The organism is Gammaproteobacteria bacterium, assembly GCA_009845905.1.
Taxonomy (GTDB): domain Bacteria; phylum Pseudomonadota; class Gammaproteobacteria; order Steroidobacterales; family Foliamicaceae; genus Foliamicus.
Genome location: VXYS01000003.1, coordinates 275,459 through 318,111 on the forward strand (window position 1 = coordinate 275,459; position 42,653 = coordinate 318,111).

Below are 42,653 nucleotides of genomic sequence, written 5' to 3' on the forward strand. Positions count from 1 at the left end.
GCTGGCCGCCGGCGCGCACTGCGCGATGATCGGCAGCCTTTTCGCCGGAACGGAGGAGGCCCCGGGCGAGGTGGAACTCTACCAGGGCCGCTCCTACAAGTCCTATCGCGGCATGGGCTCGCTGGGCGCGATGTCCCAGCAGCACGGTTCGTCCGACCGCTACCAGCAGGACTCGACCGAGCAGCTCGAAAAGCTGGTGCCGGAAGGAATCGAGGGCAGGGTGCCGTACAAGGGCAGCCTCGTGACCATCGTGCAGCAGTTGAGCGGTGGACTGCGCGCGGCCATGGGCTACACCGGCTGCGCTTCGATCGACGAACTGCGGTCCCGTGCGCAATTCGTCCGCATCACCGGGGCCGGCATGAAGGAAAGCCACGTGCACGACGTCGCCATCACCAAGGAGGCCCCCAATTACCGGGGTCGCGTGTGACACAGGGACGTATCCTGATCCTTGATTTCGGGTCGCAAACCACGCAACTGATCGCCCGCCGTATCCGCGAGGCGGGCGTGTATTCCGAAATCCTGCCGTGGGACATCAGCGACGGCGCCGTGCGCGAATTCGCGCCGGCGGGCGTAGTGCTGTCGGGTGGGCCTCTTTCGGTTACGGGCGGGCGCACGCCGCGCGCGCCGCAAAGCGTCTTCGACCTGGGCAAGCCGGTGCTCGGGATCTGCTACGGAATGCAGACCATCGCCCATCAGCTCGGCGGCAGCGTGGAACTGGCCGACCGGTCCGAGTTCGGTCCGGCCGAGGTGCGCGTGACGTCCGAGAACGCCCTGCTTTCGGGGCTTTCCGACGAGCCGCTGGAAGTCTGGATGAGTCACGGCGATCACGTAAACGCCTTGCCGCAGGGCTTCGAGAGCATCGGCGCAAGCGACAATGCGCCGCTGGCCGCGATCGCCGACCGGGAACGTGGCCTGTTCGGCGTGCAGTTCCATCCGGAAGTGACCCACACCCGGCACGGGCAGCAGATGATCCAGCGTTTCGTGCACGATATCTGCGGCCTGGGCAGCGACTGGGCGCCGGCCGCCATCACCCACAGCGCGATCGATGAGATTCGCCGGACCGCAACCGAAGGCAAGGTCCTGCTCGGCCTGTCGGGAGGGGTTGATTCCTCCGTGCTGTCGGTGCTGTTGCAGAAGGCGGTAGGTGATCGCCTGCGTTGCGTACTGGTGGATCACGGGTTGCTGCGACTGAACGAGGCCGGGCAGGTCGTGGACACGCTGGGCCGGCTGGGCGTGCCGGTGAACGTCGTGGACGCGAGACAGCGGATGTTTGCGGCGCTTGAAGGCCTGAGCGACCCGGAGGACAAACGCAAGGCCATCGGGCGTTGCTTTATCGAGGTGTTCGAGGAGGAGGCGGCCGGTATCCCGGGCGTGGAATGGCTGGCGCAGGGCACGATCTACCCGGACGTCATCGAGTCCGCCGCCGCCCATACCGGCAAGGCCCACCTGATCAAGTCGCATCACAACGTGGGCGGCCTTCCGGAGAGGATGAAGCTCAAGCTGCTCGAACCGCTGCGCCTGCTGTTCAAGGATGAAGTCCGAAAAGTGGGTCTGGAGCTGGGCCTGCCGGCGGATTTGATCGGCCGGCATCCCTTTCCGGGTCCCGGACTGGCCGTGCGTGTGCTGGGGGAGGTACAGGAGGAGGCGGTTGAGCTGTTGCGTCGCGCCGACGATATCTTCATTTCGGAGTTGCGCAGTTCCGGCTGGTACGACAGCGTGGCGCAGGCCTTCGCCGTGTTCGTCCCTTCGCGCAGCGTTGCGGTGAAGGGCGACGGGCGCCGCTACGAACCGGTCATTGCCCTGCGTTGCGTCAACACGACCGATTTCATGACGGCAAGTCCGAGCCGGCTCCCGATGGAATTGCTTGAACGGGTCGCGGGGCGCATCGTCAACGAGGTGTCCGGCATTTCCCGCGTGACCTACGACATATCCTCCAAGCCACCGGCGACCATCGAGTGGGAGTGAAAGCGGGGCCGCGGCCTGCGGGCGACGACGAGCGTTACATGCGGCGGGCGCTTGAGCTTGCCGCGCAGGCGGGCGAAGAGGGCGAGGTGCCGGTCGGCGCCGTCCTGGTCCACGACGGGCGCATCCTGGGCCAGGGCAGGAACCGAATGATCGCGAGCGGAGACCCCACTGCGCACGCGGAGATGGAAGCTATTCGTACTGCCTGCCGGACGTTCGGCAACTACCGCCTCCCGGGCGCCGAACTGTTCGTGACGCTGGAACCCTGCGCGATGTGCGCGGGCGCTATCGTTCTGGCGCGCATTTCCCACGTGGTTTTCTCGGCGCGCGATCCCAGGTCGGGCGCCGGCGGCAGCGTTTTCGACGTCCTGGACAACGCGGCCCTCAACCATCGATGCGAAGTGCAGGCAGGACTGCTGGAGCAGCAATCGGCCGAATTGCTGCGCGCCTTTTTCCAGTCCCGCCGCTAGGAGAGCTTTCGTTATCATTGGTTTCGAAAACCATCGGTAACAAGAGTGAATCCTGAAATACCCCACACTGCGCTGCAAAAGGCAGCGTTCGCCGGGGTGATCGCGTGCGCTCTGCTCGCCGCGGGCTGCACAGGCGACTCTTCGCCGCTGCCGCTGGTGGGCACGCTGGAGCGCGAACGCATGGAGCTGGTGGCGGAGTTCCACGAGTCCATCGTGGAACTGAACGTCATCGAAGGGGAGCGGGTGCAGGCCGGGCAGTTGTTGATGCGGCAAGACGGCGCCCGGGTCGCTCAGGACCTCAAGGCGGCGGAAGCGGCCGTTACCCGGACACGCCAGCGCCTGGCGGAACTCGTTCGCGGCCCTCGCGAGGAGGCGATTCGCGCCGCCCGCGCGCGCCTTGACGGCGCAAGGGAGATTCTTGAGGTCAGCACCCGCGAACACTTGCGCGTCAGGGACCTGGCGGAACAGAACATCGCCAGCCGGACCGACGTGGATCGCGCGTTGCGGGCCGTGGAAATCGCCCGGACCGACGTGGAGGCGCTGGGCGCCGTTCTGGAAGACCTGCTGGACGGGGCCACGGTGGAAGAGCTGGGACAGGCCGAGGCCGCCGTGGACGAAGCGCAGGCCCGGCTGGAGCGCCTGCGGATCAGCGCCGAGCGCCTAGAAATCGTGGCGCCCCGAAACGGCCGGGTCGAGGCGCTGCCGTACGAGTTGGGAGAACGGCCTCCACCTGGGTCGACGCTGGCCGTGATGCTGGCCGGCGACACCCTGCATGCGCGGATCTACGTGCCGGAACCGTTGCGGGCGCGCGTTCAGCCAGGACTGGCCGCCCGGATAAGAGTGGATGGCCTTGCAAACGAAATCGAGGGCACGGTGACCTTCGTTTCCTTGGAAGCGGCGTTTACGCCTTACTTCTCGCTGACACAGCGCGACCGCAGCCGGCTCGCCTACCTGGCGAAGGTTTCGATCAGGGAAGACGCCTACGGTGATTTACCGGTCGGGCAGCCGGTGGAAGTCGACTTTCCGTCGCTCAGGTGAACGATAACGACTTTGCGATTTCCTGCCGCGGCCTGACGCGCCGCTTCGGTCCCGTAACCGCGGTCAGCAATCTCGATCTCGATGTCCCGCGCGGCCGTATCTTCGGCTTCCTGGGCCCTAACGGTTCCGGCAAGTCCACGACGATGCGGCTTTTGTGCGGACTGCTGGTGCCGTCCGCGGGGCAGGCCACCGTTCTCGGCTGCCGCGTGCCCGAGGAAGCCGAGAAACTGCGCCTGCAGATGGGCTACATGACCCAGAAATTCTCGCTGTACGAGGACCTGACCGTCCTCGAGAACCTGCGTTTCGTCGCCCGCGTATTCGACCTGGGATTGCGGCGCATGCGGGAACGCATCGAGGTCAACAGCGCCCTGTATGAACTGAACGACCTGCATTCACGCCTCGCCGGGACCTTGAGCGGCGGCCAGAAGCAGCGGCTGGCCCTGGCCGCCGTCACGCTGCACGAACCCCGGCTGCTGTTGCTCGATGAACCCACCAGCGCTGTGGATCCGCAGAGCCGGCGGGATTTCTGGGACCGCCTGTTCGAGCTGGCCGACCAGGGCACGACGATCCTCGTCTCCACTCACTTCATGGACGAGGCGGAACGATGTCACCGCCTCACTTTTCTCGATCGGGGCGCGATGGTGCGGGAAGGCCCTCCGCAGGAACTGATGGACCGGCTTGAGGCGATCACGGTCGAAGTCGCGACCCGGATGCCCAGGCGCACCCGTGCATTGCTCGACCCGAACGATTGGGTCCTGGCCGTGACCCAGCTCGGCAACCGGCTGCGGGTCATGCTCGATCCGGACACGGCGTCCCCGGTTGAACGGATCGACGCCTTACTCAAGCAGGCGTCTTTACAGGCTGCGGTGCGGCGAACGGGCGCCACGCTGGAAGACGTATTCGTGGCCGCCACGAACTTTCAAAGGCCGTCCCGGTGAACCTCTGGCGGGCGTTCACGTTCATCGTGGTGGGCCTGTGGCGGGCCTTCGTGTTCAGCCTTTCCTGGGTACCTCCGTTGCTGCGCCTGGTGCGGTTCTGGTTCCGCCGGACTTCGGCGATCGTCGACAAGGAAATGCGCCAGTTGGCTCGGGAGCGGCTGACGCTGGGAATGATCGTGGGACTGCCGCTCATCCAGATCATCCTGTTCGGCTACGCCATCAACACCGACGTGCGCCACATGGCGGCCGGGCTGGTGGACCACGCGGACACCTCGATGTCGCGGCAACTCGCGGGCGCCCTGGAAGCGAGCCAGGTGCTGGATTTCGTGAGCCGGTCGGGCGACGTGGCCGAATTGCTGGGCCAGATGCGCCGCGGCGACCTGCGTACCGTGCTCTACATCCCCGCGGATTTCGAGCGCCGCCTGAGCGACGGCGACCGTCCGCTGGCGCAATTGATGGTCGACGCCGGCGATCCGACCATCATCAGCGCGATAGAGCGGCTGGTGCAGTTTCTTCCGTCGCCGCGCGCCCAAACCGGACAGCCGGACATGCCCCTGGCGCTTCGCTTCTACTTCAACCCCGAACGGCGCTCGGCCGTGCAGATCGTGCCCGCCCTCGTCGGCCTGATTCTCAACTTCACGATGATCGTGTTCACGGCGGTCGCAGTGGTGCGCGAGCGCGAGCGCGGCAACCTGGAGTTCCTGATCACCACGCCGGTGCGCAACTACGAGCTGATGCTGGGCAAGATCGCGCCCTACATCCTGATCGGCTTGATCCAGGTGTCGATCGTCTATTTCGCGGGAACCTGGCTGTTCCGCGTGCCAACCGTGGGGTCCTTGCTCGATCTATATCTGGCCAGCCTTGTTTTCGTTGCCGCCACACTGGGCATCGGACTGTCCATATCCACGTTCGCCAAATCGCAGTTCCAGGCGATCCAGGGGGCGATCTTCTTCATGTTGCCGATGCTGCTGCTGTCCGGCTTCATGTTCCCCTTCGACGGAATGCCCAGGGTGGCCCAGTGGGTGGGGCTGCTGTTCCCGATCACGCACTTCGTGGAGTTGGTACGGGGCATCATCCTTCGCGGTGCGACCCTGGCGGATATGGCGCCACAGATGTACGCCATCTCGGGCCTGTTCCTGGTGTCGATCGCGATTCCGGTGCTGCGATTCACCAAGCGCCTGGATTAGCGTGGCGCGACAGCGGATCAGGGAGCGGCGCAATATAATCCGCCCCCGGAGGGATGCCGGAGAGGCCTAACGGCGCTGATTCGAAATCAGATGGGGGCGATCCGCCCCACGTGGGTTCGAATCCCACTCCCTCCGCCGCCATTTATCGGATCAGAGGTTTCCGACCAGGTTCCAGGAGTTTCCGTCCGGCGCAACGAACGAAATGCTTGGGGCGCCATATTCGTTTCCGCAGACGTCGGTCACGTCGGTGGCGCCGCCATCAATAACGCGGGCACGGTAATCATCGATGTCCCGAACCTGATAAGTGAAGAGCGACATGCCGAGCGAACCCGGACGGCTCTTGTCATAAACGTCAGGCATTTCCGCGCTTTCGGCCATGCGTACGATCTTCAGGCGCCCGGACAAATGGCCGGAAATGTCGAGTGACGAGCGCGGGTCATCAAAGTCGTGAATGTGATAAACCTCTTCGTCGCTCAGGGCAAAAGTCGCCTTGTTGCCGGGAGCACAGGTCGGCTTGCCTCCAAGGCTGTGCTCTTTCTGCTTCAGCAGGCCGAGGCACTGATCATAGAACGCAAGATTTGAAGGGTCGTCCGAGCGGATCATGATGCCGTGATGGGTAAACTGACTCGTCTTCAGGAAGCTGTTGTCATCAATCAGGCCATAGGTCGGCTTTTCGTAGTTGTAGCGCTCAAACAGCGCCAATCGATGAAAAGGATGCGTGACAATGCCTTCACGAATACCAATGGGTTTGGAGAAAAAGGGTTGACCCTTGTCCATCGCATACACTTGTAACCAATGCGGAATTATGTAGCTCCAGGGTTGCCCCAGGGCGATCGCATCCTCCACATGATTGAGAACGTTCAGAATACTTCGTGTCAGGACAACCCCCCACCGTCCGCCATCCTGACGCAAGTGCCTTGTGATCCCGATACCGGCATTGACCGGTTTGTCCCACTGCATGAGACGCAGGAAGCTGTGGTCCGTGTCCAGATGCTGCATCTGGACCGATTTCAGCGCTGAATCGACACCGTAAAGGCCTTTTGCTTCCCGGGCGGGCAGTGAACCTTGCCGGGTAACCTTGTATCCAAACTGTCCCCAGAACTTCATGCCCTCCGTAAGGTCGGGCACGCCTATGCAACTTTCGTACAAACCACGAATCTGCGGTGTTTCGGTCACGGTTTTTTCTCCATGTCTGCTGCCCACCCCCGGCGTCGAAGATGAGTTTGATCGACGGTAACACTTGCGGTCAAGCCGGCCCCGATCGACGGTGGCCCGCGCCACGCTATAGCTGGTACATGGTCGTACTGCTGACCATTGTCTATATTTTCTCGTTCATCGACAGATTCATTCTTGGCTTGCTTATTCAGCCCATACAGGCTGATCTCGATCTCACGGATACGCAAATAGGCTTGTTGCTGGGGCCGGCGTTTGCCATTTTTTATGTCCTGATGGGTTTGCCCTTCGGCTGGCTGGCGGACCGCAAACGCAGAACGTTCATCGTGGCTGCCGGTTTGGCAATATGGTCTGCGGCAACCGCTGTGTCCGGTCTGGTGCGGTCCTTCCTGGGACTGTTTATCGCGCGAATGTCGGTCGGAGTGGGTGAAGCCTCCCTCAGCCCATGCGCCATGTCCCTGATGGCCGATTGCTTCCCGAAAGAAAAGCGCGGTAAACCCATCGCCTTTTATTCGATGGCAATTTCTCTGGGAGCGGGCATTGCCGCCCTGACAGGAGCGGCGGTCATCGCCTGGGCAACGCAATCGGATTACGTCACCATTCCCGGATTGGGCGATCTGGCGCCCTGGAGAGTGAGCCTGCTGGTTGTGGGCTTGCCGGGTCTTTTGCTGGTGCCGTTTGTCTTGTTCCTGAGAGAGCCGGAACGCACGGTGGACACCGTCACGTCCAATGCGCAGGGCATCGGATACCGGGCCGTCTTCAGCTATATCCGCGGTCGTCCGGCCGGCTTTTTTGGAGTGGTCTGGGTCTTTGGATACGTGATTCTGATCGGCTTCAGCTCCAGTTGGGGGGCCGCGGCATTTGCCAGAACATGGGGTTGGTCGCCGGTCCAGTACGGGCAGGCCATCGGCATATTGTTCATTGTGCTGGGGCCGCTCGCCGTAAACCTTGGCGGCTGGATGTCCGACAGGTTGTTGCAAAAAGGCCACACTGCGGCGCCTTTGCTTGTGGGCTTATATGGAGTGCCTGTAATGACGGTTGCAGGGATCGTTTGGCCCCTGATGCCGTCTGCAGGCCTGGGGCTCGTTTTCCTTGGCGCGATGCTTGCCGCTGTCGCCCTGTCCACCGCAACGGGCGTAACCGCGCTCCTGAATATCATTCCGTCCAATGTACGCGGTCAGTCCGTCGCAATCTATTACATGGCCACCGCCTTGCTTGGGCAGGGCCTTGGTCCGCTATGTATCGGGCTTATGAACGATTACGTGTTCGGATACGACAATCTGCGTTACTCGATGGCGTCCTTGCCCGTGATTTTTGGCATTCCCCTGTTTCTTGCCGTGCCGTGGATTTTGAAAAATTATCGCCAATCTTTTGAGAAACTGAATAGCCCTCAATCGTAAGAATCTGTTTTTGAAAGGTATTACATGATTTCAGTGATTGCGTCGGAACAGCTTATCGAGCTTTTGAAATCGGGCATACAACCCATTCTGATTGATGTGCGGGAACCGGTGGAATTCAGGCAGGGTCACATCGCCGGCGCCAGGAATGTGCCTCTCACGGCACTGTCCGACGTTATCGCAGACTATGATCCGAATGACGAAGTTGTTTTCGTATGCCAGTCCGGACTGCGTAGCCTTCAAGCCGCCAATTTCTGGAACAGTATTGGATACGGGAAAGCGATGAGTCTGGAGGGCGGCATGGATGCCTGGAACGCCGCCCGCTAAGGCCGCGCACAGATCCATGCGTATCGAGTTTGAGAATCTCATGCCAGGTCCGTGTACCGGGTAACGGCCGCACTTATAATCAATTGACTGCGGGGGGCTTGTCATGAGCACATTTCGCCCTGCGCGCGCTCGACAAGAGGGTAATAGCACTTCATGGCACTTCAGCGAACCCCACCGGCCCGCAGGACGCCGCAAGACGCAGGGCTTACCGCCGGTATCAGCGGCATGGCAATGGACCTGCCCCCGTACCGGGTCAGCCTTGAGGACTGGTGCCGGTGGACCGGCGCCTCCTGGGACAAGATCTCCGCCGTGGTCGGCCATGCCTTCCGGGTGCCCGGACCCGCGCAGAGCGTCTATACGATGGCCGCAAATGCGGCGCTGAAGCTGCTGCGCCAGAATGATGTGGATCCGGCCCGGATCGGGCTGCTGGCGCTGGGGACCGAATCGAGCAACGACAACTCCGCAGGGTCCATCATCATCAAGGGCATGCTCGATCAGGCGCTGGTCGACCATGGATTGCCGCGCCTTTCGCAGCATTGCGAAGTTCCGGAAATCAAGCACGCCTGCCTGGGCGGCGTCTACGCGCTGAAGAATGCCGTGCGCCACTGTTTGCTCGAGGATTCCGCGGCGATTGTGATCTGTTCCGACCTGGCCCTCTACGCGCGGGGCAGCTCCGGCGAGCCCACCCAGGGGGCCGGCGCCGTGGCGCTGCTGGTGGAGCGCAACCCGGCCCTTGCCAGCCTGGACCTGGGGCACGCGGGACGCGCCTCGGACTACCGGATCTCCGATTTCCGCAAGCCGCTGATGGACGCGGACCGGCGGCCGCGCTCCAACCTTCATTACCCGGTGTTCAATGGTCGGTTCTCTACCTACTGCTACCTGGACCAGGTCCGCAACGCGCTGTCGCACCTGTACCAGCGCCGGGGCGTGTCGCCGGCGGAGTGGCTGCAGGGACTGCGGGCCGTTTTCTTTCACCGTCCGTACCGGCGCATGCCGCAAAGCGCCTTTGCGCTGGTGCGATTGTGCGCAGAGGCGCTGAGTCATGGCGACGGCTCCCGCCTGCTTCAACGGCTTTGCCCCGAATCCCGAATCGCGCTCGACGAAGCCCTCGGTGAAATGCGCGAGCGGCATGAATTGCCGGATCACGATGCGGCCGGGCAGAGCGCCTGGAACCCGTTTCCCAGGACTAACGAGCTGATGAAAGGACTGCGCGCGATGCCCGAGTTCGAGGAGCTGGTCTTGCATCCCCTCCGCTGGGGCGATGACAGCATGATGCAACTGGGGAATATCTATTCGGGCGCATTGTTCGCCTGGCTGGCGGCAGGGCTTGAGGAAGCCGCGCAGGCCGGAGAGAACTGGGCGGGAGACGAGATCCTGCTGATCGGTTACGGCAGCGGAGACGCCGCCGAAGCGTTGCCCATGCGCGTATGCGAAGGCTGGAAGGAAGCGGCGGGGCGCATTCACTTCAACAGCGCCCTGGAGCCGGCCTACGACCTTGGCCGCAGTCAATATGAGGCATTGCACGCCGGGCTTGCGGTGGATGATCTGCCGCACCCGCCGGGTTTTCGCGTCGAGAGCATCGGAACGAAGACCGGCCAGGACTTTCAGGACGAGGGGATCGAGTACTACGCGTACTCGGCCTGATCCGGTGCGCCCGGTTCAGCGCTTTGTATAGAATTGCGCGAACAGGTGCGTCCCGGGAGAAGAGATTAATGTTGCGCCCTCGACCTGTCACGCTGGCGATGCTCGTGGCCATAGCGGTGGGCTTTCGGCTGCTGCCGTATCTGCTGCACACGCTCGGTGTTCCCATCGATCCGGAAAACACCGTTTATCCCTGGAATTTCTCGCCGATACTGCCGCTGTGCATTTTCGGCGCCGCCTGTTTCGCCAGGCGCAGCGTCGCCTACCTGGCGCCATTGGCGATCTACCTGGCAGGCGACCTGGGCATATGGGCGATTTCCGGGCGCGCCGACTGGGCTTTCTACGCCGATCAGCCGATAACCTACCTTTCCGTGCTCCTGGTCGTCAGCTGCGGTTTCATTGCCCGCTCACAGCGCTCCTGGGGGAGAATCGCCGTGGCCGGACTGGGTTCGGCCGTCCTTTTCTTCGTCGTATCTAATTTCGGCACCTGGGCGCTGGGCACGACTTACCCGAAGACCTGGGCCGGGCTGGTGGAATGTTACGTGATGGCAATTCCGTTCTTCCGCAATACCCTGATCAGCATGGCAGTTTTCCTGCCGCTGCTTTTCAGCCGTCTGGCCTTGCGCAGCCCCGCTCCGGTAGCGGCCGTCCGCATCGCATAAGCACGGAACCCGATGGGCGAACAGCGGATCGTTTCGCTTATCGCCAGCGCCACCGAGATCGTAGCCGCGCTGGGTTTCGAAAAGCAGCTGGTCGGCCGCTCTCATGAGTGCGATTTTCCGCCGGCCATTGCCCGCATTCCGGTCTGTTCCGCATCGAAGATAGACACACAGGCGTCAAGCCGGCGTATCGACGCTCAGGTAAAGGCGCTGGTTGACCAGGCGCTGTCGGTCTACCGGGTGGATGCCGAACTCCTGGACCGCCTGGCGCCCGACCTGATCATCACGCAGTCGCAGTGCGAAGTCTGCGCCGTCAGCCTGGCCGACGTGCAGCAGGCGGTGGGCGAACTGGTGTCCTCCAGGCCGGAGGTCGTTTCGCTGGAACCGATGGACCTGGATGATGTGTGGAAGGACATCCGCCGGGTGGCCGGAGCGCTGGAGGCCGCAGGGAGCGGAGAGGAGTTGGTGGCCGGCCTGACCAGGAGACTGGGTGACCTCGCCAGGCGGACAAAGCGGCTTGCGGAGCAGCCGAGCATTGCCTGCATCGAGTGGATCGACCCGCTAATGTTCGCAGCCAACTGGGTGCCTTCCCTGGTGGAAATCGCGGGCGGCCGGATCATGATGGGAGAAGCCGGCCGGCATTCCGGATACTTCGATTTCGATGAACTGGCTTCCCGCGACCCCGATGTCGTAGCCGTAATGCCCTGCGGTTTCGATATCGCGCAGTCGATGAAGGAGATGCCGGCGCTCACCGGCCGTCCCCAATGGTCCCGGCTTTCAGCGGTGCGAAACGGGCGGGTGTTCGTCACCGACGGGAACCAGTATTTCAATCGTCCGGGGCCGCGGCTGGTCGAGTCGGCGGAAATCCTGGCTGAACTCCTGCACCCCGAAACCTTTGATTTCGGTCACGAAGGGACCGGCTGGGTACGCTGGTCCGATTAGACAGTCCGGCGGCAGCACCGCCGCTCGCGCGAAGTTCTAACCCGCGGAACGAACGCCCAGGAGTTCGATTTCGAAGATCAGGGTGGCGCCGGGACCGATCAGGCCTCCGGCTCCGCGGTCGCCGTAGGCAAGTTCCGGCGGGATGTAAAGCATCCACTTGTCGCCGACCCGCATGAGCTGCAGGGCTTCCACCCAGCCCGCGATCAAACGGTTGGCCGGGAACTCCGCCGGCTGTCCGCGCTGCACGGAACTGTCGAATACGGTCCCGTCAATCAGCGTGCCGGTGTAATGCACCGTTACCAGGTCGGCAGGAGCGGGACTCGCCCCATCACCGGAAACCAGCACTTCGTACTGGAGGCCGGAGTCGGTCGTGATTACTTCCTCGCGGGCGCCGTTGCGCTCCAGAAAGGCTTGGCCCGTGTCGGTCATGACAACATTCTCCTCGCTCCGCGGAGCAGTTTGGGGCGTTTGCACCTCTTCCGGCGCCTCCCGCGGCGCCTCGCAGCCCCAGAAAAGGAGCAGGCCGGACAGGCACATGCTGTGCGCCAATGGCGCCGATATTCGATTCATATGAGGTCTTACGTGCTGGCTTGGGAGAAAAGGTACGGCATTTCACGGCTTATCTGCCGGCGGCGCTCATCATACGTGCATTAGACTTTGAACGAAACTCGGCACTTTCCGGCACCGTCTGGAACCGTGGGGGAACATGAATTGGTGGAAGCGAACAGCGGGACTTGCCGCGACAGCCGTATTGCATTCGCTGGCCGCACAACTGCCGGCCGTCGCTCAGGAAACCGAGGAAGCATCCGGGGCAATCGAGGAAATCGTCGTGGTCGGCACGGCGATCCGCGGCACACCCATCGACGCGCCGCACGCGGTGAGCGTGGTTGACCGCGAAGCCCTGGAGCAGCAGGGCGCCCCGCTGATGGTCGACCTGTTCAAGCACCTGGGCGCAAGCAACGGCGTCGTGGGCGAGCGTTCGGGCTGGTACAACACCAGCCTGCCGGCAGCGGTCCTTGAGAGCGTTTCCAACGTCAACCTGCGCGGCCTTGGCGCATCGCGGTCACTGGTGCTGTTCAACGGGAGCCGACAGACCTATCTGCCCGCGCGGCTGATCGGCGGGCGCTTCGTGGACCTGGGCGTTCTCCCGGCCATCGCCATCCGACGCATCGAAGTACTGAAGGAAGGCGCCAGCGCCATCTACGGCTCGGACGCCGTGGGCGGCATCGCCAACTTCGTTACGCGGGGCGAATTCGAGGGACTGGAAGTCATCGCTTCCTACGACGGCTACGACAGCGCCAGCGACCAGATGGCGGGAGTAATCTGGGGCGCCTCCGTGGGCGAGTCCAATTTCGTCATTTCCGTCGAGCATGAGCGACGGGGCGAACTGGAAGCGGAGGACCGCGACTGGGCGCTGCGTCCGCTGGTGGACCCCTGGAGGGCCGGCTGGTCCAGCGTCGGCAATCCCGGTTATTTCTGGTTCCCCGAGGGAATCGATACCGCGACCACCCCCAGGGAACAGGTCATCGATACGCTCAAGGCGGTTCAATGGAGCGGCAAGACCGATCCCATGTGCAACGAACTGAATGGTTACCCGGAAAATCCGGCCGTCGATCCGTATTACTGCATTTTCAATTACCAGCCGTTCGACAACCTGATCGAGGAACTGACGTTCACGAGGGTTTTTGCCGAATTGAACGGTCCCCTGGGAACGAATGCCGACTACCACGTCGAAGCACTGTGGTCGGACGCGGCCATGCCGCAGTGGCAGACCCAGCCTTCGCATCCCCCGTTCCCCCTGCTGCATCGCGGCGTAATGGAAATCGCTCCCGGCCATCCCAACCGGGTAGCCTTCTGCGCCAACGAGGAATTCAGCCGGGAGTTTCGCGCCGAGTGCATGGGCAATGAAAACTGGTACTGGCGGGGTCGGCCTTTCGGTAACGGCGATCCGGCGCGAACAGACCGGCGCGATACGAGCACCTGGCGCCTGGCGGGAAACATCGAGGGCTCGTTCGCCGGTCCTGGCGGCCGGGAGACCTTCTACGACCTGGGACTTTCCTGGTCCGGCAGCCGGGGGAATGTCTCCATACCCGCGATTCTCACCGAGCGCCTGTTTCTGGCGTTTCGCGGCTACGGCGGCCCGGACTGCGGCGTCGGAGTCGTGCCGGACACAACGCTTGGCCCCGGCATGCGGGTGGAGGACACGGAAAGAGCGCCCGGCGCCGGCGGCTGCCAGTACTACAACCCGTTCAGCAGCGCGAGCCAGTTTTCCGCCTTGCCCGGGGCGCCGTTCTACGACACGCCCAACCCGCACTACGATCCCGCCCAGGCAAACTCCCCCGAACTGTTTGCATGGATGAACAGCGTTTCCGATCTGCACAGCGAGACCACGATGCTGGTTGCCGACGCGACCGTCAGCGGAAACTGGATGAGCGACGTGCTGGGATACGCCGCGGGCTACCAGTTCCGGCGGTTCAATGCGCAGGGCAACCCCAATCCGCACGGAAACCTGAGCATCAATCCCTGCGCAGTGCTGGGTGACAGGAGTTGCCTGACCGGCAATTTCGGCCCGTTCACCTTCATCAACGCCTACAACCCGTACGACGAAGACCAGACCGTGCATCGCGTATTCGCCGAACTCGCGATCAACATCAGCGACCGCCTGGACGCCCAGGTCGCGGCGAACTACGAGCGGTACGACGAGGCCGACAGCATCGATCCGAAACTCGCGGTGCGCTGGCGACTGAGCGACACCGTGACCTTGCGGGGGTCGGTCCAGACCACGTTCCGGACGCCCTCGGTGGACGACCTTCTCCAGGAGGTGCCGCTTACCGTCACGAATTACATCAGCCAGGTCGGCGCCTGGATACCGGTGGACATCTACGGCGACCCCTCACTTGAGCCCGAAAGCGCATTTACCTGGAACCTGGGGTTCATTTTCTTGCTCGACTCCGGGATCGAGATGACCCTGGATTACTGGAACTACGACTTCAAGGACGTCATCGGCAGCCTTCCGCATGACACGATCGACGAACTGTACGCGGACCCGGCTACTGCCCACCAGGTGCTGCACTACATTTACTGCGCCGACGGCAGGGCGGACACCCTGTCGCAACCCTGCGGCTCCAGATCCATTACGCGCGTGGAAGTGCCACTCGTCAACTGGCCCGGCGTCGAGACGTCGGGCATCGACTGGGAAGTCCGCAGCTCCTTCGATGTCGGACCCGGGGTGCTGGATACCGGATTTAACGGAACCTATACGCTGGATTACGACATTCGCGCGCTGTACCTGAACGAGTTCCTGATCCAGGACTTCGTCGCCGCGGCGGGCAAGCTGAACTTCGGCAATCCGCTGACGGTTCCCATTCCCGACTGGAAGGGCCAGGCGTACGCCGCCTACCACTGGAACGACTACAGCGTTTCCGCATACCTGAACCACGTGTCTTCCTACAAGGACGATGGCGCGCACGACGGCTTTGGCGGCGTGCCGGTCGAGAGTTTCACGGTGGACGGCTTCACGACCCTGGACCTGAGCTTCCAGTGGCGCCTGCCGCGCTACGGGTTGAACCTGACGCTGTCAGCCTTGAATCTCGCCGACGAAGATCCGCCCTTCGCCAACGTGGAGCACGCCTACGACGGCATGACCCATAACCCGAAGGGCCGGCGCCTGAAGCTGATTCTTCGCTACACTCCCGGCGCCTGACCGGGAGGGAAGGCGTCCCGCCTTCCCGGAGAGCGGGACGCCGTGGGGGACATGCCCCCACTCCCAGGCTAGCGCCGTCGGCCGATCTCGTCCGGCGAAACGCTGGCTTCCCCGGCTGCCTTCCTGCGCCGTCGGGCGCGTATCCTCCGAAAAATGAAGGCGCCTGCGATCAGCGCCACGATCAACAGCGCCAACGCTTCCTGAAGGCCCACGTTCACGCCGCCAACTGGTAGGTGAGCATGCCGGCCAACCAGGCAAATCCGGACATGTAAATCCAGGCTCCCGCGGCCCATCGCCAACTGTTCGTTTCCCGGCCTATGACCGCGACGGTCGACACGCATTGCAGGGCAAAGGCATAGAAGACCAGGAGTCCCAGGGCCATGGCCAGGGTAAACACGGGCCGCCCGTCCGGCCATCGTGAGGCCCGCAATCGCTCCCTCAGACCAACGCCGTCTTCAGCCTCGGAGCCGAGCGCATAGACCGTTCCCATCACGCCGATCACGACCTCGCGCGCCGGGAAACCCGCGACCACGGAGGCTGATACCCGCCAGTCCCATCCCAGCGGCCTGAAGACCGGTTCGATGGTCTTGCCTATGCGTCCCAACAGGCTGTATTCCAGTTGGGCCGCGCGCTCTTCCGCTTCGAGACGGCGAAGCCTGGATTGCAGGTCAGCGGGCTCTTGCGTCAGCGCGGCAACTTCCGCGCGCCGGTCTTCGAAATCGTTCGCAATCAGGTCAGAACGCGGGAAGTATCCTAGCGCCCAGATCATTACGCAGGCTGCGGCAATAACGGTTCCCGCGCGGGTCAGAAACACCCGTACCTTTGCCGTCAGCTTGAGCGCGAGAACTCGTGAGTTCGGCCACCGAAACGGCGGCATTTCCATGAAAAACGAAGCACCCGCGCCACGCAAGGCTATGCGCCGAGTAAGAAGCGCGCTCACGGCCCCGCCGGCGATTCCCAGCAGGTACAGCCCCAGCAGGATCAGACCGTGGAGATTGATCCATCCGTTCAGGTAGTAGGCGGGCGGCACGAAGCCGGATATGAGCAGCGCGTAGACGGGCAGGCGTGCCGAACAGGTCATCAGGGGAATCGCCACGATGGTGGCGAGCCGCGCACGGCGATCTCCTACCACCCTTGTGGCCATGATGGCAGGCACCGCGCAGGCAAACCCCGATAGCAGGGGAATAAACGATTGTCCCGACAGCCCGCAGATTCTCAGCAGCCGGTCCATCAGAAACGAAGCCCGCGCCATGTAGCCGCAGTCTTCGAGGAACAGGACCAGAGCAAAAAGGAACACGATTTGCGGAACGAAGACGACGACCGCGCCCACGCCGGACCACAAGCCGTCGATCAGCAGGCTGGAGAGTGCTCCGGCCGGCAGCGTCGCGAGGGCCAGGGCGCCTGCCTGTTCGAAGAAAGCGCTGATTGCGTCCATCAGTGGCGTGGCCCATGCGAACACGGCCTGAAACACCGCGCTCATCACGGCAAGAAACACGATGGGACCGGATACGGGATGGCTTACCAGGCGCTCCAGCCGGCCAATCCGAGCCAAACCCGCCGGGGAGCCGGTCGCTCCGGCCCGTGCCAGCCACCGGTCCACTTCGCGGTAGCGGCGGCGCGCTTCGCGGCTTTGCAGGCTTGCGTCGCCGATTTGCGTGCGCAGGCGCCGCCGGGTGGTTTCAAGAAGGCGCCTGGCCTTTTGGCCGCCGGCCACGATCAGACGCCGTTCGAACTCGCCCCCGGTGTCGATGATGGCGCGTTCCAGGCACGGAGCTTCAGGCGCCGGCGCATCCAGGTCTGCCCGCATTCGCGCGGCTGCCTCCCGCACCTCGGGCATGACAGGAACCGTCGTGGCGTGCGTTCCGGCAAGCAGGCGTTCAAGGACTGAACGAAGTCCCTGAATTCCCTTTCCACGGTTGGCCGTGATCGGGGCGACCGGGGCGGAAAGCTGCCGCGCGAGGGCCATGGGGTCCAGCACTTCCCCCTGGCGCTCGGCCACGTCCTGCATGTTCAGCGCGACCGCTACCGGCAGCTCAAGCTCCCGGGCCTGGGAAAAGAGATACAGGCTTCTCCGCAGGTTGGTGGCGTCGGCCACGAGCAGCAGGGCATCCGGCCTCGGGATTCCCTCGGCCATTCCAAGAACGACGTCCAGCGTGATTCCGGATTCCGGTCCGTCGGCGGCCAGGGAGTAGGTGCCCGGAAGGTCCACCAGTTCCACGTCGCTCTTTTCCAGGTGCGCGGTGCCGGTGATCTTCTCTACCGTTACTCCGGGGTAGTTTCCGGTCCGTTGCCTGAGACCGGTAAGGCGGTTGAAGACGGTGCTCTTGCCGGTGTTGGGGCAACCCAGGACCGCGATCAACGGGCGGCGGGGCATGACGGGACTCAGGATTCGTCAGAGGCTGCCACGACGCGAATCATGCGGGACTGGTCCCGCCGCAGGCAGAGGGGATGGCCGCCCGCGACGATTTCCAGGGGATCGCCGCCTATGCCTCGGCGCAGCACGCGGACACGAACTCCCGGCACCAGCCCCAGTGTCAGGAGCTCGCGGGAGACACGCCCTTCGCCCTTGACGGCGCGGATTTCACTGCCGCAGCCGTTGGGCAATTCGTCAAGACCGATTTCTCTCGCCAAAGTGATTTTGTTGCGGCATCGAGCGTGTTGCGAGTCTAACATAAATGAGAATCATTATTATTCGTCTCGAATTACCATCTTCAATAGCAAGGGTGCGTGCCGGTATAATTGGCCCCGATCATGGCGGCCAAGCCCCTTTATCGCATCAGCTTCCTGAACCAGGGCAAGGTCTACGAAATGTACGCCCGCGGGGTTTCGCAGGGCGGCATGTTCGGGTTCGTCGAAGTGGACGGACTGGAGTTCGGGAAGCGCACGTCGCTGGTTGTGGATCCGGGCGAGGAGAAGATCAAGTCCGAATTCTCCGGAGTGCGCCGCACCTATATTCCCATGCATTGCGTTTTGCGCATCGACGAAGTGGAGAAACGCGGCGTGAGCAAGATTTCGTCCGCCGAGGAGAGCAACGTGACGCAGTTTCCCGCGCCCGTGTACGCCCCCGGCGGAACCGGTTCCGAGTAGGCCATAGGGGATGCTGGCGCTTCCAGGTTCCGGCGCACTATCCCCGTTCCGACGCAAGCAACTCCTGAGCCGTTTGCAGGCCCGGGAACCGGGCGTCCGGGAAGTAGCCGCCAGTTTCCTTCACCTTGTCAGCATCGATCCGCAACCGCAGGGCGCCGAACTCGACCGGCTCCGTGATCTGCTGAACTACGGGCCGGACTGGCCGCAACCGGAATTCGACGGCCGGGAAGAGGTTCTTCTCGCATTGCCCCGGCGCGGCAGCATATCGCCGTGGTCCACAAAGGCCAGCGAGATTGCGCGCCTGTGCGGATTTCCGAATACGCATCGAATCGAACGCGCCTTGCGCTATCGGATAGCCTCTTCGGAGCCCCTGGACCGGGAAGCCCGCTCCGAGCTGTTCGACCGCATGACCCAGGACCTTTTGCCCGAGGGCGTTCCGCTGGAAGATCTGTTCGCCCCGGAAGCCCCGCGGCAGCCGAAAGCGGTTCCCCTGCTTTCGGAGGGCCGCGAGGCGCTTGAACGGGCCAACCGGGAAATGGCGCTGGCCCTGTCGCCGGAGGAGATTGCCTACCTGGAAGCGGGTTTCGGGACGCTGGGACGCGACCCCACCGACACCGAACTGATGATGTTCGCGCAGGTCAATTCGGAGCACTGCCGGCACAAGATTTTCAACGCCGACTGGTGGGATGGAGAGGAGCGGCTCGAGCATTCGCTCTTCGATCTCATCCGCCTGACTTCGGCACACAGCCCGGAGGGATTGCTGTCGGCATATGTAGACAACGCCGCGGTGATCTCGGGCGGCCCGGCCCAGCGCCTGTTCGTGAGCGGCCCCAGGCAGGAATACACCGTCGTCGAGGAGCCGGCGCATACCTGCATCAAGGTCGAAACGCACAACCATCCCACGGCGATCTCGCCCTTTCCTGGCGCCGCGACGGGGGCGGGGGGCGAGATTCGTGACGGGGCGGCAACGGGACGCGGCGCGCGGCCCAAGGCCGGAATGACCGGGTTTACGGTTTCCGATCTCAGGATCCCCGGCGCGGCCCGGCCCTGGGAGAATGATCTTCAGCGGCCCGGCCGGCTCGCCTCTCCCCTGCAGATCATGCTCGAGGCGCCGATCGGGGCGGCGTCTTTCAACAACGAGTTCGGGCGCCCTGCCGTGTCGGGGTATTTCCGTTGCTTCGAACAGGACGGCGCTCGCCACTGGGGCTACCACAAGCCGATCATGATCGCCGGCGGCGTGAGCGCCGTTCGGGATTCCGACGTGCACAAGCTCAAATCTCCGCCGGGGGCGCTGGTGGTGGTCCTGGGGGGACCGGCCATGCGGATCGGCGTAGGCGGCGGCTCCGCTTCATCGAGAGGCAGCGGCGCCGACCACGAGGAACTCGACTATGCATCGGTGCAGCGCGGCAACGCCGAGATGCAGCGGCGAGCGCAGGAGGTCATCGATCGCTGCTGCGAACTGGGCCTTGCGGAGGAGAGCGGGAACCCCATTCTGGGCATCCATGACGTCGGGGCCGGAGGGTTGTCCAACGCAATTCCGGAGTTGCTGCACGACAGCGGAAGGGGCGCGAACCTTGCCTATGACGCCATTCCGAGCGCCGATCCGGGCATGTCTCCGCTCGAAACCTGGTGCAATGAGGCGCAGGAACGCTACATGCTGGCCGTGGACGGCGCGCGGCTGCAGGAATTCGAGGACCTGTGCCGGCGGGAGCGCTGTCCCTGGTCGCTGCTCGGCCGGATGGACGACAAAGGCCGGATAAGGCTGCTGCGAAAGTCCGGACAGCCACCGGTGGACATGCCGCTTGACCTGCTGTTCGGCGGTGCGTCCGGCATGACCATGCGCCTGTCGGAAGATCTGCCACCCACGGACTCCCTTGACTTGGACGGCGTCGATCCCGAAGAGGCCGTCAAGCGCGTGCTGTCGATGCCCGCGGTGGCCGACAAGTCCTTCCTGATCCACATCGGGGACCGGACCGTCGGGGGACTGGTCGCGCGAGATCAATTGATCGGGCCCTGGCAGGTTCCCGTCAGCGACGTGGCCGTGACGGCGCGCGATTTTTACGGCCAAGCCGGGGAAGCGATGGCGGTCGGCGAACGCACGCCCGTGGCGGTCATCGATCCGGCCGCGGCCAGCCGCCTTGCCCTGGCCGAGGCTTTGACGAATATCGCCGCCGCCGACATCGGAAAGGCGGCCCGTGTTCGCATTTCGGCCAACTGGATGGCGGCGCCGGCGGCGCCGGGTCAGGCATCGGCCCTGCGCACGGCCGTCGAAGCCCTTTCAGCCTGTTGCCGGGAGCTGAAGGTTGCTGCGCCGGTCGGCAAGGATTCGCTATCCATGCGGACGTCCTGGAGCAACGCCGACGGCCGCGAGCACGTGGTTACGGCGCCGGTCTCGCTGGTAGTGACCGCATTTGCCCCGGCAGGCGATGTGCGGCGCACGCTGACACCGGAACTGGCGAACGTTCCCGGCACCCGCCTGGTTCTTTTCGACCTGTCGCCGGGCCGCAACCGCCTGGGCGGAAGCTGCCTGGCCCAGGCATTCGGCCGATCCGGGGGGCAACCCGCCGACCTGGACGACCCACGCCTGCTGGCCGCGTTGATCGGGACCTTGCGAGAGCTGGCCGCGGAAGAAATCGCGCTGGCCTGGCACGACCGGTCCGACGGTGGGCTCTTCGTTACCTTGTGCGAAATGGCCTTTGCGGGCCGTCTGGGCCTGCAACTGGAAATGCCCGGCGCGGGAGGCCGGGCCCTTCTCGCGCGGTTGTTCGCCGAGGAACCGGGCGGCGTGCTGCAGGTTCATGAGGACCACCTCGACAGAGTCCGGTCCCTGTCCCGTGAAAACGGCCTGGAAGAATGCCTGGTGGACCTGGGAAGGGTCATGAATTCGCGGGGCGGCTTGCCGCGTCCGCGCGACATCCGGATTCGGCACCGGGACGGCAAGCTGGAATTCGACCGCGTGGAATTGCACCGGCGCTGGTCGGAGCTGAGTTACCGAATGCAATCGCTGCGGGACAACCCCGAGACAGCCGAAGAGCAGTACCGAAGCCTTCTGGACGAAAACGACCCCGGATTGACGGCCGTGGCCGGGCATCCTCCGCGCGAGGCCGGCAAGCACCGCAGGGCGCCTGCCGGCGGCGCCCGGCCCCGGGTAGCCATATTGCGCGAGCAAGGCGTCAACGGGCACGCGGAGATGGCCGCCGCCTTCACCCAAGCCGGTTTTCTGGCCGTGGACGTGCACATGTCGGACATCCTCGGCGGCGGAGAGGATTTGAGCGGATTCCAGGGCCTGGCGGCCTGCGGCGGGTTTTCCTACGGCGACGTGCTCGGCGCCGGGGGCGGCTGGGCGCGTTCCATCCTGATGAACGAACGGGCGCGCGAAGTATTTGCGCGGTATTTCGAGACGCCGAACCGGTTCACGCTGGGAGTTTGCAACGGTTGCCAGATGCTCAGCCTGATTTCGGAACTGATTCCCGGATGCGAACACTGGCCCCGCTTTACCCGCAATCGTTCCGAACAGTTCGAGGCGCGGCTAAGCATCGTGCGGGTCGAGCCCAGCCCTTCCGTGCTGCTGGCGGGCATGGAGGGCTCCCTGCTGATGATCGCGACGTCGCACGGAGAAGGACGAGCCGAATTTACGACGCGCCGGCAGCGCAGGGCTTGTGAAGAGTCAAGCCTGGCCGCCTGCCGGTTCGTGGACGGGCACGGAACGCCCACCGAGCTCTACCCGGCCAATCCAAACGGGTCACCCGGGGGGTTGGCGGGACTGACATCCGGGGACGGGCGTGTGACCGCCCTGATGCCGCACCCGGAACGGCTGTTCCGGTCCACCCAACACTCCTGGCATCCGCCGGGCTGGGGGGAGCATGGTCCGTGGATGCAGATGTTCCTGAACGCGCGTTCGGCCATCGACTGAGGCGTATCGCATGCTTCCCACGCTGGTCATGGGCGGCGAAAAATTGTCGGGTTACGGCTGGTCCGGCGATCATCCCTTCGGGCTGGACCGCCACGGAGCCTTCGAGCAGGCGATGGCGAAGCTCGATTTCGGAGATGCAATCCGATTCGAGTCGGCTGCGCCGGCCGGGCCGGAGGAACTGGAGCGGTTTCACGGCCGGGACTACCTCGAGTTCGCCAGACGGCGCTGCGAGGAGAACCGGGGGTTCCTGGACGGGGGCGACACGCCGGCCCGAAGCGGGCTGTTCGAAGCCGCCTGCTGCGTCGTGGGCGCCGCGCTCCACGCCACCGAGGCGATCATGCAGGGCAGGGTCGGTAATGCCTTCCTGCCCATAGGGGGCCTCCATCACGCCGGGAAGGAGCACGCCGCGGGTTTTTGCGTGCTCAACGACATTGGCGTGGTCGTCGAGACACTGCGGTCGGTGCATGGGGTGCAGCGCATCGCCTATGTCGATATTGACGTGCACCACGGCGACGGCGTCTACTATGCCTACGAAGAGGATCCTCTCCTGTTCTTCGCGGACATTCATGAGGACGGCCGCTGGCAATACCCCGGTACGGGCAGCGAGAACGAGCGGGGCAGGGGACCGGCCCACGGCACCAAGATCAACCTGTGCATGCAGCCGGGAGACGGCGATTCGCAATTTCTCGCCGCATTCGAAAGAATCGAGGCTCACGTTCGCGAATGCGCGCCCGAATTCATACTCCTGCAGTGCGGCGCCGACGGATTGAAGGGAGATCCCCTGGGCAGGCTGAATTACAGCGCCGGGGCGCACGCCCATGCGGCGCAGCGCCTTTGCGCCATCGCGCGGTCCGCCTGCGGGGGCCGGATCCTGGCCATGGGCGGCGGCGGCTACTCGCGCGAAAACCTGGCTTCGGCCTGGAGTGCGGTGGTAAGGAACCTGGTGGAAGGCCGTTCCTGACGACCGGAAGGAGAGCGTCCCGCCCTCCCGGGAAGGCGGGACGCCTTCTCGCCCAGGGACACGCCCCCATGCAGGTCTTTGCCGGTACACTTGCCGGAAACGGAACCACCCGCTTTTCATAACGATTGATTGTCCCGAGAACCGACGTACGTGACGGAGACCCATGGCCACTGAATACCCCGAAATCGCCCGGTTCGATCCGCGGCTTGCCGAAGCACTGCAGTCCGAAGTAAAGCGGCAGGAAGACTTTGTCGAGCTTATCGCTTCGGAAAACTATGCCAGCCGCCGCGTGATGGAGGCGCAGGGCTCGGTGCTCACCAACAAGTACGCGGAAGGCTACCCGGGCCGCCGCTACTACGGCGGTTGCGAGCATGTGGACGTGGCCGAGTCGCTGGCCATAGAGCGGGCGTTGCGCCTGTTCGGGGCGGACTACGCGAACGTGCAGCCGCACTCGGGAACGCAGGCCAATACGGCCGCGTACCTCGCATTGTTGAAGCCCGGCGATGGGATTCTCGGCATGGACCTGAGTCACGGCGGCCATCTCACACACGGATCGCCGGTGAACATCTCAGGCAAGCTGTTCAAGGTGTCGAGTTACGGGCTCGACCCGAAGACGGAACTGATCGACTACGACCAGCTGCGCGATCAGGCGCGCAAGAACCGACCGCGCATGATCGTCGGCGGATTCTCGGCTTATTCCCGGGTTGCCGACTGGAAGATTTTCCGCGAAGTCGCCGATGAAGTGGACGCCTACCTGATGGTGGACATGGCGCATGTGGCGGGGCTGGTGGCGGTGGACGAATATCCCAATCCGACACCGCTTGCGGACGTCGTCACCAGCACCACACACAAGACCCTGCGCGGGCCGCGCGGCGGGCTGATTCTGGCTCGCGACAACCCGGAAATCACCAGGCGCCTGCGTTCGCTGGTTTTTCCCGGCACCCAGGGTGGTCCGCTCATGCATGCCATCGCGGCCAAGGCAGTGGCTTTCGAGGAGGCTCTGCAGCCGGATTTCCGCGATTACCAGCGGAAGGTGAAGCGCAACGCCGCGGCTCTCGCCGACGGCTTGAGCGAGAAAGGATTGCGCATCGTTTCCGGCAAGACCGAAAACCACCTGTTCCTCGTGGATCTGGGCGAGACGGGAGTGACCGGCGCCCAGGCCGAGGAAGCGCTGGACCAGGCCAACATCACGGTCAACAAGAACACCGTGCCGAACGATTCCCGCTCGCCGATGATCACCAGCGGTCTGCGCCTCGGGACGCCCGCTTGCACGACACGCGGTTTCGGCGAACCGGAGATGGCGATGCTGGTGGATTCGATCGCCTCGGTGGTGAACAGCCCCGACGATGAAGCCCTGATTGCGCGCGTTCGGGAGCGGGTGCTGGAGACCTGCCGGCAATTTCCGGTGTATTCGTAGTGCCGCAAGGCGCCAGACTCGTTCAAGTCGCCGATCAACGGGCCGACCAGCGCTGGATGAGGGAGGCGCTGGAGCTTGCCGCAAGGGGACTGAACACCACCGACCCCAACCCCCGCGTCGGCTGCGTCCTGGTAAAGGACGGAGAGCGCGTCGGCGGCGGATGGCATCGACGCGCAGGCGAAGATCACGCCGAAATCCGCGCGCTGAAGGAGGCCGGAGCGGCCGCCAGGGGCGCCACCTGCTATGTGACCCTTGAGCCATGCTCGCACCGCGGCCGGACCGGCCCTTGCGCGGACGACCTGGTGGCCGCCGGCGTTACCCGCGTGGTATTCGCCGTCACGGATCCGAATGCGAGCGTTCGGGGCGCCGGCGCACAGCGGCTTCGCGAAGCCGGCATCGACGTCCAGGGCGGATTGCTGGAAGCGCAGGCCCGGGAACTTAACCCCGGCTATCTGTCGCGCTGGGAACGCGGCCGGCCTTGGGTGCGCATAAAGCTGGCCGCCAGCCTGGATGGCCGCACCGCGCTGGCCAGCCGTGTGAGCCAGTGGATTACTTCTTCCGAAGCACGCCGTGACGGACATGGCTGGCGCGCCCGCAGCTCGGCGGTGCTCACGGGCATCGGGACCCTGCTTGCGGACAATCCCCGCCTCGATGCGCGACGCGATGACCTGGGCGAGATCAAGCCGCCGGCCCGCGTTGTCCTGGATTCGAACCTGCGGACGCCGCCCGACGCGCGCCTGTTCGAGCGTCCCGGCGACATACATGTTCTGCACTGTACGCCGGACGACGGGGCGGCAAGACGCCGGGCGTCTGCCCTGTCGAAAGCCGGGGCGGCCGTTTGCAGCCTGCCCGCGGGAGACGACGGGCGGGTTTCGCTTCCCGCCGCGATGGGACTGCTGGCGGACATGGAATTCAACGAAATTCACGTCGAGGCAGGCGCCGTTCTGTGCGGAGCGCTGCTGGCCGGGAAGCTCATCGATGAAGTGGTGCTGTATACCGCACCGGTCCTGCTGGGCGACGGAGCCGCCGGTCTTTTCCGGCTCGCCCCGCTGAAGGACATGAGCCAGCGGCCTTCGTTCCGGGTGCTGGAAGCGGGCAGGGTGGGGCCCGACGTTCGGCTGATACTTGCGCCGGCGGAGCACTGAAGTGTTCACCGGCATTGTCCAGACCATCGGCACGGTTATCGGGGTGGATGTCTTCGACAGCGGTGACCGGCGGCTGAGCATCGACATCCGCGGAATTGCCGCGCGCGCGCTCGAAATCGGCGCCAGCCTTTGCGTCAGCGGGGCCTGCCTGACGATCGTGGAATCCACGAAGGGCGTCGTGGCCATGGACGTTTCGGCGAGAACGCTTGCCGATACGGTGCTGGGGGCATGGACCGTTGGGCAAAGAGTCAATCTCGAGCCGGCGCTGGCGGCCGGTGACGCGCTGGGCGGGCATTTCGTGATGGGTCACGTGGACGGCGCCGCCGAGGTGCTTCAGGCTCGCGAGGACGGGCGCTCCGTCGAGCTGGTCCTGTCCGCGCCCGGGGAGTTGCGAAGTTTCATCGCACCCAAGGGATCGGTTGCGCTCGACGGCGTGAGCCTGACCGTCAATGACGTATCGAACGACTCGTTTTCGGTCAACCTGGTGCCCCACACGCTCAGGGAGACCACGCTATCCGATTGCCGCGCCGGAAGCCGGCTGAACCTGGAAATCGATATCATTGCGCGTTACGTCGCACGACTGAAGGCGACCTCTTGAAGGGCTGAACCCACGATGTTTTCCAGCACCGAAGAAATCATTGCCGACATCGGCGCGGGCCGCATGGTCATCATCGTCGACGACGAGGACCGCGAGAACGAGGGCGACCTGGTGATGGCCGCGTCCAGTGTCACCGCCCCGGACATCAACTACATGAGCCTGCACGGCCGTGGCCTGATCTGCCTGACCCTCACGCCCGAGCACTGCCGCCGCCTGCGCCTGCCGCTGATGGTGGCGGACACCAATGTCCAGCGCAGCACCAATTTCACCGTGTCGATCGAGGCGGCGGAGGGCGTTACCACAGGAATATCCGCACACGACCGGGCCCATACGATACGGGTCGCGGCCGCGCCGGACGCCCGGCCGGAGGACCTGCGCCAGCCGGGGCACGTCTTCCCCGTAATGGCCCAGCCGGGCGGCGTGCTCAGCCGCGCCGGCCACACCGAGGCGGGATGCGATCTTTCACGCCTGGCCGGATTGCCGCCCTCCGCGGCGATTGTCGAGATCCTCAACGCGGACGGCAGCATGGCGAGACGGCCCCACCTGGAGAAATTCGCGGCCGAACGGGGCCTGAAGATCGGCAGCATCGCCGACCTGATCCGCTACCGCCTCGAAAAGGACAAGTTCGTCGAACGCCTGGAGGAACGAAACGCCCGGACGCGCTTCGGCCCCTGCCGGCTGATTGCCTACGAGGACCAGGTTGCCCGCACGGTACACCTGGCGCTGGTGCACGGCGATCTCCGCAAGGACGATGCGCCGCTGGTTCGGGTTCACGTCCACAACACGCTGCGCGATGCGGCAGGCGTGCAGGCCGATCTGGGCTGGCCGTTCGACGCCGCACTGAACCAGATCTATGCGTCCGAAACGGGCGTGGCCGTGCTGTTGTGCTACGAGGAATCGCCAAGAAGCATGATGGCCGCCATGTCGTCGCTGAACGGGCCACCCAGGGCCGGCGGCGAGGAAGTCACCGACTTGCGCACGATCGGCGTCGGTGCGCAGATTCTTCGCGACCTCGGGGTAACGCGCATGCGCGTGCTGGGCGCTCCCCGCAATATCCATGCACTCTCGGGCTTCGGCCTGGAAGTCGTCAAGTTCGTCGATGCGGGGGACTAGTCGCCGTGGCCGCCGGAGAGTCGAAACTGAAGATCCTGATCGTTACGGCGGATTACTACGACGAGCTCGGCGAACTTCTGGAGACGGGCGCCCGCGAACGCTTCCTGGAAGCGGGCGTGGCGGAAGACCGGATCGTGCTGCGGCGAGTGCCGGGCTGCTGGGAGCTGCCGCTGGAGGTGCGCCGCCTGGTTCGCCGCCATGCGCCGGACGCCGTGGCTGCTCTCGGCGTGCTTATTCGCGGTGAAACCGACCATTACGATCATATCGCTCGCGAGTGCTGCGCCGGGCTGATGCGCGTAGGCCTCGATGAGGACGTCCACGTCGCCCTGGGCGTGCTGACCTGTGGGAATCGCGCGCAGGCCGAGGACCGTTGCGGCGTGCGGAGTCCGGAGCGCAACAAGGGGCGCGAGGCCGCCAACGCAATCCTTCGTATCCTGCACGCGGATTCTTAGGGCCTGCAAACGCTATGCGCTGGGAACGCCGCCGCCGGGCCCGCCGGCTACTGGTGCAGGCGCTGTACCAGCAGCAGCTCACGGGGTCGGATGCGAATGAAATACTGGCCCAGTTCCGTCTGTGCGAAGACTATGGTCGTGCCGATACGAAGTTCTTCACCGAGCTCCTGCGCGCCGCGACGACGCGTCGCGACGAGCTGGACCGGCAGATCTCGGCCGCCAGCGATATCCCCATCGAGCGAATCGATCCGGTTGAACGCGCGGTCCTCTGGACTGCCCTGGCCGAAATGCAGGGCCGGGGCACGCGGCGGGCGGTAGCCATCAACGAGGCGATCGAACTGGCGCGGGAATTCGGCGCCGACCAGGGGTACCGCTTCGTCAACGCAGTGCTGGATCGCTGGGCCAGGGCCACTCCTGAAGTCCGGGCCGATCCAGAAGCCGACCATGCGGACTGAGCCGGAAGACCGGCTGATCGAGACCCTGTTTGCCCGTCATTCGGCGGACGGCGACGAAGTGCTGATCGGACCGGGCGATGACGCCGCTATGCTGCGTTGCCCTCCGGGGGAGCGGTTGCTGATTACTACCGACACGCTCAACGAGGGGGTGCACTTCCCTGCGGGCACGCCCGCCCATTCCGTCGGTTACCGCGCGCTGGCGGTCAGCCTCAGCGACCTGGCCGCGATGGCCGCTCGTCCGCTCTGGGCGGTCGTCACACTGTCGGTCCCGTCCGCCGACAAGACCTGGCTGGGGGGATTCGCCGACGGGCTCTACGCGCTGGCGGATCGACATGGGTTGAGGGTGGTGGGCGGCGACTTCGTGCGGGGACCTCTCAGCATCACGGTCACCGCCCATGGCTCGGCACGTGAAGATGCGGTATTGCGCCGCGACTCCGCCGGCGCCGGTGACGGCATCTGGGTGTCCGGCTTCGTCGGCGATGCCGCCGCCGGCCTGGAGGTCCTGCAGCAACGCCTGGGCAAGCCCCTGGAGGGCAGGGCGGCCGTCCTGGGTGGGAAGGCGTCCTCGCCTTCCCGGAGGGCGGGGACGCCCTCCCACCCAGGAGGACACCGCGAATCCTCGGAAGACAGGCTTGTTCGCCGATTCTGCTATCCGCAACCGCGAATCGAACTGGGCAGGCGGCTCAGCGGTATCGCAACCGCCTGCATGGACCTGTCGGACGGTCTGCTGGCGGACCTGCCGCGCCTGCTGCGCCGCAGCGGACTTCAGGGGCGCGTAAAGACCGAAGACCTGCCGATTTCAGACGCTTTGCGGGAATTTGCCGAGCGTGACGACTGTCATCGGCTGGCGCTGGCGGGCGGCGATGATTACGAACTCTGCTTTGCAGTCCCGGAAGAGAAGCAGGACAAGCTGGAAGCCATCTCGGACCAACTGCAGCTCACGCGTATCGGCGTCCTGCAAAGGGGGGAGGGGTTGATATTTACGCGCGACGGACGATCCTGGGAACCGTCCGACTCCGGTTTTCGGCATTTTTCGTGAAAGCGCGGCTTGTTGATCTTGCCGGTTCCGGTCTGGGGCTGGGCTATCTACCCGTCGCACCCGGCACATGGGGCTCCGCCGGGGGGCTGTTGATCTGGTGGCTGACGCTGCCGATGGGGCGGGAACTGCAAGCGCTGTTGCTCATCCTGGCTGCCGTACCCGCCGCGCTGGCCTGTGGCGCCTGTGCACGCAGGTCCGGACGGGAAGACCCTTCCTTCGTTGTCCTCGACGAAGTGCTGGGCATGTACCTGGCGCTGTTGTTCCTGAGTCCGTCGCTGCCGTGGGTCGTAACGGCCTTTGTGCTGTTCCGGTTGCTCGATATCCTCAAGCCCTGGCCGGTGAGCCTGATGGAGAAACGATTCACCGGAGGCGCCGCAATTCTGCTTGATGATCTTATGGCAGGCGCGATTACCGGATTGGTATTGATAATATTACAGATACTTATGACTGTTATTTAATGTCTGATCTGAGTAAAGCGCGCACCGGAACCATTATCGTCATCGTTACGGTGATTCATGCGCTGAGCCCTCTTGCGATGCAGATCTTCGTCCCGGCGCTCCCAAGTATCCGCGAGAGTTTTTCCGCAACGGTCGCGGACACGCAGTGGGTCATATCCGGTTTCTCAGCGGCGCTTGCGTTCGCCATGCTGGCGTATGGGCCGGTTTCCGACCGATTCGGGCGAAGGCGTGTGGTCTTGTTGGGGCTGACGGTGTTCTGCATCGGTTCCGCCATCAGCTACTGGGCCGATTCCCTCGCCATGCTGGTCCTGGGCCGGGTAGTGCAGGCAGTCGGCGTGGCGGCGGGTTCGACCATGGGGCGCGCGGTGGCGGCCGACGTGATGCCGCCCGAAAAACTGGCCCGGGCGGTGAGTTTCATGACCATGGCGCTGGTCATGGGCCCAATGCTGGCGCCGGTGATTGCCGGCTATCTGGTATCCACGGTCGGCTGGCGCAGCATTCCATTGCTGCTGGGCGCGTGCTCGGCCTTGTTGCTGCTCATGGCGATCAAGTGGATGCCGGAAACCCACAAGCCCCAAGGAAGCAAGGCGCCCGTCTCGGATGGGAACGGCGGCAGCACGCTCGGCAAGTCACCTTTCCTCACCACCGGCTTTGTCGGCCACCTGACCATCCTCATCGCCGTTCAGGTGGGTGTATACGGCTATTTGTCCGCCTCCCCGTACCTGGTCATAGACATGCTGGGTTACGAGCCGTTCCACTTCGGCTACGTGTTCGTCTACCTGACACTGGGATACCTGCTGGGCACTGCCTTCTCCGGCTGGGGGGTGCTGGCGAGCCGTGGGCTGCTGGCTTGCGGGATCCTGTCCTATGCGATCGGCGGCGGCCTGATGCTGGGACTTGTCGTCAATGGCGTGGTCAACCTCTACTCCATCGTCGGTCCGGCCGCGATGCTCAGTTTCGCCAACGGCATATCGCAACCGCAATGCATGGCCGCTGCGCTGTCCGCCGCGCCCACCAGGCGGGGTACGGCCTCCAGCATTGTCGGCTTTTCGCAGATCATGGCGGGCGGCGTGGGGTTCCAGTTGATGGGCTGGCTGCCGAACGGTTCCCCGGCGCCGATGACCATGCTCATTTGCGCCTGCGCCCTGACCGGCGGCATAGGCCTCCTGCTGATCTACCGCTCGTGCTTCCTCGCCCGCCGCCTGCCCCCCTCTCGCGAGAGACGCATAAAGTCGTCCTGACGCTCGGCGAAGGCATCCTGCCTTCGACGCTCCCGCGAGAGGGGGGCAGGCACCGGGCTATAGCCGGCATGTTTCACGAGACGCCGGCGTAAGCCAAGAGCTTGCCCCTGCCTCGTGGGAGCGTCTGGGGCAGGACGCCCCAGTCGAGCGTCAGGACGACTTTATGCGTCTCCCACGAGGCAGGGGCAAGCTCTTGGCGAAATCGAAGCACCTTGGAGGTTACTCGGCGACGATAGGGTTCACGAGGCTGCCGATGCCCTCGATGCGAACTTCGACGGTGTCGCCCGGCTTGACGTCGGACAGCCCGTGCGGGGTGCCGGTCGAGATGATCGACCCCGGCGCCAGCGTCATGAATTCGGAAAACCACTCGATCAGCGTCGGAATGTCGAAAATCAGGTCGCGCGTGTTGCCGTCCTGACGCAATTCTCCGTTGACCCGGGTCTGAATGGACATCTCGTGCGGATTGGCGATGTCGGCCGCGTCGACGATCCACGGACCGACCGGGCCGAATGTGTCGAAGCCCTTGGCCTTGATGGGCGGCCGATAGAAGTTACCCACGAAATCCCGCACCGTGAAGTCGTTGCAGATGGTGTAGCCGGACACGTAGTCCATTGCCTCCTCGCGGTTCACGCCCCGCGCCGCGCGGCCGATCACGACGCCCAGTTCGCCTTCGTAGTGCATGTACTGCACTCCCGCCGGCCGGACGACTTCCTCCAGGTGGCCCACGACCGACGACGGGTTCTTGATGAACGGTATGGGTTCCGCGGGCAATTCCGCGAATTTCAGTTCGCGCGCGTGGTCGGCGAAATTCAGCGCCAGACCGTAGATGATCGTGTGTGCCGGCGGAAGCCAGCGCCAGTCCCGGGGCTCAAGCGGCTCCCCACCGGCAAGGCGGAAACTGCCGTCCCCGGCCACGCTTACGTCCAGCGCCTGCCCGTCCACTTCGATTCGAGCCTTCTTCATGCCAGTTCCTTCTCCAGTCCGGCGAAAAACTCCAGGGATTCGGGGTTCGCCAGGGCCTTGCGGTTGGCGACCTCCCGGCCGTGTATGACTTCCCGAACCGCCAGTTCGCTGATTTTCCCACTGATGGTTCGCGGAAGATCGGGGGCCATGATGATTCTTGAGGGAACGTGGCGGGGACTGGCGTCGAGGCGCAGCGCTTCCCGCACCCGCTTCTTCAGCAGTTCCCGATCGACGGCTTCATCGGTCAGCCGCAGGAACAGGACGATGCGAACGTCGCCTTCGTATTCCTGGCCGACGGCCAGCGCCTCCGCAACTTCGTCCAGCGCCTCCACCACGCGATAGATTTCGGCGGTGCCGATCCGGATACCCCGCGGATTCAGCACCGCGTCGGAACGCCCATGGATCACCAGGCCGCCGGTGCCGGTAATCTCGGCGTAATCGCCATGGGCCCACACGCCGGGAAACCTCGCAAAATAGGCCTGGTGATATTTCCTGCCGCCGGGATCGTCAAGGAAACCGAGCGGCATGGACGGAAACGGTCGCGTGCAGACCAGCTCGCCGGTCCGTTCGCGAACCGGCCGGCCATCGGAATCGAATACGTCAACCGCCATACCCAGTGCCCGGCACTGCATTTCCCCCCGGTAAACGCTGAGCATGGGGTTGCCGGAGATAAAGCAGCCGAGGAGATCCGTCCCGCCCGCAATGGACGCCAGCATCAGGTCGCTCTTCACCTCCCGGTAAACGTAATCGAAGCTCCGGGGCGCGAGCGGCGAACCGGTCGAGAGAAGCGCCCGCAGATGGGAAAGATCGGAAACGGCTCGCGGCCGCACTGACCCGTTTTCCATGGCCTTCAGGTAGGCGGCGCTGGCGCCGAACACGGTCACCTTCTCCTCCCCGGCAATCTTCCAGAGTACGTCCTGCGACGGGTGCAGTGGCGAACCCTCGTACAGGAGCAGGGTGCATCCCGACGCCAGTCCGCTGACCAGCCAGTTCCACATCATCCAGCCGCAGTTTGTCAGGTAGAACAGGCGGTCATCGGGGCCGACGTCGGCGTGCAGGCGATGTTCCTTGACATGCTGCAGGAGTGCGCCACCGGCGCGATGCACGATGCACTTGGGTGCTCCGGTGGTGCCGGAGGAAAACACCACGTAAAGGGGGTGGTCGAAGGGGAGCTGTTCAAAGGCGGGGGCTGCCGGACTGCCGAGATCGTCGTAAAGAACGGTCCCCGCATCCCGCGGAAGATCCCCGGCGCTACCGAGATTGGGCGCCATCACCGTCGTCTGCAGTCCGGGCAGGCCCTTGCGTATTTCCTGAAGTTCCGTCAGGCGATCGACGGGCCGCCCGCGCCAGTGATAGCCGTCCGCGGCGAGCAGCACCCTGGGCCCCAGTCGCCCGAACCGCTCAAGCACCGCGGGCACGCCGAATTCCTGCGAGCACGAACTGAATACGGCCCCGATGCTCGCAGCGGCCAGCATGAAGACGATGGTCTCCGGAACGTGCGGCATCCAGGCCGCAACGCTGTGGCCGCGCTCCACTCCAAGGCTGCGCAGACCGGCCGCGACGCGCCCCACCTCCGCGCGCAGCCTCCCGTAGCTCATTTCCCGCCGCCGGCCGGCTTCGTCACGATAGATCAGCGCGAGCCTTGTGTCTTCCTGCCACAGCAGGTTCTCGGCGAAATTGAGGCGCGCGCCGGAGAACCATTCGGCGTCCTGCATCCGCTTGCCCTCGGCGAGGGCGACGCTGAAATTCCTGCTGCTGCGAATCCCGCAGAAGCCCCACAGCCGGGCCCAGAAGCCCTCGGGATCGTCGATCGACCGGCGATGCAGGGCAGGGTAGTCGGAGAAACCGGCTTCGCGCATGAACCGCGCCATGGCGCTGGCATGCGCCCTTTCGGGCGGCGGAGTCCAGAGAGGAGCGCTCACGGCGCCGAAATTACCGGGAGGGCGTTCGCCCTCGCCCTCCCGGTAACGGGAATCAGAAGCTCCAGTCCACCTGTATGCCGGCGGACCGCAGGTCCTGCGGCGCCACCATGACGCCATGAATGTTGAACCGGAAACCCGTGAATTGCGTGAAATTCGTATTCCTGACGGCAGCCACCCAGGTGTCCTGTTCCAGGGCATTGTTGACGAAGAACTCCACGCGCAGGTTGTCCCGCTCGACTCCGGCGCGCAGGTTGGTCAGCCAGTACGCGTCCAGCCTGGCCAGGTTGCCGCCGTTGCCTGCCCAGGTCTTGCCGTAGTACATGAAATCTCCGCGCACGAAGAAGTCCCAATCGGCCGTCAGCGTGTCCATGTAGGTCAGGCTGGCATTACCCATCAAACTCGGGTAGCGTCCTGACTGGTTGCCGGCCAGGTTGCGGCTGCCGGTGATGTCCTGCACGAAGGTCGCGGCGAACGTCGTGTATTCGTTGTCCTGCCAGGCGGCATTGGCGCCGATCAGCCAGTTATCGGTCAGCGCCCAGGAACTCTCCACTTCAATTCCCCAGAGCTCCGAATCCCCCGGGAAGTTGAATTCCAGCGTGCGTGGCTGCTGCTGCGGGCCGGCCACGCCATCACGATTGGCGGGGTTCTCGTCATCCTGGTAATAGACCACAAAGTTGGTAAACAACTGTGCCACCCATTCGTAATAGTAGGCCGCCGCGCTGATCTGGCCGCGTCCGTCCATCAGGGACGCCTTGATGCCGATTTCGATGGCGTCCAGTTCCTGGGTCGGGGTGGACTCTCCCGCTTCCGGGGCCTTGCGGCGGATCTGGTCGTACTCGGATTCCGTGCTGGGCATTCCGGTATCGCGATCCACGTAGGGCTCTATGAACGGATCCCGCGAGGCATTGATCAGGTTGGTATTCAAAACGCCGGGCAGGACCCCGAGTGAGTAGCTGGCATAGATATTGATGTCGTCATTGGGATGCCACCGAAGAATGACCCGCGGCACGATTTCGTTGTAATCCTCGGCCAGACCGCCGGTCGTTCGCTGGTCCGCCATGTAGCGGGCCTCGATATCAATCGCGAACTGGTCTCCAAGGGGAATGGTCGTGGCGGCAAAGACGCCCCTCGTTTTCGCAGTTTCGCCCTGGGTGGGGGGCAGCGACACGAACAGCGGACCGAAGCAACCAATGGCTTCGGGCAGGAAGCACGCCACCACCACGTCTCCGCCGACGCCGGACAGCGCGATTTCCTGTTCCGTGTAGCTCGCTCCCACCATCCAGCTGATCCGGCTGTCGGGTGAGGAGGTCAGGCGCAACTCGGCGCCCTTGTCTTCATTCCTCTGCGGGTCGGAGGTCCAGAAAGACTCGTAATCGGTCATGTCGAAGTCACGAATCCAGTTCACGCCATGGTCGTTGTAGGAGGCCTTGAACGACACGTCCATGCCGTTGGCGAACCCGTAGTCCAATTCAATGCTGGAGCGGAAAACCTCCCGGCTCATGCCCATCGTGGTGCGGGACGGCACGCCGTCCAGCGTCGTGTTGTTCACGAGGTTCTGCACCAGCCAGTTCGAGCAATCCTCCGGACAGCGCGTCGGGTGCGTTATCCGCGTGAAGATCTCGGGGTACAACGTGGTATTTACGGAAATATCCGGCGCGCCCGGTTCCCCCGGCAAGGGGACCCGACCGCATATGTATTGAGCGGGATGAAGCGTCGTGATGTTGCCGTCGTTGTCCGGACGCCGGATGGTCGTGCCGGTGCAGGTGTCCCAGTCGGAACCGGGCAGGTAGCCTACCGCGGGCGGTCCATCGTCGTCCTCGTGATTGAAGAGGCGGAGGCGCACGGTGAAATTGTCGCTCGGCGCGGCCAGCAGCGTCAGGCTTATGGAATCGGACGACTCCTTGCCCAGTTCGCCGCCGTCATTGGCCGTGTACATGGAGCCCTTGTTGTAGTCGCTGAAACCGATCTGGAAGGCCAGCCTGTCCTGGATGATCGGCCCGCCGTAACTGGCGGCGATGTTGTACTGGCTGTATTGCCCCGCGGTGGCCCGCACCTTGCCCTCAAATTCCGTCAGGCTTGGATTGCGGGTTACGTAGTTGATGGCGCCCGAAAACGTGTTGCGTCCGAAAAACGCGGACTGCGGGCCCTTGATGACTTCCACCCTCTCCACGTCCAGCATCGGAATGGACTGCGAACCGCCCGTGACGAACACGCCGTCCACGAACAGTCCCGCAAGTTGCTGGTGGGGCGACCCTCTGGGCGGCGACATTCCGCGAAAGCGAATTACCGTGTTCTGCCGTCCCGGCCGATTGCTGGCGATGTTGTCCTGGAAGGACAGCCCGGTCGTCTGCAGGGCAATGTCTCCCAGGGTTTCCAGGCCCGCCCGGCTGAGATCCTCGGCCGAAAAAACGGTGATCGACAGCGGCGCCTCCAACAGCGATTCGTCACGCTTCCGGGCGGTAACGATGATTTCCTCAAGTTCCTGTGCGGCAGCTCCCAACGGGATGCACAGGACAATGGCGGGAATTGCGACGCCAAGCAGACGCAAGCGGAGCGTTCGGGCCATAGGGTCCCCTCCAGTTCGTACAAATGACCGGGCCGGATAATAGCACGCAGGCCGTAAATCCCGCGTCGATTCGCGTTGTGTGGCGCAGCGCCGTGTACACTCCCCGCGCTATGAGCGCGCGGGAAAGCATGGAGTTCGACGTCATCGTCGTCGGGGCGGGGCCATGCGGTCTGGCGGCTTCGATCCGGCTGGCCCAGATGGCTCGCGAAACGGGCCGCGAACTGAACATCTGTCTGCTGGAGAAGGGCGCGGAAATCGGCGCGCACATCGTCTCCGGCGCGGTGCTGGAAACCCGTGCGCTTGATGAGTTGCTGCCCGACTGGCGCGACCGGGGAGCGCCACCCGCAACGCCCGTGGAAACCGACGATTTTCATTTCCTGCTGTCTCCGGGCCGTTCGCTGCGCCTTCCGGGAGTATTCATTCCCCATCCCATGCGCAATCACGGCAATTGCATCGTCAGCCTGGGCGCATTGTGCCAGTGGATGGGGACGCAGGCGGAGAATCTTGGGGTCAACGTGTTCCCCGGTTATCCGGCTTCCGGCGTCGTTTACGAGAACGGCCGGATCGCGGGCGTGGTCACGGGGGAGATGGGCCGCGACCGCGACGGGTGCGAAAAGCCTGGCTACGACCCCGGAATCGAGCTGCGCGCGCCGTACACGATCTTCGCGGAAGGCTGCCGGGGCCATCTCGGCAAGGAACTGATGCAGCGCTTTGATCTTCGCAAGGACAGCGATCCGCAGCATTACGGCATCGGCATAAAGGAGGTCTGGCGAGCGCCCGAGAACCGGCGCCGCCCGGGCGCCGTCGTGCACACCCTGGGGTGGCCGCTTGGACAGACTACGGAAGGCGGCGGTTTCCTTTATCACGCGCATGACGGCCTTGTTTATCTCGGTTTCATCGTGGCGCTGAACTACCGCAATCCGTACCTCGATCCGTACGAGGAGTTTCAACGCTGGAAGCACCACCCGCGCATTCGCGAGGTCATCGAGGACGGCGAGAGGATTTCCTGGGGCGCGCGCGCGGTCAACAAGGGAGGCCTGCAGTCTCTTCCGAAGCTTGCCTTTCCCGGAGGACTCCTGGCCGGATGCGATGCGGGCTTTCTGAACGGGGCGAAAATCAAGGGCAGCCATACGGCGATGAAAACCGGCATGCTGGCCGCCGAAGCGGTTTTCGATGCGCTTACGGGCGATTCGCCGCCGGCGGTCCTGGAGGACTACCAGGACCGGATCGACGGGTCCTGGGTGCACGAAGAACTGCACCGGGCGCGAAATTTCGGACCGGCCCAGCACCGGTTCGGCCTGCTCGCCGGTTCGGCGTTTACCTGGCTGGACCTGAACATTTTCCGGGGGCGGCTGCCGTTCACGCTGCATAACCGCAAGCCGGACCACGAGGAACTGCTGCCGGCATCAAAGGCGCGCCGGATCGATTATCCGAAGCCGGACGGCAAGATCAGCTTCGATCGGCTTTCTTCGGTGTACCTCTCGGCCACCAATCACGAAGAGGACCAGCCATGCCACCTGGTTCTGGAGGACGAGGACCTGCCGATACGGGACAACCTGCCGGACTTCGCGGAGCCCGCGCAACGCTATTGTCCGGCGGCCGTTTACGAAGTGGCCTGGGAAGGCGACACGCCGCGTTTCGTCATCAACGCGCCGAACTGCATCCACTGCAAGACCTGCGACATCAAGGACCCGGCGCAGAACATCAACTGGGTTGCGCCGGAAGGGGGCGGAGGCCCGAACTACGCCGGGATGTAGGCCGCGCGATCAGGGGACTTCGACGGCGACGGCGACCGCCTCGCCTCCGCCGATGCACAGGGCGGCGACGCCGCGGCCTCCGCCGCGGTCTCGCAGGGCGTGGATCAGCGTGACCAGGATGCGGGCGCCGCTGGCGCCGATCGGGTGGCCCAGCGCGCAGGCGCCGCCGCGCACGTTAACCTTCTCGTGCGGCAGGCCCAGGTCGCGCATGGCAGCCATCGCGACGCAGGCGAAGGCCTCGTTGATCTCGAACAGGTCCACGTCGTCAACGGCCCATCCCGCTCTTTCCAGGACCTTCCCGATCGCCGGACCGGGCGCGGTGGTGAACCATTCCGGTTCGTGCGCATGGGTGGCGTGACCGGCCACGCTCGCCAGGGGCTGGACGCCCAATTCGCCCGCGCGGCTTTCGCTCAGCAGGACAAGGGCTGCGGCGCCGTCCGAAATCGAGGAACTGGACGCCGCCGTGACCGTGCCGTCCCGGGCAAAGGCCGGTCGCATGGCGGGTATCTTCCCCAAATCGCATCGACCCGGCTCCTCGTCCTCGCTTACCGTGAACGTATTGCCGCGGTACAGGTAATTCACTTCAATGATCTCGGACCCGAAGGCCTCGCGCGACGCCAGCGCGCGCGTCACCGAATCCACCGCGAACTCGTCCTGCTCGCGGCGGCTGAACTGGTAGCGGCGGGCGGTCTCCTCGGCAAAAAAGCCCATCATCCGTCCGTCGTACGGGTTCTGCAATCCGTCCAGGAACATGTGATCGCGCAGTTCCTTGTGTCCCATTCTCAGACCGTCCCGTGCCTTCTCGACCAGGTACGGAGCATTGGACATCGATTCCATGCCCCCGGCCACGACGACCATTTCGGGATCGGCCAGAATCCGGTCGTGCGCCAGCATCACCGAGAACAGTCCGGACCCGCACACCTTGCTGATCGTGGCGCAGGGGGTAGCGCTGTCGAGGCCGGCTCCGAGGGCGGCCTGGCGCGCCGGCGCCTGGCCGAGCCCGGCGGGCAGCACGCAGCCCATCAGAACTTCATCGATTTCGCCGGACGGCAGGCCGCTGTCACCGAGGCAGGAACGGATCGCGGTCGCCCCCAGGTCCGTAGCGGATACCCGGGACAGCGCGCCCAGCATGGCGCCTATGGGAGTTCGCCGGGCGGCGGCGATGACGGCTTTTTCTGTGCTCATGATCGATCAGTCGACAAACTCCTGCCGGAAACCGAAACAGATATGTTATTTTGACCGCTCGAAAAAGGGTAGGTGGGGAGCAAAATGCGTTATCACTTTTTTGGAACAGGAAAAGCGCACCGGATCGCAGTAATTGCGTGCGGCCTTTGCCTGTTGGCCGGCCCGGCGGCCGGAGACCAGCGCGTCAACGAGATGCTCGCGGTGCAGCAGAGCGCGACGGCAGACGACCGGCAGGCGCAGGCCGAGGTCAACGCCCTGGCCGACGAGACTCAGGAGGCGGTCAGCGAGTACCGTGTAAGGCTGCAGGAGCTGGACCGGATTCGCCGCTACAACGACAACCTGCAGCGCACCATCGACGACCAGGATCGCGAAAAGGCTTCGCTCACCAGGCAGATCAACGAATTCGGTGATCTCGAACAGGGAATCGTTCCGCTGCTCATGGACATGGTCGAGGACCTGGACCGGTTCATTTCGCTCGACGTCCCGTTCCTGATGGATACGCGCCGCGACATGCTCACGGATCTGCGCGACCTGATGGACCGCGCCGATGTCAGCATCGCCGAAAAATACCGCCAGGTCATGGGCGCATACCAGACGGAGGCGGCAATCGGACGCAACATGGAGTCCTATCCCGGTGAACTGGAGATCGGGGGAGTCAACCGCAAGGTGGACTTCCTGCGCGTCGGCCGCGTGCTTCTGGCCTACCAGACGCCCGATCGCGAGGAAACCGGCTACTGGGATACGCGCAGCGGGGAATGGCGTTCGCTGGATGACAGTTATCGCAGCCCCATAACCGTGGGAATACGCATGGCGCGCCGGCTGGCGCCGCCGGACATCCTGACCCTTCCAATTGCCGCGCCCGAAGGAGGTAAGTCATGAACCGTTTGCTTGCATTGTCCGGTCTGGCGATCATCCTGGCGGGGCCTGCCACGGCCCAGGAAGAGGCACAGCCGGAAGTTCCCGGGGAGCAGGCCGATTCGGTACTCGAACTTCTCGAACTGGTCCGCCTGGAGGCCCGGGAAGGTTCCCGCCTCAACCGGGAACGGGTGGAGCGCTTTCGTCAGGCTCGCGACGACCGCCAGCGCATGCTTGAGGAGGTGTCCCGCGATCTGGCCGCGGAAGAGCGCCGCAGCAATACGCTGAACCGCCGCTACGAGCAGAACGAAAACGAGCTTGCGGACCTGGAGGAACGGCTTCAGATCCGGATCGGAAACTTCGGCGAACTGTTCGGCGTCGTACGCGACGTGGCCGGCGATACCGTCAGCCAGGTCGTGACGTCACTGGTGTCGGCGCAGTATCCGGACCGCCTCGATCTCGTTCGCGGCATGGCCGAGGCGAAGGAACTGCCCAGCCTGGAGGACCTGCGCGGCCTGCAGCTGATGCTGCTGGAGGAAATGGCGCAGTCCGGGCAGGTCGTACGTTTCGATGCGGAAATTACCGATCCGTCCGGCCAGACGAGCGCGGGCAACGTGATCCGCGTCGGCGCCTTCAACCTGATCCACGACGGCAAGTTCCTGACACGGGATGACGGGACGGGCGCGTTGCAGATCCTGCCTCGTCAGCCCGCAGGCAGGTATCTCAGCATGGCCGAAGACCTCGGCGATGCCACGGCGGGGCCCGTCGAAATGGCGGTCGACCCGACCCGAGGACAATTGTTGGGGATGCTGATCCAGGCTCCGGACCTCGGCGAGCGCCTGCAACAGGGCGGATACGTGGGCTACACGATTATCGGAATGGGCGCCATCGGCCTGCTGATCGCGCTTTGGCGGCTGGTCGTGCTGCAGGGCGCCGGACGGCGAATCCGCGCGCAGCTCAGGAGCTCCAGCGCAAGCAAGGACAATGCCCTGGGACGGATCCTGGCAGTCTACGAGGAACACCAGACCGGCAATCTGGATGCTCTGGCGCTCAAGCTCGATGAGGCGATCATGCGGGAAGCGCCGATACTCGAACGCTACCAGGGCATACTCAAGGTTTTCGCCGCCGTCGCCCCGCTGCTGGGCCTGCTGGGCACCGTGGTCGGAATGATCATCACCTTCCAGCAGTTGACGCTGTTCGGAACCGGCGATCCGAAGCTGATGGCCGGAGGCATCTCGCAGGCCCTGATTACGACCGTTCTCGGCCTGATCGTCGCGATCCCGCTGGTGCTGCTGCACAGCGTGGTTTCCAGTTCCAGCCAGTCGCTGGTGGAAATTCTGGAGGAACAGAGCGCCGGCCTGATCGCACGCAGGGCGGAAGGCGATGCCGCCGCGGCGGAGGCTTGAGGAGAGCAGGACGGGATAACGGCGGGACACTGGCAGATGACTTTCCTGTTCGAAGCCTGGGCTTCCATCCGCGGCTTTTTCGAGCTGGGCGGCCCCGTGCTTTACGGAATTCTTGCCGTCACCATGCTGATGTGGACGCTGATCGTTGAACGGCTCTGGTATTTCTTCGGCGTTCTGCCCGGAGAAATGCGCGGCGCGCGGCAGTTGTGGGAAAGCGGACGCCGCGACGGTTCGTGGTTCGCCGCGAACCTTCGACGCCTGATTCTTTCCGAGGTCGGCCTGAGCGCCAGGCGTAACCTGGGGCTGATACAGACGCTGATGCAGATACTGCCGCTCCTGGGCCTGCTGGGCACGGTGTGGGGCATGGTCCAGGTGTTCGAGATCATGACGGTGTTCGGCACCGGCAATGCACGCCTGATGGCGGGCGGCGTCTCGCAGGCCACGATCCCCACGATGTCGGGGCTGGTTGCCGCGCTGTCCGGACTGTACCTGTCGGCCTGGCTGAGGCAGCGGGCCAAGCTCAAGATGGAGGAACTCGAAGACGCCCTGGAAATGCAGTTCGACGAACAGCCCCGGGAGGCGCCCGCATGATCGAGCGCAAGCACCGCAAGCGGTCGCAGGAAGAGGCCGAGATCAACATCACGCCGATGCTCGACATCGTGTTCATCATGCTGATCTTCTTC

At 64.3% G+C, this 42,653-nt stretch carries 37 protein-coding genes and 1 tRNA gene (1 of these 38 cut by a window edge); 30 read left to right on the top strand and 8 right to left on the bottom strand.

Annotated elements, in window-relative coordinates; genetic code table 11:
- From guaB to F4036_01390, 7 genes are all read left to right on the top strand, one after another.
- Positions 1–427 carry the 3' end of an IMP dehydrogenase gene (gene guaB / locus F4036_01360; protein MYK36390.1) on the top strand. Its footprint begins 1,043 nt before the window's first position, so the window shows 427 of its 1,470 coding nt (coding positions 1,044–1,470); its start codon lies off the left edge, out of view; its stop codon occupies positions 425–427.
- Entirely contained in the window at positions 424–1,965 is a 1,542-nt protein-coding gene (gene guaA / locus F4036_01365; GenBank protein MYK36391.1) for a glutamine-hydrolyzing GMP synthase, read from the top strand. Before guaB ends, guaA begins: the two co-directional genes overlap by 4 nt.
- 38 nt (positions 1,966–2,003) lie before the next feature.
- Positions 2,004–2,432: a tRNA adenosine(34) deaminase TadA gene (gene tadA / locus F4036_01370; protein MYK36392.1), complete on the top strand. Its 429-nt coding sequence runs from the start codon at positions 2,004–2,006 to the stop codon at positions 2,430–2,432.
- 45 nt (positions 2,433–2,477) lie between these two features.
- Positions 2,478–3,470, top strand: a complete 993-nt coding sequence (locus F4036_01375) for an HlyD family efflux transporter periplasmic adaptor subunit (GenBank protein ID MYK36393.1) — start codon at positions 2,478–2,480, stop codon at positions 3,468–3,470.
- A 17-nt stretch (positions 3,471–3,487) separates the two neighbouring features.
- The gene (locus tag F4036_01380; protein MYK36394.1) at positions 3,488–4,408 is read left to right on the top strand and encodes an ABC transporter ATP-binding protein; all 921 of its coding nucleotides are present in this window, start codon (positions 3,488–3,490) and stop codon (positions 4,406–4,408) included.
- Between the two features lie 134 nt (positions 4,409–4,542).
- Complete coding sequence (locus F4036_01385) at positions 4,543–5,595, top strand: ABC transporter permease (GenBank protein ID MYK36395.1); 1,053 nt, start codon at positions 4,543–4,545, stop codon at positions 5,593–5,595.
- Between the two features lie 47 nt (positions 5,596–5,642).
- Positions 5,643–5,730 (top strand) — tRNA-Ser (locus F4036_01390).
- A gap of 15 nt (positions 5,731–5,745) precedes the next feature.
- Here the strand turns inward: F4036_01390 and F4036_01395 are convergent.
- Positions 5,746–6,771 carry a VOC family protein gene (locus F4036_01395; protein ID MYK36396.1) on the bottom strand — a complete coding sequence of 342 codons (1,026 nt, stop codon included), beginning with the start codon at positions 6,769–6,771 and terminating at the stop codon, positions 5,746–5,748.
- A gap of 41 nt (positions 6,772–6,812) precedes the next feature.
- Here F4036_01395 and F4036_01400 point away from each other — a divergent pair, with 41 nt between their 5' ends.
- From F4036_01400 to F4036_01420, 5 genes are all read left to right on the top strand, one after another.
- Positions 6,813–8,168 carry an MFS transporter gene (locus tag F4036_01400; protein MYK36397.1) on the top strand — a complete coding sequence of 452 codons (1,356 nt, stop codon included), beginning with the start codon at positions 6,813–6,815 and terminating at the stop codon, positions 8,166–8,168.
- A 24-nt stretch (positions 8,169–8,192) separates the two neighbouring features.
- A complete protein-coding gene (locus tag F4036_01405) occupies positions 8,193–8,492 on the top strand; it encodes a rhodanese-like domain-containing protein (GenBank protein MYK36398.1) in 300 nt (99 codons plus the stop codon).
- Positions 8,493–8,645: 153 nt separating this feature from the next.
- A complete protein-coding gene (locus F4036_01410) occupies positions 8,646–10,136 on the top strand; it encodes a hydroxymethylglutaryl-CoA synthase family protein (GenBank protein ID MYK36399.1) in 1,491 nt (496 codons plus the stop codon).
- A 68-nt stretch (positions 10,137–10,204) separates the two neighbouring features.
- Entirely contained in the window at positions 10,205–10,795 is a 591-nt protein-coding gene (locus tag F4036_01415) for a hypothetical protein (protein ID MYK36400.1), read from the top strand.
- Positions 10,796–10,807: 12 nt separating this feature from the next.
- Positions 10,808–11,734, top strand: coding sequence for a cobalamin-binding protein (locus F4036_01420; protein MYK36401.1), 927 nt, complete (start codon positions 10,808–10,810; stop codon positions 11,732–11,734).
- Between the two features lie 36 nt (positions 11,735–11,770).
- On the opposite strand, the gene F4036_01425 is transcribed toward F4036_01420, so the two are convergent.
- Positions 11,771–12,304, bottom strand: a complete 534-nt coding sequence (locus tag F4036_01425) for an FKBP-type peptidyl-prolyl cis-trans isomerase (protein MYK36402.1) — start codon at positions 12,302–12,304, stop codon at positions 11,771–11,773.
- A gap of 136 nt (positions 12,305–12,440) precedes the next feature.
- Here F4036_01425 and F4036_01430 point away from each other — a divergent pair, with 136 nt between their 5' ends.
- Complete coding sequence (locus F4036_01430; protein MYK36403.1) at positions 12,441–15,437, top strand: TonB-dependent receptor plug domain-containing protein; 2,997 nt, start codon at positions 12,441–12,443, stop codon at positions 15,435–15,437.
- Between the two features lie 214 nt (positions 15,438–15,651).
- Here F4036_01430 and feoB read toward each other — a convergent pair whose 3' ends face one another.
- Together feoB and F4036_01440 are read right to left on the bottom strand one after the other, a co-directional pair.
- On the bottom strand, positions 15,652–17,811 hold the full coding sequence (feoB, locus tag F4036_01435) for a ferrous iron transport protein B (protein MYK36404.1): 2,160 nt from the start codon (positions 17,809–17,811) through the stop codon (positions 15,652–15,654).
- 8 nt (positions 17,812–17,819) lie between these two features.
- The gene (locus tag F4036_01440; GenBank protein ID MYK36405.1) at positions 17,820–18,110 is read right to left on the bottom strand and encodes a ferrous iron transport protein A; all 291 of its coding nucleotides are present in this window, start codon (positions 18,108–18,110) and stop codon (positions 17,820–17,822) included.
- Positions 18,111–18,185: 75 nt separating this feature from the next.
- Between F4036_01440 and F4036_01445 the strand changes: the two genes are divergently transcribed.
- The 12 genes from F4036_01445 (at position 18,186) to F4036_01500 (ending at position 31,316) form a co-directional block, all read left to right on the top strand.
- Entirely contained in the window at positions 18,186–18,524 is a 339-nt protein-coding gene (locus tag F4036_01445; GenBank protein MYK36406.1) for a DUF1820 family protein, read from the top strand.
- 10 nt (positions 18,525–18,534) lie between these two features.
- On the top strand, positions 18,535–22,437 hold the full coding sequence (gene purL, locus F4036_01450) for a phosphoribosylformylglycinamidine synthase (protein ID MYK36407.1): 3,903 nt from the start codon (positions 18,535–18,537) through the stop codon (positions 22,435–22,437).
- A gap of 10 nt (positions 22,438–22,447) precedes the next feature.
- Positions 22,448–23,398 (top strand): acetoin utilization protein AcuC, encoded by a 951-nt coding sequence (locus F4036_01455; protein ID MYK36408.1) that lies wholly within the window; start codon positions 22,448–22,450, stop codon positions 23,396–23,398.
- Positions 23,399–23,561: 163 nt separating this feature from the next.
- Positions 23,562–24,815, top strand: a complete 1,254-nt coding sequence (locus F4036_01460) for a serine hydroxymethyltransferase (GenBank protein MYK36409.1) — start codon at positions 23,562–23,564, stop codon at positions 24,813–24,815.
- A gap of 56 nt (positions 24,816–24,871) precedes the next feature.
- Complete coding sequence (ribD, locus tag F4036_01465; protein ID MYK36410.1) at positions 24,872–25,960, top strand: bifunctional diaminohydroxyphosphoribosylaminopyrimidine deaminase/5-amino-6-(5-phosphoribosylamino)uracil reductase RibD; 1,089 nt, start codon at positions 24,872–24,874, stop codon at positions 25,958–25,960.
- 1 nt (position 25,961) lies between these two features.
- Complete coding sequence (locus tag F4036_01470) at positions 25,962–26,558, top strand: riboflavin synthase (protein ID MYK36411.1); 597 nt, start codon at positions 25,962–25,964, stop codon at positions 26,556–26,558.
- A 15-nt stretch (positions 26,559–26,573) separates the two neighbouring features.
- Positions 26,574–27,671 (top strand): 3,4-dihydroxy-2-butanone-4-phosphate synthase, encoded by a 1,098-nt coding sequence (ribB, locus tag F4036_01475; protein MYK36412.1) that lies wholly within the window; start codon positions 26,574–26,576, stop codon positions 27,669–27,671.
- A gap of 5 nt (positions 27,672–27,676) precedes the next feature.
- Positions 27,677–28,123 (top strand): 6,7-dimethyl-8-ribityllumazine synthase, encoded by a 447-nt coding sequence (ribH, locus tag F4036_01480; protein ID MYK36413.1) that lies wholly within the window; start codon positions 27,677–27,679, stop codon positions 28,121–28,123.
- Positions 28,124–28,137: 14 nt separating this feature from the next.
- Positions 28,138–28,578 carry a transcription antitermination factor NusB gene (nusB, locus tag F4036_01485; protein MYK36414.1) on the top strand — a complete coding sequence of 147 codons (441 nt, stop codon included), beginning with the start codon at positions 28,138–28,140 and terminating at the stop codon, positions 28,576–28,578.
- Positions 28,568–29,617, top strand: a complete 1,050-nt coding sequence (gene thiL, locus F4036_01490) for a thiamine-phosphate kinase (protein ID MYK36415.1) — start codon at positions 28,568–28,570, stop codon at positions 29,615–29,617. Before nusB ends, thiL begins: the two co-directional genes overlap by 11 nt.
- Positions 29,557–30,075 (top strand): phosphatidylglycerophosphatase A, encoded by a 519-nt coding sequence (locus F4036_01495; protein MYK36416.1) that lies wholly within the window; start codon positions 29,557–29,559, stop codon positions 30,073–30,075. The genes thiL and F4036_01495 overlap by 61 nt, the downstream gene beginning before the upstream one ends.
- Positions 30,075–31,316 (top strand): multidrug effflux MFS transporter, encoded by a 1,242-nt coding sequence (locus tag F4036_01500; protein MYK36417.1) that lies wholly within the window; start codon positions 30,075–30,077, stop codon positions 31,314–31,316. Before F4036_01495 ends, F4036_01500 begins: the two co-directional genes overlap by 1 nt.
- A gap of 219 nt (positions 31,317–31,535) precedes the next feature.
- Here F4036_01500 and F4036_01505 read toward each other — a convergent pair whose 3' ends face one another.
- The 3 genes from F4036_01505 to F4036_01515 are packed head-to-tail and all read right to left on the bottom strand — an operon-like array spanning position 31,536 to position 36,767.
- Positions 31,536–32,279, bottom strand: a complete 744-nt coding sequence (locus F4036_01505; GenBank protein ID MYK36418.1) for a 2-hydroxyhepta-2,4-diene-1,7-dioate isomerase — start codon at positions 32,277–32,279, stop codon at positions 31,536–31,538.
- Entirely contained in the window at positions 32,276–34,201 is a 1,926-nt protein-coding gene (locus F4036_01510) for an acetoacetate--CoA ligase (GenBank protein MYK36419.1), read from the bottom strand. Before F4036_01510 ends, F4036_01505 begins: the two co-directional genes overlap by 4 nt.
- A 52-nt stretch (positions 34,202–34,253) precedes the next feature.
- Positions 34,254–36,767 carry a TonB-dependent receptor plug domain-containing protein gene (locus F4036_01515; GenBank protein MYK36420.1) on the bottom strand — a complete coding sequence of 838 codons (2,514 nt, stop codon included), beginning with the start codon at positions 36,765–36,767 and terminating at the stop codon, positions 34,254–34,256.
- Between the two features lie 128 nt (positions 36,768–36,895).
- On the opposite strand from F4036_01515, the gene F4036_01520 reads away from it, so the two are divergent.
- Positions 36,896–38,524 carry an electron transfer flavoprotein-ubiquinone oxidoreductase gene (locus F4036_01520; GenBank protein MYK36421.1) on the top strand — a complete coding sequence of 543 codons (1,629 nt, stop codon included), beginning with the start codon at positions 36,896–36,898 and terminating at the stop codon, positions 38,522–38,524.
- 9 nt (positions 38,525–38,533) lie between these two features.
- Here the strand turns inward: F4036_01520 and F4036_01525 are convergent, their stop codons facing one another.
- Positions 38,534–39,709, bottom strand: coding sequence for an acetyl-CoA C-acyltransferase (locus tag F4036_01525; protein ID MYK36422.1), 1,176 nt, complete (start codon positions 39,707–39,709; stop codon positions 38,534–38,536).
- Between the two features lie 84 nt (positions 39,710–39,793).
- Here F4036_01525 and F4036_01530 point away from each other — a divergent pair, with 84 nt between their 5' ends.
- The 4 genes from F4036_01530 to F4036_01545 all read left to right on the top strand — a co-directional run.
- A complete protein-coding gene (locus F4036_01530) occupies positions 39,794–40,588 on the top strand; it encodes a DUF3450 domain-containing protein (GenBank protein MYK36423.1) in 795 nt (264 codons plus the stop codon).
- The gene (locus F4036_01535; GenBank protein ID MYK36424.1) at positions 40,585–41,970 is read left to right on the top strand and encodes a hypothetical protein; all 1,386 of its coding nucleotides are present in this window, start codon (positions 40,585–40,587) and stop codon (positions 41,968–41,970) included. Before F4036_01530 ends, F4036_01535 begins: the two co-directional genes overlap by 4 nt.
- A 36-nt stretch (positions 41,971–42,006) precedes the next feature.
- The gene (locus F4036_01540) at positions 42,007–42,561 is read left to right on the top strand and encodes a MotA/TolQ/ExbB proton channel family protein (GenBank protein MYK36425.1); all 555 of its coding nucleotides are present in this window, start codon (positions 42,007–42,009) and stop codon (positions 42,559–42,561) included.
- A partial coding sequence (locus F4036_01545; protein ID MYK36426.1) for a biopolymer transporter ExbD occupies positions 42,561–42,653 on the top strand: 93 nt, incomplete at its 3' end. The genes F4036_01540 and F4036_01545, both read left to right, overlap by 1 nt.

What these genes read in the sequence shown, in the direction of transcription:
- F4036_01520 (MYK36421.1), top strand. Translation starts at nt 36,896, where the DNA reads ATGGAGTTCGACGTCATCGTCGTCGGGGCGGGGCCATGCGGTCTGGCG.
- F4036_01440 (MYK36405.1), bottom strand. Translation starts at nt 18,110, where the DNA reads ATGTTAGACTCGCAACACGCTCGATGCCGCAACAAAATCACTTTGGCG.
- thiL (MYK36415.1), top strand. Translation starts at nt 28,568, where the DNA reads ATGCGGACTGAGCCGGAAGACCGGCTGATCGAGACCCTGTTTGCCCGT.
- ribD (MYK36410.1), top strand. Translation starts at nt 24,872, where the DNA reads ATGAGGGAGGCGCTGGAGCTTGCCGCAAGGGGACTGAACACCACCGAC.
- F4036_01425 (MYK36402.1), bottom strand. Translation starts at nt 12,304, where the DNA reads ATGAATCGAATATCGGCGCCATTGGCGCACAGCATGTGCCTGTCCGGC.
- F4036_01515 (MYK36420.1), bottom strand. Translation starts at nt 36,767, where the DNA reads ATGGCCCGAACGCTCCGCTTGCGTCTGCTTGGCGTCGCAATTCCCGCC.
- nusB (MYK36414.1), top strand. Translation starts at nt 28,138, where the DNA reads ATGCGCTGGGAACGCCGCCGCCGGGCCCGCCGGCTACTGGTGCAGGCG.
- F4036_01430 (MYK36403.1), top strand. Translation starts at nt 12,441, where the DNA reads ATGAATTGGTGGAAGCGAACAGCGGGACTTGCCGCGACAGCCGTATTG.
- feoB (MYK36404.1), bottom strand. Translation starts at nt 17,811, where the DNA reads ATGCCCCGCCGCCCGTTGATCGCGGTCCTGGGTTGCCCCAACACCGGC.
- F4036_01530 (MYK36423.1), top strand. Translation starts at nt 39,794, where the DNA reads ATGCGTTATCACTTTTTTGGAACAGGAAAAGCGCACCGGATCGCAGTA.
- F4036_01405 (MYK36398.1), top strand. Translation starts at nt 8,193, where the DNA reads ATGATTTCAGTGATTGCGTCGGAACAGCTTATCGAGCTTTTGAAATCG.
- F4036_01500 (MYK36417.1), top strand. Translation starts at nt 30,075, where the DNA reads ATGTCTGATCTGAGTAAAGCGCGCACCGGAACCATTATCGTCATCGTT.
- F4036_01505 (MYK36418.1), bottom strand. Translation starts at nt 32,279, where the DNA reads ATGAAGAAGGCTCGAATCGAAGTGGACGGGCAGGCGCTGGACGTAAGC.
- F4036_01385 (MYK36395.1), top strand. Translation starts at nt 4,543, where the DNA reads ATGCGCCAGTTGGCTCGGGAGCGGCTGACGCTGGGAATGATCGTGGGA.
- tadA (MYK36392.1), top strand. Translation starts at nt 2,004, where the DNA reads ATGCGGCGGGCGCTTGAGCTTGCCGCGCAGGCGGGCGAAGAGGGCGAG.
- purL (MYK36407.1), top strand. Translation starts at nt 18,535, where the DNA reads ATGCTGGCGCTTCCAGGTTCCGGCGCACTATCCCCGTTCCGACGCAAG.
- F4036_01455 (MYK36408.1), top strand. Translation starts at nt 22,448, where the DNA reads ATGCTTCCCACGCTGGTCATGGGCGGCGAAAAATTGTCGGGTTACGGC.
- F4036_01410 (MYK36399.1), top strand. Translation starts at nt 8,646, where the DNA reads ATGGCACTTCAGCGAACCCCACCGGCCCGCAGGACGCCGCAAGACGCA.
- F4036_01525 (MYK36422.1), bottom strand. Translation starts at nt 39,709, where the DNA reads ATGAGCACAGAAAAAGCCGTCATCGCCGCCGCCCGGCGAACTCCCATA.
- F4036_01400 (MYK36397.1), top strand. Translation starts at nt 6,813, where the DNA reads ATGAGTTTGATCGACGGTAACACTTGCGGTCAAGCCGGCCCCGATCGA.
- F4036_01420 (MYK36401.1), top strand. Translation starts at nt 10,808, where the DNA reads ATGGGCGAACAGCGGATCGTTTCGCTTATCGCCAGCGCCACCGAGATC.
- F4036_01460 (MYK36409.1), top strand. Translation starts at nt 23,562, where the DNA reads ATGGCCACTGAATACCCCGAAATCGCCCGGTTCGATCCGCGGCTTGCC.
- F4036_01535 (MYK36424.1), top strand. Translation starts at nt 40,585, where the DNA reads ATGAACCGTTTGCTTGCATTGTCCGGTCTGGCGATCATCCTGGCGGGG.
- F4036_01415 (MYK36400.1), top strand. Translation starts at nt 10,205, where the DNA reads ATGTTGCGCCCTCGACCTGTCACGCTGGCGATGCTCGTGGCCATAGCG.
- ribB (MYK36412.1), top strand. Translation starts at nt 26,574, where the DNA reads ATGTTTTCCAGCACCGAAGAAATCATTGCCGACATCGGCGCGGGCCGC.
- F4036_01540 (MYK36425.1), top strand. Translation starts at nt 42,007, where the DNA reads ATGACTTTCCTGTTCGAAGCCTGGGCTTCCATCCGCGGCTTTTTCGAG.